Source organism: Asaia astilbis JCM 15831, from assembly GCF_000613845.1.
In the GTDB taxonomy this organism is placed as follows: Bacteria; Pseudomonadota; Alphaproteobacteria; order Acetobacterales; family Acetobacteraceae; genus Asaia; species Asaia astilbis.
On record NZ_BAJT01000009.1, the window covers coordinates 1 to 57061 of the forward strand.

Consider the following 57061-nt stretch of genomic DNA (forward strand, 5'->3'; position numbering starts at 1 on the left):
GCTTAGTCAGAAATCGGCTACGCGCGAATGCGCAGGCAGTGGCATGACAGTGGCTGTGGCGCCTGAGACACTTTGTCGGCTAAATGCACTGTGTCGGCGAAGGCCAGCAGTGGACGCACGCCTCTTCGCGTAGAGTGTCACAATTTACTGCGCCCATGAGTGATAGGTTTGTGTGGATTTCGCGCTGCAAAAGTCCAATCGCGTGTCTCACATACGGTTCTCCGCCGAGAGCAGCAGCATAAAGAAACGGTCGACCGATCAATGTTGAGGCGGCGCCAAGAGCCAGCCCTTTTATGACGTCGGTCCCTCGTCTGAAGCCGCTATCGACCAGAACGGTCATATCGCCGGAATGCTCATGCACGCGCTTTAGGGTCTCTATAGGCGAGACAGCGCAATCGAGCTGACGTCCCCCGTGGTTCGAAACCACGATACCATCCGCACCGATCTCGCGCGCCAGACGTGCATCTTCTGGGGAGAGAATGCCTTTGATGATGAAGGCGCTTTTCCAGTGGCGCCGGATCATTTCGGCATGCTTCCAGTTGAAGCCTGGATAGCCGGTTACTGAATTGATCTCTCGCGAAAAGATGGAAGGGGAGGCTGCCGGATCGATGTTGCGGATCGCCGGGATTCCTCTTTGACGCAGGGTTCGCCATGCGGTGCGATAGAGCCATGACGGATGAGAGAGCATATCCAATGCCAGGCGGGCTGTCGGCCTAAAGGGCATGGTATACCCGTTACGCGCATTATTCTCTCTATTCGACCCAACCGCCACGTCGGCGGTCAGAAAGTAAGCACTGAAGCCTGCGTCTGCGACGCGTTTGGTCATGCGCTCAATGTTGGGCTCATCGGGTTTCTGATAGCCGGCGAACCAGCAGCCGGGGTAGGTTTTTCCAATCTCCTCGATCGATGTGATCGCATTGGCACTCAGAATAAAAGGTATGCGTGCGGCCTTCGCGGCTCTGGCCATGGCGTTGTCGGCGTCATATCCGACGATCGCTGAGGCGCCCATTGGCGCGATCATGAAGGGACTGGCATAGCGCTTTCCGAAGAGGGTTACCTCCTGCGAGCCAGTTGAGACATCACGCAGGACCCGCGGTATCATTTTGATACGCTCGAGCGCTTCCAGATTATGGCGAAGCGTCACGCCGCCATCCGCGCCCCCCTTGACATACCCGTAGAGCGCTTTTGGCAGATGAGCTCGAGCCAGGACTTCGAAATCGTTCAGGTTCAGAATTTTTTCAAGCGGTTTGGAAAAAGGTGGGACAAATCTCAACTCCTGACAGGGTGGGCGGCAGGGACACAGAGCGTCTCGCTGAGCTCCAGGGGGGCAATGGGCCCCACGATGAAGAGATAGGAGAGGGCGCCTAATAGTCCGAAGATGCCTGTGGCACAGAGCGGAATGATGAAGGACCCGTGGGTCAGGCTCACCATGAGGCCCGTGAAACTTGCGATGACGATCCCGGCAATATTGGCTGCGCTGTTCTGCAATCCGCTCAGTGTTGCGACGAGGTCGGGGCTCGGTGCGATATCTGCAGGCAGAGACCAGATATTGGCACCTGTAAAAGCGATGCCTCCGAAAGAGAGGGAAAGAAACGTGATGCAGAGCCAGGTCTGGGTTGTGAAAGCCGACAAGCCAATGACCGATGAAAGCAGCAGCCCGCCAACGAGGCAGCTTTTGCGTGCTGCGGTCAGGCTCCAGCCCTTTTGATAGAGTCGATCAGACGTCCAGCCGCCCAGCCATGCCGCCGGTATCGCGACGAGACCCGGGATCATCCCGATCAAACCAAGTTCCTTGAGCGAAAATCCGTGGGCACTGACGAGATAACTCGGAAACCAGGTAGCAAAGAAGTAGAAGACGAAATTCGCGCAGAAGAAGCCGAGCATCATGCCCCAGACCGTTCGTCTGCGAAGCAATTCCCGCCATGCACCGGGTGGAGCCGTCGCAGAGCAAGGTTGAGCCGCTTTCAGCGTAGCGAGTTCGTTCGCTGGTAGAGACCGATGTTTGTCAGGATCATGGTAGAGCGCCAACCAGACAAAAACCCAGATAAGGCCGAGACCTCCGGCAGCGACGAAAGCCAGTTTCCAGCCGAGCCACGCGATGAGTAAGGCGACGAGGGGCAGAGAAAGAGCCGACCCAGCGCGTGAGCCACTATCGAAAATGCCCGCTGCGATGCCGCGTTCCCCTTTCGGAAACCAGACTGCAGCCACCTTTGCATTGGACGGATAGCTGCCTGCTTCCCCGATACCGAGAGCCAGACGCAGTGCGAAGATGCTGTAGGGACCTGTTGCCCCTGCGGTCAGCGCGGTGCAGATCGACCACCATATGACGGCACATGCGTAGGAAACGCGCACGCCGAGGCGGTCAATCACCAGCGAAGGGGAGCTGCATCAACGCATAGGTCCAGAAGAACGCGCCCAGAATGAGACCAAGCGTTGCCGGATCGATGTTCAGATCGCGGGCCATGAACGGGGCCGCAATGGCGATTGTCGCCCGATCGATGTAATTGATCGCGGTCGCGGCAAAACAGAGGCCGATCATCAGCCAGCGTAATCTGGGCATGATTTTCTCAGGGTCGATTGAGGAAAAAATAGGTGCAGCTTGCAGTGCCCTCGCATCAGGCATGATCTTGAATGCGAGGGCGCATTTTCATCGCGGCAGAATGCGGCGTAGATACTCGCGGTTCGTCGCGCTGACGCTCAAACCGTCACCGCCGTAATGCTCGACCAGAAAAGCGCTTTTGAAGCCGTGAGCGAGCGCCATCTTGATCGCCGCACGGTAACTGATAACGCCGAATTCAAGGGGCGCCGGAGCGGTTACGACCATTCCGGTCGTGGCGTCCTCAGTCCGGTAGTAGTTTTTGGCGTGCCAGTAACGCGCAAAAGGGGCCACTTGTGCCATCATCGTGGCCCAGTGCTCGACCGGCCGATGCAGTCTGACCAGGTTGCCCAGATCGGGATTGATGCCGACAGCGGGATGATCGACATCCTGCACGAAGCGCACGGCGCTCTCGGCGGAGCCGAGATAAGTGTCCTCATACATCTCCATCGAAAGGCCGATACCGACCTCCTGAGCATGTCGGGCCAACTCGCGGATACGGCTGACAGCCTTCTGCCAGACTGACGGATCTTCCGGGCTGACTGTCCCCTGAGCCGTCCAGAACCACAGCGCAGCTTGTTGAGCCGGGGTCAGAGGATAGAAAAGCCCGAACGAGACTTCCTTTATTCCCAGTCGCGCTGCGGTATCGATGACGCGATGACTATAGGCAAGATTCTCATCCGCCCGTTCCGGATCGATGACCGAGCGACGAGCCGTGGTGAATCCCGGCATTGTCAGTCCTGCCTCTTTCACGAGATCCGCGAAGAGGGTCAGGCGGGCTTCGGAGAGATCGGCAAGCCTGATCCACGAATCCGTGGGATCGATTTCGGTAAAACCTGCATCTGTAACTTCCGCCAAGGTGGCGGCCCATTCTTCAGGTTTCTGATCCTGTACGCTCGATCCGTCAGGCAGAATGTTGGGATATTGGATCATCGCAGCGGCGATCGGCCAGTTTGTGCGGTTGAGAGGCGATGACATTGCTTTATCCTTTCAGGGGGTATCGGGAAGGCGAGGCTCACAGGGCGGGGTGGTGACTTTGTCGATGCGTTCGCGGCAGGAAGGCTGCGATCATCAGACCGACAAGTCCCGAGACTGCGACGGCGTAGAGCCCCGCTACCGGCGTCGCCCAAAGATGGGCGGCAAAACTGCGGATGTTTGGCGCAACGAACCCGCCAAGATTACCAAGAGCATTGATGAGGGCGATTGCCCCCGCAGCCTGGACACCGGTGAAATGGGTGAGGGGAAAATTCCAGAAGACAGCCTGCACGGTGACCACGCCAGCGGCTGCAATGCAGAGGCCGATGATGGCGACCGGGCCTGAATCGGCGCCCGATATGACGAGGCCGAGCGCCGCTGCGGCGAGGCAGAAGATAAGACCCAGTCGTGATGCGTCATGTTTCTGAACGAGCCGTGTGACGACGAAGGTCAATAATATGGCGAAAGCCCAGGGTATTCCGCTGACAAGACCGACCCTGAAGCCGATTTCCTCATGCAGAATGGATGAGACCTGTTCGGGCAGATAAAAAACGACGCCATAACTTGCGATCTGGATGACCATGTAAAGCATCAGGAACTGGAGAAGCTTGCTGGACTGCAATAATCCCCCGAGGTGAGCACCGTCATAGTGCGCCCCTTGTTTGGTGATCGCTTCGCTTTTCAGGATCGTTTCCAGCGCGAGTTTCTCATCCGCACTCAGCCAGGCGACGCTCTGTGGGCCATCTGGCAGGATGAACCAGGTTGCGATCCCCATCACGACGGCGAGGCCGCCTTCGAGAAGGAACATCCATTGCCATCCCGCCAGACCGAGAACACCGTCCAGACCGAACAGGGCGCCTGAGAGCGGATTGCCGAATGTCATGGCCAGCGGGTAACCGAAATAGAAGACGCCAAGAACGCGCGTTCGCTCTTTTTCAGGAAACCAGAAGGTTAAATAGAGCATGATCCCCGGGAAAAAACCGGCTTCGGCGATCCCGAGCAGAGTGCGGAGGATGACGAAGGAGAGGTCACCATGCGTGAACATCATGGCAGCGGAGACGACACCCCATGTTACCATGATCCGTGCCATCCAACGTCGCGCTCCGACACGATACAGGATCAGGTTACTCGGGACTTCAAACAGGGCGTAGCCGATAAAAAACACACCAGCCCCGAAGGCGAACATCGCATCCGAGACGCCTGCATCGCTGTGCAGGGCCTGTTTGGCCGATCCGATATTCGATCGATCCAGAAAAGCGACGATGTACATCAGGATGAGAAACGGCAGGAGCTTGGCGAACGCTTTCTTCGTAGCTCCTGCCCGAAGGGTGTCCGTTTCGTGAGAGTGAGGAAGCGAAGAAAGTGACGTCTCGACAGTCATGAGAGGTGACTCCTCGTGCGCGACACGGGCAAGACGCCTGGAGGCGGAGGTGATCAGAGAAGAAACAGGGAAAATCGATCAGACGAGACGATCGCCGAGTTCGTCCGCGATATGGGCCAGGATGATGTCATCGAAGCTTTGTTCGGTCGTGAAGCCCAGTTTCAGTGCTCGTTGTGGGTCGAAACTTCTCGCCCAGCCCGAAACGATCCGGGCAATCGCCTCATCCGGCTCATGCCGGATAAGAGCAACCGCCTCAGGACCGGCGATCCGCTTCAGTGCGGCGATCTGATCGCCCACGGTGACAGACAGGGCGGGCATCGAGAGATTGGGGCGCTCGCCAAGGAGAGAGAGATCGAGTGTGGCGGCGTGGCGCAGGAATTCCACGGCAGAGCGAGGGCTCGTCATCCAGTGGCGTGTGGTCTCAGGCACAGGCAGGGTGGCTTTCTGACCGATCAGAGGTTCGCGGATGATTCCGGAAAAGAAGCCCGAGGCGGCGCGGTTGGGTTTGCCCGGTCGCACGCAGATTGTTGGCAGGCGCAGGCCGATCCCGTCGAAAATACCGCGACGCCGATAATCGGTCAGAAGCAGCTCGCCAATGGCCTTCTGGGTGCCGTAGCTGGTCTGAGGGGTCAGAATGTAGTCGTCGGGAATGTAATCGGGAAAGTCCCCGCCGAATACGGCGTTGGACGAGGCGAAAACGACGCGGGGTTTCCAGCTCTCTTTTGCGCCAATCTGGCGGATGGTTTCAAAGAGCGTTCGAGTGCCATCGAGGTTGACGGTATACCCTTTTTCAAAATCGGCTTCAGCCTCGCCTGAAACGATGGCTGCGAGATGGAAGATGATGTCAGGTCGGCCGCTCAGCAGGCGTTGGGCAGATCCGGGCTGAGTGAGATCGCAGGTCATCGTCTCGCAGCTTCCTGCGAAATCGGTCGGCACGAGGGGAGCGACGACATCCGCGAGGGTGAGGCGTGTCGGCGTGGGGGCAGAGTGGAGTGGTTTGCGAACCAGGCTCTCCGCAAACTTGCGGCCGAGCATGCCTGCAGCGCCAATGATGAGGATCTTCATCTGTGTCACCTTTCCTTTCGGATAACCCGAAGCAAGATGACCAAAGACTATCTAAAAGTTAATGATACGCTAGGTGCAATAAGGAAAGGGTCGATCAGCTTTTCTGATCGACTGAGCTTCGATTGCGTCGAAAACCAGCTGGGACGCGGGAGAAAGAGGTCTGTCCACGCGCCTTATGAGTGAGTAGGCCCCCAGGAGGTCTGGCAGAGAAACAGACAGGCGACGGATCATCCCGGCTCTTTCGTAATGTTGGCTGACACTTCTGGGGATAACGGCAAGCATATTGGAGTGCATGAGGAGGTCTATGGTCGCGAACATGGAGGAGGCCTCGATCGGATGAGCAGGAAGCGGCAGGAGCGCTGTCGTAAATGCGGCTTCGATCGCTCGTCTCATAGGGCTCGGCGCCGTTTGAAGGATCCATCGCTCCTGAGCAACATCGCGTAAGGTGAGGTCTCCGGTGTCATCAATCGGATTGCGGCAACTGGTCACGACGCATAAAGGCTCATTAGCAAGTTCGAGGCATTCGATCGAGCCTGGGCTGTGCAGTCCAATCGGGCGACCGACGATAAAATCCAGCCTGCACGTTTCCATCGCGAGAAGCAGCGCATCGCTTGTATCGATTGTCAGAGAGAGGCCGATCCCGGGGTGAGACTGGGTGATCTCGGCAAAAACGGGTGAGATGAGATCGGGCAGGGCAGCGACGATCGAGCCCACCCGGACCGTGCCGTGAGTGCCTTCTTCCAGAGCATCGATGTCATGTTGCAGACGCTCGATGTCGTTGAGCATCAATCGGGCATGTCGCGCAGCCATGACCCCGCCCGCCGTTGGAAAAACGCCCTGGGACGTCCGCTCGAACAAGCGTGTGTTGAGTGCGTGCTCGATTTCCTGAAGGAGCTTGGAAGCCGAGGGTTGAGAGAGGTTCATGCGCTCGGCAGCACGGTGAAGATTATTCGTCGCTTCCAGCTCGAGAATGAGGCGTAGATGCCGAAGCTTCAGACGATTGATGAGTGAATGGGCCGTCATGACGAAAGGCTCCGAACGTTTTGCACCATCAGCGAGGCAGGATCGTGCGTGCAGGGGGATTAGGTGCGACTGGTGTGATCGATCGTGTGAAAGGTGGGGCTCATCGCCGGCCTCAGGGTCTGTGTGAGCAGAGAGAGAATGGTAATGGCGGCGGGGGTGAGCGCGCGTGCTCTGGATGTGATGAGGCCCCACGGAGCGGTATCGAGCGTGAAGTCGATCGGAAGCAGAGAGATCTGGCCAATATCGCGCTGAAGTTCGGCTGCGGGCGCAGACAGGAGAGTGAGGGCGTCCGATCGGGTGATGTAGGCCAGAGTCATCATCCAGGAATCAGAAGAGACGACACGCTGCGGGAGGGCGAGTTTTCGCTCGAGAAAAAGCTCTTCCAGGCACTGTCTCGACCTGCTGCCTCTGCGCTGCAGAATCCAAGAGCATGATGCCAGATCTTCGAGCGCGACCGCACCGCCCGAAAGGAGAGGGTGGCCGGGGCGTGCGGCGACAACCAGATTTTCAGACGCAATTTCCTCGTAGGAAAACGGACAGGCCCAAGGCTGGACCGGACGCCGACCGAGCATGATGTCAATCTGGCCATCTGCCAGCATCTGGAAGAGCGCGTCGCTCGGACCACTGCGACAATCGAGCTCGATCTGCGGGTAATCTCTCTGGGCGACGCCCAGCATATCGACCACCGACTGAATGACGGGTCCATCGATCGCGCCAATTGAGACATAGCCGGAATGGCCATCGATGAACGCATTGAGTTCGACGCGGGTCCGGTCGAGCTCGTCCAGAATGGTGAGAGCGTGGCGTGTCAGCACCTCCCCGGCGAAGGTTGGGATCATGCGTCGCCCTTCCTGCTGAAAAAGCTTCACTTTCATGAGTGTTTCGAGATCGCCGATGAGTTTCGATGCCGCAGGCTGAACCATGCCGAGACTTTCGGCGGCAGCCTGCAGTGTTGAATGGCGTGAGAACGCAGCGAGAAGCTGAAGATGGCGTATCTTGAGGCGCGAAGCGTTGAACCAGAAGGGGCCGAGAGGGAGAGGGGGGATCGGTAGTTTCATAGTAAAACCGTTATGTAATGCGCGAATACCTCTATTGGACGTGCCCCTCTTTGGGTGATTATTTCTTTCGCCCTGATCATCGCTGGAACAACCGGGTTTCAGCGTCCATCAAATTGATCGTGAGGGGTAAGCATCATGTCGGTTCAGGTTATCGAGAGCGCTGCAGTGATTGGCGCGGGCTATATGGGTGGAGGAATTGCGCAAAGTCTTGCGGCTGCCGGCATACGGGTCGTTCTCGCCGATATCTCTCCTGAAGTGACGCGAGGCGCTCTGGAGCGTTTGCTCCGTGAGGCGCGCGCGTTCGAAGACCAGGGATTAATCCAACCTGGCAGCTATGACCGTATCTCGGCCAATCTCGCGGCGGCTCCCTCTATCGAACAGGCTGTGCGGGATGTCGATTTTATCGAAGAGGCGGTGTTCGAAAACGAGGATATCAAACGCACCGTGCTCGAGCGCATCAGCGCGGCAGCCAGGCCTGATGCAATTATCGGGACAAATACCTCCACGCTTCCCGTTCATGTTCTGGCGCCTTTTGTCTCGGGGCAGGAGCGGTTTCTGACGGTGCATTTCAGTAATCCAGCGCCCTTCATTCCCGGTGTCGAACTCGTTAGCGGCACGAAGACGAGCCGGGACGTGGTCGCAGCAGTCAAGGAGATGCTGGAACGCATCGACCGGCAAGCCGCTGAAGTGGCCGACCGACCGACTTTTGTCCTGAACCGCTTACAATATGCCCTGTTCAAGGAAGCCAACACGATTGTGGAAGAAGGCGTTGCGACGCCGGAGGATGTCGACACGCTCGTCCGTTCGACATTCGGGTTTCGGTTGCCTTTTTTTGGTCCCTTCGCCATCGCCGACATGGCGGGTCTCGATGTCTACGTGAATTGCTTCGTGACAGCTGAAAAGGCTTTCGGCCCTCGTTTGTCCTGCCCGGAGACAGTCAAAAATCTGGTCGCTGAGGGGAAGCACGGTGTCAAGAACGGTGCCGGCTATTACGGGGACTATACACCAGAAGAGACGGAAGCCCTCGTGGCCTATCGAAACAAGGCTTATGCCAGAATGGCAGAACTGCTGCGTGAGCTCGGCCCCTCTCCGCTCGAGAAGAGGCGAGCCGGGAAGGGATAATCAAGAGGGTCGGTTCGTTTCGCAGCGCTGCCGGCCAAGTGGGCTATGTTTCCGCTCGTCTCAGGTGAGGCTGAGTGGGGACATGGATACAAAAATATACCAAGTAGCGAATTATGGTCGTCGTCTTCTTGCATTTACGCGGTCAGTCTATTGAACGGCCGAACGTAGAAAATAAAAAGATACTCAAATATCGAACAAGAATAAAACGATATAAAAACGAAATATAACGTCAAAAATCCTTGCAATGTAGAAAATATAAATGCGTTTCATCGTAATTTAATAATTGTTGTTTTATATGTACTTTACTTGAAAAAGAACGTTCCTCAAGAAAATTGCCTTGAAATCTTCGTGTTTACAACGGTCTTCGGATCGCTCTAAATAGGAGGCTATTCACGCTTGTGGAACAGGACTGATTGACTATGTCTGTACGGACGCTTTCGCCCGGTTCGCTGTGCTGACGGTTCACACCACAAGGCGGTTCATGCTTCGTGATCACGTTCATGGCGCCCATGAGAGGCTTGATGGCCTTATCGGTGCGCTAGGGACGAAACGGGATTATGACCGTTATGTGCTGGGTATGGCGGCGTTTCGGTCTGCAGCAGAAACCGCTCTTGAAATCCGGCCTTATCCTGTTTGGCTGTCAGATTGGCGCCCCGTGTCGACCCGCGCGGCGCTGGCGCGGGATATGACTAGTCTCTGCCTTTTGCCGCTCGAGGTGCCAGAGATCGCGCCTCCTGAAACAGGATCGAGTTTGCTTGGAATGCTGTACACCTTGGAAGGGTCGGCTTTGGGCGCACGGATCATAGCTAAACGAGCGATGGCCTTAGGATTTGATGAGGCGCATGGCGCTAGTCACCTTGCTTTGCAGACCGGCGCGCCGGAAAACTGGCGCAAATTCCTGACCTTGCTCGAAGAGGCGCCGGAGTTCGACCCTGATGAAGCAGGGGCGGCGGCCTTGCTTCTTTTCAGTCACGCTTACAATGCACTGACCCGTGTCGCCTGTGCAGGGAGTCAAGCCTATGGCTGAGTTTGGTCAGGTTGATCTGACGAGTTGTGACCGCGAACCGATTCATGTTCCCGGCAGCATCCAGCCCCATGGTTGCCTCGTCACCTGTACGATGAGCGAGTTTACGGTGCTGCGTCATTCGGCCAATGCGCCGTTGATGCTCGACCGGGATGATCTGAAGCTCGGATGCAACCTGATCGAGCTCTTCGGACCCGACATCGTACATGATATCCGCAATGCCCTGACCCTGAGCGTGACCCAGCGTCGTCCCGTTTTTCTGCTCAATCAGGGCTTGGGTCTTGAGTCGAATTTCGATCTTGCGGTGCATATGGTCGATGGCGAGGTCGTTCTCGAATGCGAACCTGCGGCCCCGACTCAACGTGCGACCAAGTTTCTGACCCAGCTTCATGGCATGATGGATCGGGTCCGTAAGACGACCGACATTGCTCGTCTCTTTGACGTTGTGACCATGCTGATGCGCGGTCTGCTCGATTATGATCGTGTCATGGTTTATCGCTTTGCCGATGACTGGTCGGGCAAGGTTGTGTCCGAAGCGCGTGCACTGTCTCTGGAAAGCTTCCTGGGGCAGCATTTTCCGAGTGCGGACATTCCCGCTCAGGCGAGAGAACTTTACCGCCGCTCTCCCATTCGGATGATTGCGGATGTGCTTTACACGCCGGTGCCGCTCGTCGAGACCGAAGGGCTGACACCGCTCGACATGTCGCTCGGCCAGTTGCGTAGTGTGTCCCCTATCCATTGTGAATATCTGACCAATATGGGCGTGCGTGCTTCGATGTCGATTTCGATCGTCATTGATGGTGCGCTCTGGGGCATGATCGCGTGCCATCACTATTCCCCCCGCGCGCTGCCAATTGCAGAGCGTGCCGTCGTGCAGATGTTTTCGGAGTTTTTTGCGCTTCAGATCATCGTTATCCTCAAGACAACACGTCTTCAGGTCGCCGAGCGGACGCATGGACTTATCGAGAGCGTGCTGCGCAATGCGGCTTCAGTGTCGGATATGCCTGCATATCTGCGGGGGCAGATCAGCCGTCTCGCGCCGCTGATCCAGTCCGACGGTATTGCCATCTGGATCGATAACGAATGGACCGGGCACGGGATTTCAGCTCCGAAAGACGTTCAGCGGGAGTTTGTCGAGCTTGCTCGGAAAAAAGCAGGTACCCAGATCTGGCAGTCCGATCATCTGGTCAAGGATCATCCCTGGATCGCCGCGCACACAGCGGACCTTGCGGGTGTGCTCATCATTCCAATCTCGCCTCAACCGGAAAACTACGTGTTTCTGTTCAGGCGCGAGATTGTACAGACGATCAACTGGGTGGTGACCCCAACAAGACATACGAACATGGCCCGCACGGCCCACGTCTGACCCCCCGACAGAGTTTCGCCATCTGGAAAGAGCAGGTGCATGAACGCTGCCTGCCATGGTCGAGCTTCGATATCGAGGCGGCCGGACAGTTGCGTTCGGCGCTGATTGAAGTGATGGGCGTTTATCACCAGCAGCAGCTTTCAGAACGTGCCGATGCCGATCTGCGTCAACGCATGCTCAATGAAGAGCTCAATCATCGCGTCAAAAACATTTTGGCGGTTGTGCAATCCCTCGTTGGTCGCCCGGTTGGCGGTGACCGGACGATTGAAGACTATGTCGAGACCTTGCGGGGGCGCATCAAGGCGCTCGCCAGCGCGCATGATCAGGTGGCGCGCAGCGATGGCGGGGGATTGCTGCGCGTTCTGCTCGAAGCCGAACTTGAGCCCTATCGTCATCAACCGTCTGCTGTGCAGCTTGAGGGGCCCAATCTCTGGTTGTCCGGACCTGCACTTTCTGTCTCCGCCCTCACATTGCACGAGCTGGCGACCAACGCCGCCAAGTATGGGGCTCTGTCACGTCCTTCAGGCACCCTGAAAATCACGTGGTTCCTCGATGCTGCACAGGGTGGCTGGGTGCTTGAATGGATCGAAAGTGGAGGGCCGCCTGTCACACCTCCCAAGTCAAGCGGGTTCGGCTCGGTGCTGCTCGAGCGAGCAATTCCGCATGAACTTGGCGGAACGTCGTTGCGAGAGTTCCGGCCTGAAGGTCTCTATATTCGTCTGACTTTCCCTGAGAGCCATGCGGTGCTTGTTTCCGAGAAGACGGAAGCGCCGGAACCGGATGAGGTTGGGGACGCCACGGCCGCGCAATCCGCGTTGCTCCACTCAGCCCGGGTTCTGCTGGTCGAAGATCAGCTTCTGATTGCCATGGAGACAGAGCAGGCGCTCAATGCTGCTGGTGTGCGACATATCCGCACGGTCTCTTCTGTCTACGAGGCATTGCAAGCCATCAAAGAGCAGAGCCCGGATGTCGCACTTCTGGACTTCAATCTTGGCAAGGAGTCCTCCGAAGACATCGCCTCGGTTCTTCGCAAGAAGGGAATTCCGTTCCTCTTTGCAACTGGCTATGCGGATCGAACGATGATTCCACAGGAATTCGAAGACGTGCCGATCTTGCGGAAGCCCTACACGGTCAAGAATGCTGTGCAGGAACTGCTCAAGGTGCTTCCCGTCTAGCGCATCGACTGACGAAATCCAAATCGATACCGTGCTGCGTCAGGGGTGTCGAAATGATCCTGTGTAGTGTCGGTCGTCGTTCGTCGAAAAATCAGCTTTTGGGGATCGAATGTTCTTGACTTGTTCCAGTCGGAAACCCATCTCCGAGGAATGAAAAAGACCCTCGCTGCCAGGCTGGAAATTCTCTCCGATGCCGCCAAATACGACGCGTCCTGCGCATCGAGCGGGGTGAGTTCGAAAAAGAAGCCGGGCGAGCTGGGGCTTGGGTCGAAGGCCTCCAATGGGATCTGTCACGCCTATACGCCTGACGGCCGATGCATCTCGCTGCTCAAGATACTGATGACCAATTTCTGCATCTATGACTGCGCCTATTGCATCAACCGTTCTTCCTCGAAGATCGAGCGTACCCGGTTCAGCGTGGAAGAGATCATCTGGATTACGCTCGAATTCTACCGGCGCAATTACATTGAGGGTCTCTTTCTTTCCTCTGGTGTAATCCGTTCCTCTGACTACACCATGGAGGAGATGGTGCGTGTCGCGCGCGAGCTGCGCCTGAAGCACCATTTCCATGGTTATATCCATCTCAAGACCATTCCCGATGCGGCTCCTCACCTTATCGAAGAGGCAGGCTCTATGCTGACCGGCTCTCGATCAATGTCGAGATGCCGACCGAAGCCGGGCTTGCTGCGTATGCGCCTGAAAAGGATGCCGGGCATATCCGTCAGAGCATGGGCGCGCTGCGGCTCAAGATCGAGGAATCGGGCGACAGGACGCTCAGCGGGCGCAAACCGCGGCGCTTCGCGCCGGGAGGGCAGAGCACGCAAATGATCGTCGGGGCGGATACCTCTACCGATCACGACATCCTGCGCAGTAGCGCCGCGCTCTATTCGGGCTACGCGCTGCGACGGGTTTATTACTCGGCCTTCAGTCCCATCCCGGATGCGTCGATTGCCCTGCCAGCGCAGTCTCCGCCTCTTATACGTGAGCATCGTCTTTACCAGGCTGACTGGATGGTGCGCTTCTACGGCTTCTCGTTCGATGAGATTGTTGCCCAGCGAGAGGGCGGCATGCTCGATCTGGAGCTTGATCCAAAGCTGGCCTGGGCCTTGCAGAACCGTGCCCAGTTTCCTGTCGATCTGAACCGGGCGGGGCGGGAGATGTTGTTGCGCGTGCCGGGGCTCGGTCCGCGCAGCGTGGGCGCCTTGTTGTCTGCGCGTCGCCATAAGGCGATCCGGCTGGAGGATATCGAGCGTTTGAAAGTCTCTCTGCGCAAGGTCAGACCGTTCATCATCACGGCGGACTGGTCTCCGGCGCGGGTGCTCGACCGCAACAATCTGGCTGCGCTGTTTCGTCCGCAGCCGCAGCAACTCAGTCTGCTTTGAAGACGGTTCACCTACCGGGCGATGCGGATTTCGATGCGTGGCGCGCTGTAGCGCGTGTGGCGCTGGCCGAAAATCGGGCGCCCGAGCAGGTTGAGTGGGTGAGCTCGGATGCGGCTCAATCAGAGCTTTTTCAAACGGCTTCTGATGCTGTTTCCGTTCCCCCTGTTGCCGGGGCGTCGGAGGCGCCTGTGGGTCATGTTTCCAAAGCAGGTCTGACGCTGCTGCGCGTTATTCTGCGGCATCGCGACCCGGCACGTTTTGCTCTGGCTTATCGTTTGTTGTGGCGTTTGCAGCGGGAAAAAGCCCTGCTGGAAATCGCGACCGATCCGGATATCCGGGAGCGTCGCGGATGACCCAGCAGATCAGACGCGACGCGCATAAGATGAAGGCCTTTCTGCGTTTCCGGGAGACGAAACGAGAAGGAGAAGGGCGCAGGCATTTTGTCGCCTGGTTCGAGCCCGAGCATTATATTCTTGAGAGTGTCGCGCCGTTCTTCGCTGAGCGGTTCTCAGACATGGACTGGATGATCCTGACACCGATCGGGTCCATCCTGCATGAAGACGGCAAGATGCGCTGCGACCGCACGCCTTGCGAAGCGCCTGATCTCAAAGACGATGTCGAAACGCTCTGGCACAGCTATTATCAGTCGATTTTCAATCCGGCGCGGATCAAGACCAAGGCCATGCGCTCGGAAATGCCGACGAAATACTGGAAAAACCTGCCCGAAACCCGCTTGATCCCGCAGATGCTGGCCGACGCTGAAAATCGCGTTGCGGCGATGGTTGCCTTGCAGAATGACGGGCGCGCACCGGCTTTTCATGCGCGTCATCAAGCGGAGTGGCGCGAAAGAGAGGCGGTGACCCGAAGGGAGGAGCAAGCTCTGGAGGGGCTTCCTGCCCTTGGTCGCGCGCTCGAAACCTGCCAGCGCTGCGAGTTGTGCCGCTATGCAACGCAAAGCGTGCCCGGAGCGGGGCCTGAGCGCGCGCGTCTGATGCTGGTGGGCGAGCAGCCCGGAGATCAGGAGGATTTGCAGGGAAAGCCATTTGTCGGACCTGCGGGGCAGGTGCTCGATCGGGTGCTGAAGCATGTCGGGATCGATCAGGAAACGGTCTATCTGACGAATGCTGTCAAGCATTTCAAATTCGTTTCCAAGGGAAGGCGGCGCATCCATCAGACGCCAGACCGAACGGAAATTGTCGCGTGCTCGGCATGGCTGGAGCAGGAGATCAGGCTCGTCCAGCCCGATTTGATTGTCACGTTGGGTGCCAGCGCCCTTCAGGCGGTGGAGGGCCGGATCAGTCGTCTTGGAGAAATGCGAGGAAGGATTCGTGAGGGCTCGATGGCGCGCCCGGCAAGTCTGGCCACCATTCACCCCTCCTACCTTCTGCGTTTGCCGGACCCTCAGCGCGCCAGGGAGGAAGAGGCTCGCTTCATGCACGAGCTTGGTCTGGCGCGAGACTGGCTCGCCCGCCGCTAGAGCGGCTCGTTTTGTAAAAGCGGCCAGGCACCGGGCAAGTGTTGGAGAAGCCGGGATGCAGCGGTGAGCATCCCGGCTGTTGGGTTATTTCTGGTAGCCTGATTGACGGATCACGCGATTGGTTGCGCTGTTCGCCGCGCTTAGCCCGGCATCGACGCTGGTTGAGCCGGCGAGGATCGAGGCGACCGTCTGGCCGACCTGCGTCCCGATCCCCTGATACGGTGTGATATCCACAAACTGGGCCCCGACATAAGGGCGCGGCTGTGCCGTTTGACCGGAAGGATTCGAGCTCTCGATGGCTTTCAGGACGAATGCCGAGAAAGGGGCGACCTTCTGATAATCGGGCGACTGGTAAGACGAGCTCCGTGTGCCCGGAGGAATACTGACCCAGCCATCTGTCTTGGCGACGAGCTGGATATACTCCTTCGATGTCGCCCATTGAATGAAGGTGCTTGCGGCCTCGGCATGGGTCGAGGATGCTGGGATCGCAAGGTTCCAGGACCAGAGCCAGGTGGGGCCTCCCTTGAAGCTGCCCGTCGGGAGCGAGGCGAAACCGACCTTGTCGGCCACGCTGCTCTGCTTGGCATCGAAAACCACGCCCGCTGCGCTGGTCGCGTCGATCCAGATCGCGCAATGGCCGGTTGCGAAAAGCGAGAGGTTTTCGTTGAAGCCGTTTGCGCTGGCGCCTGGAGGGCCGGATTGCTTCAGAAGCGACGTGTAATAGGTGAGAGCATTGCGCCATGCAGGCGTGGCAAGGGTGGGTTTCCAGTTCATGTCGAACCACTGACCGCCAAATCCGGTGACCATCGTCGTGATGACGGTCATGTTCTCGCCCCAGCCCGGTTTGCCACGCAGGCAAATGCCGTAGGTGTCGCTTCCCTTGTCCGTCGTCTTGGTCGCGAAGTCCCGGATCTGATCGTAAGTCGGCGTCTCGGGCATGGTGATCCCGGCCTTGGCGAAGAGGTCCTTGCGATAGAACGTCATGACGCTCTCGGCATAGAAGGGCAGGGCGTAGATCTTGCCTTCATAGTTGATGCTCTCGCGGACCGAAGCGATGATGTCGTTCAGGTCATAGGCGGCCGGAAGCGTATCGAATTTATATAGCCAGCCCTGCTTCGCCCAGAGCGGGACCTCGTAATTGCCGATGGTCAGAATGTCGAACTGGCCTGCATGGGTGGCGATATCGGTCGTCACGCGCTGGCGCAGCACATTTTCCTCCAGCGTGACCCAGCGCAGGTGGATATCCGGATGCGCTTTCTCGAACACGGTCGAAAGCTTACGCATCTCGATCATCTGCGTGTTGTTCACGGTGGCGATCGTGAGGGTCGTTTCGGCTCTGGCCTGAGCTGCCAGACCAAAGCCGAGGGCCACGCTGGCCAGAAGCAGGGTTTTCTTCATGTGAGGCTGTCCTTGGAGGGCCACTTGATGCCGGGCGAGGCGCTCTTTTTCGTCGAGCGGAGCGTTTTCGGCGTCAGTCAGGAAAACGAGGGCTCGTATCCCTGAAATCTTTTAAAATGTAACAGGAGGACGTGCCTCGGATCGCGCTTTGCGCACAGACAGGGCGTTGTCTGTTGTCAAGGGCCTCATGCAGATGTCTGGGCATGATACACATGGGTTTTGCCGATCCGAGTCATGACGCATTCCGGCGGGAGCGCGTGGGATGACGCTCTCATTCTTCCCGCGAAATAACAAGGTGGTGGTATGTAAATAACATGAATGTGTTATATGTGTCTCGAGCGCTGTTTTGCAGATGAGTATTGGGCCGCTGCGTGTCGGGGGCTCCCTGTAACAATCCATACACTCTGTAGTGCTTTGGCCCTCGTTCTCCTCATTCTTCTTGCTAAAGAGCCGTCACGGACATCGTCCTTGATGTCTTCGTGAGTATAGGAAGATGACGAGTATGATCTCTAAGAGGACTTTCTGCATGTTGGCCATTGTGGCCGCGCCTTCTTTCTTGGCGCTGGCTCATGCCCATGCTCCGATACCAGCATCCGGTGGTCCGTTACCGCCTCCAGACCATATGGGCTTCATGCCGCCACCGCCGCCGCCCTTGATGGGTATGCTGCACGGTGTCGAGCTGACCAAAGAACAGCGTGACAAGATCCATAGCCTCGTGCACGCGCATCATGCCGAGCGTCGTGCCGATATGCGCCAGCATCGTGATCTCGACCGTCAGATCGGCGCCCTGTTTCTGGCCAAGGGACCCATAGACAAGACAAAGCTCGATGGCCTGATCAAGCAGAAAGAGGCCCTCAATGCGAAGGACGAGGAGGCGAGGGCTGCCGATGCCGTTGCCATTCATGATATCCTGACCCCGGAGCAGCTCGACAAGGCACGAGTCACGCAGGACAAGCTTGACGCACTCGAGGGTCAGATACACGACCTGCTGCGTCCGCCTCATGTGAAGGGCGACGCCGACAAGGACGATCCCGACGCGCCGTAAGAGACGCATCGTCTCTTCAGCGGGTCTCTTATCAGAGACTCTCATGGGCGAGGGGTGTTTGGGCTTGACTTTGCGTCCCCACCCCTTTAGCTCGACGTCAGATTTGAAACGCCACCTCGCGAAGGCTCGCGCAGTGGCGTCTTTCTGTTGCTTATAAGGGTTCTCCGTGTTCGACGCGCTTTCTGGCAAACTTTCCGGTGTATTTGAGGGGCTGTCCAAGCGTGGTCGGCTGTCCGAGGCGGATGTTGCCGAAGCGATGCGCGAAGTGCGTCTGGCGATGCTGGATGCGGACGTTGCCCTGCCGGTCGTTCGTGACTTCGTCAACAAGGTGAAGGAAAAAGCGGTCGGGACTGAAGTGCTTGAGAGCATTTCGCCCGGTCAGGCCGTTGCTAAGATCGTCAATGATGCGCTGATCGAAGCACTTGGCGGTGCAGGGAATGTGCCGCTCAATCTGTCGGCTGCCGCCCCTGTTCCTGTCCTGATGGTAGGCCTTCAGGGCTCGGGCAAGACAACGACATCAGGTAAGATTGCCCTGCGTTTGGCGCAGCGTGAGCGCAAGCGCGTTCTGCTGGCCTCCCTCGACGTTCAGCGTCCTGCAGCCCAGCTTCAGCTTCAGCAGCTGGCAGAGCGTGTCGGCGTTGGCTCGCTCCCCATCATTGCCGGTCAGCAGCCGGTCGAGATTGCCAAGCGTGCGCTCGAGACGGGGCGTCGCGAAGGCTACGATATCGTCATTCTCGATACGGCAGGTCGTCTGTCGATCGACGAAGCCTCATGCAGGAAGTGCGTGAGGTTCGCGATGCAACCAGCCCGGTAGAGACGCTTCTCGTCGTCGATGCCATGACGGGTCAGGATGCGGTCAACACGGCGCAGCGCTTTAACGAGGCTGTTGGCATCACCGGTGTCGTCATGACCCGTATGGATGGCGATGCGCGTGGCGGTGCAGCGCTGTCGATGCGCGCCATCACAGGCGCTCCGATCAAGCTGGTCGGTCTTGGCGAAAAGCTTGAAGCGCTCGACGATTTCTATCCCGAGCGTGTGGCGGGTCGTATTCTCGGCCTCGGTGATATTGCCGGACTGGTCGAGAAGGCCAGTGAGACGCTCGATCATGAAGAGAGCGAACGCGTCGCCAAGAAGATGATGGCCGGCAAGTTCGATCTTGACGATTACGCCTCTCAGCTGCGTCAGATCGGCAAGATGGGGTCCATTTCCGGTATCCTTGGCATGCTTCCCGGCATGGGCAAGCTCAAGGACAAGCTGGGCGATCAGGATCTCGATACGTCGGTTTTCAAGCGTCACCAGGCCATCATCTCGTCGATGACGAAAGATGAGCGCAAGACGCCCTCCGTTATCAAGGCCTCCCGCAAGAAGCGTATCGCTGCCGGTTCCGGCACGAGCGTTCAGGAGGTCAACAAATTGCTCAAGCAGTTTGACGATATGTCCACCATGATGAAGCGCATCAGCAAGATGGGCCTCGGTGGCATGAAGCAGATGCTTTCCGGTCTCATGTCGGGCGGTGCTCCCGGCGGGCGGCCCGGCGGTGGCTTTGGCGGCCCGCGTCGCTAACCCCAACCGGCATGATTTTCACATAGTTTTCGATACCCTGGAGTCTAAAAATGAGCGTTAAGATCCGCCTTTCGCGTGCAGGTGCCAAGAAGCGTCCGTACTACCACATCGTAATTTCCGACAGCCGCAGCCCGCGCGATGGCCGTTTCATCGAGAAGGTTGGCGCCTATAACCCGATGCTGCCTTCCGACCACGCCGACCGCATCCGTCTGAATGACGAGCGCATCAAGCACTGGCTGTCGAATGGCGCGCAGGCGACCGATCGCGTTGCCCGTTTCCTCGGCAATGCCGGTCTGATCGAGAAGCCCGTTTACAACGAGCAACCCAAGCAGTCCGCGCCGAAGAAGCGTGCGCAGGAGCGTGCAGCTGCCAAGGCCGCAGCCTGAGCGATCCAGCAGGAATAGGCTTTAGCATTCCATGACACGCGGCAACGCCCTCAAAAATATTCTGGTTGCGACTGTGGGCAGGCCCCACGGCGTACGGGGGCTTGTGCATCTTTTTGCGGCAACTGACGATCCGGCTTCGGTCGAAGAGATCGGCGTGTTGCACGACGAAAAGGGGAGTGTCTGGCGCGCAGAGTGGCAGGGTCACGGTATCGCACGATTGTTCGATGCTTCCGGCCGGGCCATTACAGACCGCGATGAAGCCGCGCGCCTCGTTAACCTCAAGCTTTATGTCGAGCGGGATCGCCTGCCCGACGTGGAGGAGGACGAGTTCTATCATGCCGATCTGATCGGGCTGCGCGCCGAAACCCGCGAGGGTACGGTGCTGGGCACGGTTGCGATCGTTCATGATTATGGCGCGGGCGTGAGTCTGGAGATTACCGGTAACGGGCAGGATCTGATCGTGCCGTTTACCCAGGCCTGTGTACCCGAGATCCTTTTCGATCAGGGTCGGGTCATTGTCGAGCCGCCTCTTGAGGTGGAAGTCGAGGGTGATCTGTCAGGCAAGGGCGATGTGGCGGTGCGTTCGTGAGCTGGCACGCCGACATTCTCACCCTGTTCCCGGACATGTTTCCGGGACCGCTGGGGGTCTCCCTGGCGGGGCGCGCACTCGAAGAGGGTGTGTGGTCGCTGGGTGTGCATGATCTGCGTGATTTCGGGCGCGGCCGTCATCGTGCCGTGGATGACACGCCGTTCGGTGGTGGTGCGGGAATGGTGCTTCGGGCCGATGTGGTCTCCGAAGCGCTGGACTCGATCGCTGCAGAAGGGCGTCCGGTCATCTATCCCACCCCGCGCGGTGCGCGTCTGACTCAGGCGCACTCCCGCGACTTCGCCTCGGGCGATGGGGTGGTGGTGCTGTGCGGACGTTTCGAGGGTGTCGATGAGCGGGTTCTGGAGCGGCGCGGTGTCGTGCAGATTTCGCTTGGCGATTTTGTGCTGTCCGGCGGGGAAATCCCTGCCTATGCGCTGCTCGATTCCTGCGTGCGTCTGTTGCCCGGCGTGATGGGGTCAGAGCTGAGCGATGCCGAAGAAAGCTTCGGCGACGGTCTGCTCGAATACCCGCACTACACCAAGCCCGCCTCATGGGAGGGATTGGATGTGCCACCGGTTCTGCTTTCAGGGCATCATGCTGCGATTGCGGCATGGCGTCACGAGCAGGCGTGCCAGACGACTAAGGTCAGACGCCCCGATCTCTGGGCGGCCTATGCTGAAGCCAAGACAACTAGATAAATTTCGTATTCTCGGAGAAGTAACATGAACATTGTCCAGCAGTATGAGGCGCGCGAGATCGAGCGTCTGGTAGCCGTCCGTCCGGTTCCCGAATTCCAGGCCGGTGACACCGTGCGCGTTGGCGTGCGCGTTGTCGAAGGCACGCGTGAGCGCGTCCAGGCTTACGAAGGCGTTGTGATTGCCCGTTCCAACAAGGGGCTGAACAGCAACTTCACGGTTCGCAAGATCTCCAACGGTGAAGGCGTCGAGCGTATCTTCCCGCTGTACTCGCCCAGCATCGCCGAAATCACCGTTGTCCGTCGCGGCAAGGTGCGTCGTGCAAAGCTGTACTATCTGCGTGAGCGTAGCGGTAAGTCGGCTCGTATTGCCGAGCGTCCCCGTGACGTGGTGAAGACGGCTTCCTAAATCAGGATAGTCCAGTCCGGTTTATGACAAAGGAGAGTGTGGTGGCCCGAACCCTGTTCGATAAAATCTGGGATGACCATGTGGTCGAACGCCTCCCGGATGGCACCTGCATTCTCTACATAGACCGTCACCTTCTCCATGAGGTGACAAGCCCTCAGGCTTTCGAAGGCCTGAGGATGTCCGGGCGTCGTCTGCGCCGTGCGGATGCGACGGTTGCCGTGGTCGATCACAACGTGCCGACCTCGGACCGCTCGCTGCCGATCGAGGAGCCGGAATCCCGGCTCCAGATCGAGACTCTGGAAAAGAATGTCGCCGAATTCGGCGTGCCCTATTTCAAGCTGCGGTCGAAAGACCAGGGCATCGTGCATGTCGTCGGCCCCGAGCAGGGCATCTCCCTGCCTGGCATGACGATTGTCTGCGGTGACAGCCATACCTCGACCCATGGTGCGATGGGGGCTCTGGCCTTCGGTATCGGGACGTCAGAGGTCGAGCATGTCATGGCGACACAGACCCTGCTGCAAAAGCCTGCGAAAAATATGCGGATCACGGTTTCGGGGCATGTCGGCCCGGGTGTGACTGCAAAAGACATCATGCTGGCCATCATCGGCAAGATCGGCACGGCAGGTGGCACCGGTCATGTGATGGAATTTGCCGGAGACGCCATTCGCGCTCTCGACATGGCCGGGCGTATGACGCTCTGCAACATGTCGATCGAGGCGGGCGCCCGTGCAGGGCTGGTGGCGCCTGATGAGACGACTTTCGCCTATGTCGAAGGTCGACGCTTTGCGCCCAAGGGCGAGGATTTTGACAAGGCCTGTGCCTATTGGCGCACGCTGGTGTCGGATAGCGACGCCGTCTTCGACACCGAGGTCACGCTCGATGCTGCCGACATCAAACCCAACCTGACCTGGGGAACGAGCCCTGAGGATGTGATCGGGATCGATGGCGTTGTGCCTGACCCTGCGAGCTGCAACGATCCGGCGCGGGCGCGTCAGGTTCAGCGCATGCTCGATTACATGGGGCTTGAAGCCGGTCAGAAGATCGCAGGTACGAAGATCGACGTGGCCTTTATCGGATCTTGCACGAATAGCCGCATCGAAGATCTGCGGGCTGCAGCGGCTGTCGCCAAGGGACGTCATGTTGCCCCCGGTGTGCGCGCCATGGTGGTACCCGGTTCCGGTAATGTCAAAGCTGCGGCCGAAGCTGAAGGGCTCGATCTGATTTTCCGTGAGGCAGGGTTCGAATGGCGTGAGGCCGGATGCTCGATGTGTCTCGGGATGAACCCTGACAAGCTCACCTCGGGCCAGCGTTGCGCCTCGACGTCGAACCGCAATTTCGAAGGGCGTCAGGGCCCCGGTGGCCGCACCCATCTCTGCTCCCCCGCCATGGCGGCGGCGGCGGCGGTATCGGGCTGCTTTGTCGATGTGCGGGAGATGGCATGATGGATAAGTTTACGACGCTCACGGCGATTGCTGCCCCTCTGCCTGTCGAGAATATCGACACCGATCAGATCATTCCGGCGCGTTTTCTAAAAACCATTCAGCGCAGCGGTCTCGGCAAGAATGCCTTCGCAGCCCAGCGCTATAACGAGGATGGGTCGGAAAAGCCGGATTTCGTGCTGAACAAGGAGCCTTTCCGCAAGGCAGAGATCCTGATCACTTTCGAGAACCTTGGTTGTGGCTCGTCTCGTGAGCATGCGCCCTGGGCACTGCTCGATTTCGGGATACGCTGCGTCATCGCGCCGAGCTTTGCGGATATCTTTTTCAATAACTGCTTCAAGAATGGCATCCTGCCGATCCGCCTGCCGCGCGAGATCTGCGAGACGCTTATGGAAGATGCGCAGATGGGGGCGAATGCCCGCATCACCATCGATCTGGAAAATCAGGTCGTGCAGCGCCCCGATGGCAGCACCCTTCCTTTCGAAGTCGATAGTTTCCGCAAGCACATGCTGATCGAAGGGCTCGATGACATTGGTCAGACGCTCCAGCATGACAGCGCGATCCAGTCCTTCGAGCAGAAGCGTCAGCGAGACGAATCCTGGCGCCCCACCATCGTGATGGAGACCGTTTCGTGAGCCAGGCCACCAAGCTACTCGTTCTTCCCGGCGACGGGATCGGTCCCGAAGTCATGCGCGAAGTTGTCAAGATCGCGCGCTGGCTCGGTGAGGCAAGAGGCCTCACGCTCGAGCTGACCGAAGAACTGGTGGGCGGCGCCTCGCTCGAAGCGCATGGCGTACCGCTCCGTCCCGAAGTGGTCGATCTGGCCAAAGAGGCGGATGCCGTTCTGTTCGGCTCGGTCGGCGATCCGAAATGGAGCCATGTCTCTTTCGACAAGCGTCCCGAGGCAGCTATTCTTGGCTTGCGTCAGGAGCTGGAGCTTTTCGCTAATCTTCGCCCTGCTCAGGTCTTCGAGCCGCTGGTCAATGCGTCTTCGCTGAAGGCAGAGCTGGTGGCCGGGCTCGATATCATGATCGTGCGCGAGACGGTTGGCGGCATCTATTTCGGTGAGCCTCGCGGCATCGAGACGCTGGCCGATGGCTCGCAGCGCGGAATCAATACCGAAGTCTATACCACGTCGGAAATAGAGCGCGTAGCACGCGTGGCCTTCGAGTTGGCCCGCCTGCGCGACAACCATGTCTGCTCGGTGGAGAAGTGCAATGTGATGGAGAGCGGCCTGCTCTGGAAGCAGGTTGTGACGGCATTGCATGAGCGCGAGTACTCCGACGTCAAGCTGAGCCATATGCTGGCCGATAACTGCGCCATGCAGCTCGTGCGCAACCCGAAGCAATTCGATGTGATCGTGACCGGCAATCTGTTCGGCGATCTGCTTTCGGATCTTGCTTCGATGCTGACGGGTTCTTTGGGCATGCTACCCTCGGCCACGCTCGGACCGGTGCAGGAGAGTGGCAAGCGTCATGCGCTGTATGAGCCGATTCATGGTTCGGCTCCTGACATTGCAGGGCAGGGCATCGCCAATCCGTTGGCACAGATCCTGTCTTTTGCCATGCTGCTTCGCTATTCGCTCAACCGCGAGGACGATGCCCGTCTGATCGAGCAAGCTGTCTCAAATGTGCTTTCCAGCGGATTGCGAACAGCTGATATCATGTCTGAAGGTATGAACCGCGTTGGCACCGAAGCGATGGGTGCGGCGGTTCTTCAAGAAATGCAGAAGCTGGCGTAGAGCCAGCCGGAGGAAACCATGTCCCTGATCGCTGCCCGGCTTAACCGGATTTCTCCCAGCCAGACGATCGCGATCTCGCAAAAAGCGCGGGCCCTGAAAGAAGCGGGGCGGGACATTATCAGCCTCTCGGCCGGCGAGCCTGATTTCGAGACGCCTGAAAACGTCAAACAGGCCGCCTGCGCAGCGATCGCGCGTGGTGAAACACGTTACACTGACGTCGCAGGAACACCGGCGCTGCGCAAAGCCGTGGCGAACTGGCTGAACCAGGATTTCGGCCTTGATTACAAGGCAGAAGAAATTGTGGTGTCGACCGGCGGCAAGCAGGTCATTTATGACGTGTTTACCGCAACTCTGGACGCGGGTGATGAAGTCGTCATTCCGGCTCCGGCCTGGGTTTCCTATCCCGATATCGTGGCGCTGGCCGATGGGACGCCGGTCATTGTGCAGACCAGACCTGAAAATGGCTTCCGTCTGGATGCGGATGCTCTGCGCGCCGCTATTACTCCGAAGACAAAATGGCTGGTCCTGAACTCGCCGTGTAACCCGACGGGCGCGGTCTATTCGGACGCCGATCTGCGCGCGCTCTGCGATGTGCTGCTCGATCATCCTCGTGTCTGGGTGCTGACCGACGATATCTACGCCAAGCTGGTCTATGACGGTCTGGTCAGCAAGACGCTGGTTCAGGTCGAGCCGAGACTGCGCGATCGCGTCGTCACCATGAATGGTGTTTCCAAAGCCTATGCCATGACCGGCTGGCGCATCGGCTTTTCTGCCGCGCCAGTTGAGCTGACCAAGGCGCTGATCAAGTTGCAGGGGCAGAGCACGAGCAATGCCAGCTCGATCGCTCAGGCTGCGGCACTTGAGGCCGTGACAGGCAAGCAGGATTTTATTGGTGGGATGGTGTCGGTCTATCAGGAGCGCCGCGATCTGGTTCTTGCCATGCTGGCTCAGGCACCGGGTCTAACCTGCACCCGTCCTGAAGGCGCATTCTACGTCTTCCCGTCCATTGCGGGGCTCATTGGCAAAAAGACGTCTTCCGGCAAGGTAATCGAGAATGACGAGATTTTCGTGACCGAATTGCTCGAAGAAACAGGTGTTGCCGCCGTGCATGGCAGCGCCTTCCTGACGCCGGGCTATTTCCGCATTTCTTACGCGACCGACACAGAGAGCCTTCGCGAGGCCTGCACGCGCATCCAGCGTTTCTGTGCCTCTTTGAGCTGAGACCATCATCATGAGCTTTCGTCTGGCACAGCGTCTTCAGGGTCTGCCCCAGCCCGCAACGATTGCAATGTCGGCGAAAGCCCGGGCCCTGAAGGCCCAAGGTATCGATGTCATCTCACTCGCTCTGGGCGAGCCCGATTTTCCCTCACCGCCCGAGGCAGTCGAAGCGGCCTATCAGGCCGGGTTGCGAGGCGATACCAAATATCCGCCGGTCGGAGGACAGCCCGCGCTCAAGGCTGCCGTCGCGAAGAAGTTCCTCGATGAAAATGGACTGACTTACGCGCCAGAAGAAATTCTGATCGCCAATGGCGGCAAGCAGCTTATCTATAATGCCTTCGCTGCAACCATCGATCCCGGAGACGAAGTCATCGTGCCGGCCCCCTATTGGGTGAGCTATCCCATCATCGCGCAGATGATGGGGGGCGTCTCTGTTCCGGTGATCTGTCGTGAAGAAGATCGGTTTCGGCTCCGGGCCAAAGCACTTCAGGAGGCGATTACGCCGCGCACGCGCTGGCTTGTCATGAATTTTCCGAATAATCCGAGCGGCGCCATCATGGAGCGCGAGGATCTTGAAGCCATTGCAGACGTGCTGCGCGCTGCGCCCCATGTTCTGGTGATGGCTGACGAGATTTATGAACATCTGACCTTTGACGGTCGGCGTCACGTCTCTCTGGCCGCCATCGCGCCGGATCTGAAAGACCGCATCCTGACCATCAATGGCATGGCCAAGGCCTATGCCATGACTGGATGGCGCGTGGGGTTCTGTGGGGGCCCAGCTCCGCTGATCAAAGCCATGACGAGCATCCAGAGCAACGCGACGTCGGGTATCTGCACTCTGGCTCAGGCTGGAGCCGTGGCAGCGCTTGGAACACCGGATGCGGCGCGACGTGCGATGCGTGACGTCTATCAGAGCCGACGTGATCTCGTGGTGTCGGCTTTACGCGCCATGCCTCATGTGACCTGTGCGATGCCTGAGGGAGCTTTTTATGCCTTCCCCGGGGTAGCTGCGTCGTTCGGTAAAACCAGTGCGGGCGGACGTCTGATTGTCGATGACATTGCCTTTGCCGAAGCTGTGCTGGAGGAGGCTCATGTGAGCGTCGTGCCCGGCAGTGCCTTCGGTCAGACGGGACATATTCGCCTGTCGGTTGCGGCATCGGATGCGCTTCTGGTCGAGGCCTGCGCGCGGATCCGCCGGTTTCTCGACGGATTGCACTGACTGGACGAAGCCGGGACGGGATGCGACCATAGGGGCATGGCTACATCTTTTCCCAAATTCGAGACACTGGATTTTCCTCGGCCGACACGTGAGTCGCTCGATCAGGCTTACGCTGCGATTAGCGAGGCGCTTGACGCCGGCGATCTCCCGCACGCGCTTACCCTTTTTGACGCCCAACGTCGGAGTTATGAGTCGTGGTCTGCGCTCGTCGAGCTGCGCTTTTCGCAGGACACGCGCAACGCCGATCATGTAGAGGCGCGCGACTACGCCGACCAACTGACCCCTTACGCCATCAATCTCGAGACGCAGGTCAAAAGACGTCTTCTGGAGCGACGAGAAGAGACAGCTCATCATCTCGATGACCATGTTCTGGCTTTATGGGATGCCGATATTACCACGTTCGACGGGCGTATCGAGTCCATGCTGGCCGACGAATCCCGTCTCTCTGCGGAATACACGGCGCTTCTTGCCTCAGCCGAAATCCCGTTCCGTGGCGAGCGATATAATCTTTCGGGGCTGGAGCCTTTCCAGCAGGATCCGGATCGCGCAACGCGTCATGAGGCTGAGATCGCGCGCTGGGGCTTTTATGAAGAGCATGGCGCTCAGCTCGACCGTATCTTCGCCGATCTCGTGAAGCTGCGTACAGAGATGGCGCGGACACTCGGCTTTGAGTCCTATATCGAGCTTGGATATCGGCGCATGCGTCGGACTGACTATACGGCTCAGGATGTGGCGCGCTTTCGCGAGCGCATCGCGGCCCATGTGACGCCTCTGGTGCAGGCGCTGTTGCAGCGTCGTCAGTTCGAGATGGGATGGGAGAGTCTCAAGTCATGGGACGAGGCGCTGGTCGACCCCAAGGGCAACCCGGGGCCTGCTGGCGACTATGATCTGATGATCGTACGCGCAAGAGAGATGTTCACGCGTCTTGATGACACGGGTGAAATGGCGGCCTTCTTCTCTGAAATGGTCGAGAAAAATTATCTGGATCTGAAAAACCGCCCCGGCAAGGCAGGGGGCGGTTTCTGCACGTCTTTCTCGACGCAGGGCACACCATTTATTTTTGCCAATTTCAACGGCACTCATGGCGATATCGGTGTGTTCACGCATGAGATGGGCCATGCTTTCCAGAACTGGAAAAGCCGCGAGCTTCCCTCCATCGATACACTCTGGCCGACCATGGAAGCCGCCGAGATCCACTCAATGGGACTCGAGTTTCTTACATGGCCCGAGATCGATTTGTTGGTGGAAGAAGGCGCAGGAGAACGCTATCGGCGGTTGCATCTGATCGAAAGCCTGAGCTTTCTGCCCTATGGGGCGTGCGTGGATCACTTTCAGCATGAGATCTATGCCAAGCCCGATATGAGCCCAGAGGAACGCCATGCAACGTGGCAGCGCCTCGAGCAGCATTATCTCCCTGGCGTGACTGGGATGATCTGGCCTATCCGGCCAAAGGCGGACGGTGGCAGGCCCAACGCCACATCTATTGCTCACCGTTTTATTATATCGATTATACGCTGGCTCTGTGCGTCGCCTTGCAGATCTGGCTTATCGCCCAGGTCGATGCGCCGCGCGCGCTCGAGCTCTATCGCGGTCTGTGTGAGGCAGGGGGAAACCAGGCTTTCAGTGCACTCGTGCGAAATGCGGGGCTGACTGTGCCGTTCGAAGATGATGCTCTGGCAGAAATTGTCGATGAAGCCGAGCAGATGCTGATGATGTAATCATGATGGCCCCACTCACGTGAGTGGGGCCATCTCATGGTCGCTCAGTTGCGGTGGTTCCATTTGTCCAGCAGATCCAGCACGGATTGCGAGGACATGGCCCGTGCATTACCCAACGTGTTGGTCCCATCGGCATTCAAAAGTTTACGTCCGGCCGTGACGATCAGAACTGTCGGGACTTCATGGATTGTCACACCGAATTGCTGCGCAATATCGAGATTTTTGTCGATGCGCCCGACATTGACCGGCACCACGACAAACTGGGATTCGAGCCACTGCGCGACTTCCGGCTGATTGAAAAGCCCGGCCAGCATTCTGCAATCGGGGCACCAGTTTCCACCAAAATCGATCAGCACTTTACGCTTGGTGCGCGCTGCCGTGGCAAAAGCTTCCTCAACCTGTGTCTTGGCAAGAGCGATGTCCGGGTAGACATCTTTTGCGGGGTGATCTGCACAGAGCTGTCGATCTTCGGCGGTGAGGGAGGGTTCTCTTCTGCAAAGGCCGTGCCGCCAAGAAGGCTGGACGAGGCCGGAGCAACTGCCGAGAGGCCGAGGACGAGGGAGGTCAGGACGCCAAATTTGCGTTTCAGCACGGAACAGGCCTTTCAGAGCAGTGGGAAGAAACAGGGTGGGCTGGTTGAAATTCTACCTGACTATGAAATGTTTCGTCCTGTCAGGGAATACAAGGGCTTGAGGAAGTTGATGATGAAACAACGAGATGTTCCGCAGGGGGCAGCAAAAGAGATTTCGGTAACGGCAACGCTGGTCCGGACGATCGGGCTTGTCGGGCTGACGCTCGTTTTCGCCTGCCTGATTCGCTTCGTGCCTTTTCTCAGTCACGGCGCGCAGTGGATCGCCGGCACGAATGCGTGGCAGACCCTTTATTCTCTCCTTGGCATCGAGACCAGTCTCGGACGTGAACAGCTTATTCTGATCGGGATCATGCTGTGCTGTTTCGTTGCTGCCCTCGCAGTGCAGGGCGCCTTTGTTTACTTCGCCGCCCGCATCCGGCGTTGAGCGAAGACCGCCATCACCGTCAGGCCGAGCCAGGCCGCCATGGTCAGCATGCCTCCTATCGGTGCCAGAAAGGCGACGTTCGGTCCCTGAAGGGCGAGTGAGACAACAGAGCCAACGAAAAGGACGGTCCCTGACGCCATAGGCAACGCGATCCAGCGCAGGGGGGCAGCACCACTCACGCCGAGCGCGAGCAAGGCAATGACATGCCACATCAGCATCTCGACGGCGCGAGACAGCATGGGGCGTCCCCCGGGAATGAAAGCCGTGTCAGGCAGATGGGCCCCTAGTGCAGCCAGCATGACGCCGAGACAGCCTGCGATGCCGCAAAAGCCGAAAATCATCCGTTGCGATGGTGTCATTGGGGAACACTTTCATTCCAGAAGGGTTCAGACCTCGATTGCGGGCAGTATAGGCGCGTCTGATGACATCAAGAAGAGAAGGTTGGAAACCATGAAAACAGGTCTCTGGATCGCGCTGGCGGCATTGCCGCTTTGCGCCTGCACACCGGATTATCCGCGTCTGCCGCCTTTGCCTGCACAGGCTGCGCCCTTCACGACGGGCGATGCGGCGTTTCTGCAGCAGGCAAATGAGCATGATCTGACTCAGGTTGCGCTTGGGAAACTTGCCGCCGATCATGCGCGCGCTGCCGAGGTGAAAGATCTGGCGCTGTCCTCAGTCAAGGATTACGAGGCCCATCGCGCAACGCTGGCAACGCTGGCTGGGAAGCACGATCTGGCTTTGACGGATGCGCCGCTCGCACGCGACCAAGCGACTATTGAACGCCTCTCTAAGCTTCACGGCCCGCGTTTCGACACGGCTTATGTGACCGCTCTGCGAGATGAGGCCCAGGCAAATGAAAAGGCGACGGTTTCGGCGTCTGCAACTTTGAAGGATGGCGACCTGAAAAGCGCCGCGACAGCCCTTCAGAAGCTGGATCAGAGCAGAATCTCGTCCGCCTATAGCTGGTTGCCGCATCTGAGCACGCGTAAGCACAGTAGAGGGCAGAAGCGGTGAGTCTGGTTCCATGAGTGTACGTCTGGACAAAATTGTGACCCGGGGGGGTGATCTCGGTGTTACATCCCTTGGAGACGGAGCCCGCATCCGCAAAGACGATCCTCTCATTGAGGCGATCGGGTGCGTCGACGAGCTTAACGCTGTTCTGGGATTGGTCAGGCTTCATTGCGCGAATCGGGAGGAGCTGGCTCGGATCCAGAATATCCTCTTCGACATGGGGGCGATCCTCTGCATTCCCGATCGGCAGGACGAGCAAGGGCAGCTTCAGGCAGCGGTGCTCTGGCTGGAAGGCTGGTCGAGCAGATTCGTGAACCTCAGGCGCCTCTGAAAAGTTTCGTGCTGCCAGGAGGTTCCGAGGGAGCAACTTGGCTCATATGGCCCGGGTCGTTGCCAGACGGGCTGAGCGCCGCCTGGTCGCGCTCGATCTGGCGCGACTGGCGCCCGCCGTCGTATTTCTGAATCGGCTGAGCGATTACTTTTTCGTTCTGGCGCGTCATATGAATGATGATGGGCGGTCCGATATCCTGTGGAACCGCCAGAAAGCCTGAAGACACCAGAGAAATTGGGGCCTTCAGCGGGTAGCGTCTGCCCCAGCTTTCGACATGGCGCAGGCAGACAATCCGCCGTTTGGATCAGTTATGAACAAACAATACTACCGGATCGAAATGAACGATCTCAGCACTACAAATTTCTGTGATATCGCGGAAATAAGGGGTGTATCAGCATGAATTCGTTTCTTTACGTATTATTTTGCTGCTACGCTTTATTCGATAAATGAACTATGGTGGCAAGAGTCGGCACCCTTTGTAAAATGAATAAAGAAAGTCTAAATTAAAATTCACAGAATATTTTATTATCGAATTTAAGTAGAAAATACGAAGGTTATTCTATTCCTATTTGCTGATGTTAAGGTGACATGCGTGAATTTATCGTTTAGGAGCAGGGCTCTGAGCCTTACGGCCTCGATAGCAATCGTCATTCCCGGTGCAACACTCGAAGAAGTCGTGCCCGGACACGTCAAGTCTCTGGCTTAGCGATAACTGTCTTTCTGACTAGATCGGCAAGACAAGCCAGAGCCAAACATTTTCGTTGCGATGTGAAGTGAGCGGAACAGGCTCTCAGCACCCAAAGATTTCCCTAGATCGAAAGAAGTAAAGTGGGCATCGACTCGGATTTTTTTAACAAGGATGGCAGTCCTGAGGGAGAGCTCAGCGAAGATTCTCTGCGTCTTGCGTTGGAGCGCCTGGGCGGCAAGAACCACAGAAGGCCCACCCCGACAAATCACCAGAAGGCTCATCCGGACCAGAAGCGTCGGCGCTTCGTGCAGGAAGGGCAGGTGGTCGTTGAGCATCATCAGCTTTCTCGCGCCAGCCTTCGTGCCGCTCCCATCATCTCGGACGATCATGCTGAAGAGGTCTCGAGACTTCGGAATCTTCTCAAGGTCGAGCAGCGGCGCGCAGAGGATGCGCAACGTGATCTTAACGATGTTCAAGTACAGTTGCGAACACTCGAGACGCATTTAGTGCATGAAAAACTGCATGCGACTGAGATCAAGAAGAAGTATGCCGAGGTTGAAAGGTCTTTATTGGAAGCACAGGGGGTAATCTCACGCCTGCGTGAGGAAGCCGAGCTGCGCAAGCCCAAGGTAGAGCTGGAGAGTGGCGAGCCTACACCAGAGCGTAAGACCCGAGGGCGTGGACGTCCACCGCGCGTCAGAGAAGAGACGGTCACCTCAGGGGAGCCGGAACCGGTTCGCTGGTGGAAAGAGTGATTTTAAGGGTGGGAGACCAGTCTTTGAAAAGAGTCTGTCTCTCCCTGTAGTCAGCAAATCACAGTCAAAAAAAGGCCGAGCGACCTTCTGGTTCGAGCGGCCTTTTTTGTATGAAGCGCGAGCCTTTTGATTGGTCTCAGGCCAGTTTTTTAAGTCTGGCCAGCTCCCGGGCAAACCAGATCAGGCATGCGGCAAACAGGATTGGACCGATCAGGCTTGCGCTCCTGCGTTCAAAGGGAGAGCCAGGAGGTTGCTATGACCTGTCACGCCACTCAGCACAGCGATGACAACGCCAATCAGGCTTTCTCCTACAATGAAGCCAGATGCGATCATCGTGCCGGTGCTGTCATCGCTCTGCTTTGACTCACGTCGGTTGCGGTCGAAGAACCAGGCAATGACAGCGCCAAAAGCAATTGTGACCGAGACATCGGCCGGAAGATAAATACCCATGCCGACGGCCAGAGGAGGCAGGGCCAGCCCTCTGATCTTGAGAAGACGGTCGATCAGGATCAGGGCGCATCCGATGCCGACGCCGATCAGGATCATCGTCCAGTCAAGATTATGAAGCAGAATGCCATGCGCGATATCGACCATCAGTGCAGGCTGAGGGGCCGCCAGCGCGCGTGAGGGATCCATATTAGGACGCGGTAAAGCGCCTGCAAATCCGTAAGCCTGATAAAGCACGTTGAGAACCGGCGGGATGACAAAAGCGCCGATGACGCAGCCGATCAGGAGAACAATTTCCTGCTTCCAGGGCGTGGCGCCGACGAGCTGGCCGGTCTTGAGGTCCTGCAGATTATCGTTCGATATCGCGGCTGACCCGGTCAACGCAGTCAAGACAAAGAGAATAAAGGCGATGGCACCGTGCTGCTCGTGGGCTGAAAGTGCATCCGGAACCAGATGCAGAGCCTCAAGACCGAGCATGGCCGCACAGAGTGCGACGACGCTGATGATCGATATGCCCGAGATCGGCGAGGAGGATGAGCCGATGATACCGGCCATGTATCCGCAGGCGCTCGCAACCAGAAAGCCGATCAGAAGGCAGGCGGCGAGGCCGAGTGCGATCATGACGACCAGAAGGAAGTCGTGAGTGGAGACAGGCCATAGGAAGACGGTGAAAAGGGCGCCCAACCCGAGGATCAAGGCAACGAGAAGAAAATTCATCACGACCGGAGGCAGATCGCGGTCGGTGTCATCCAGACTGGCGCGATGCGTCTGCGAGAAGGCTTCACGCAGGCCGCGTATGACGGGGCTCAACAGGGAGGCAACGGTCCAGCACGCTGCGACGGCGATCGTGCCTGCTCCCATGAAGCGGATCTTATGCACCCAGAGTCCCGTTGCAAAACTGGCGGCAGCAACTCCGGAAGGATGGGGAACGATCGTGCAGAGCCAGGGTATGGCAACACCCCAGCCCAGAACGACGCCCAAAAGCATGGCGATGCCGCCGCCAAGGCCAACCAGATAGCCGGTGCCGATCAGGGCGAGAGAATAGGCACCTTGCAGGCGGAAAATCGAGGGACCGACGGAAAAAGTCGTGCTCCAGCCATCTTTCATGATGCGGAAACCCGATGTCAGGAACGTGAGGCCCGCAGCGATGAGGCTGCCATGGATCAAGGCTCTGAGGGACTGCTGGTTTCCCTCAGGCGATGCGACACGCAAAATCTCGGCACAGGCTACGCCTTCGGGGTAGGGAAGGGCGCTATGCGTCACAAGCGCTCGTCTTAGCGGGATTGTGAAGAGAACGCCCGTGGCGCCGCCCAGCAGCGTGATGAAGAAGCTCTCCCAGAACGGGAAGCCTCCCCAAAACCCGATCATCACAAGCCCGGGAATAGTGGCGAACACGCAGCTCAGCGTGCCCGCGGCAGAGGCCTGGGTCTGAACCAGATTATTTTCGAGGATAGTGCTGCCTCCCAAGGCCCTCAGCACAGCCATCGAAATGACCGTCGCGGGAATGGAGGAGGCAAAAGTGAGGCCTATCTTCAGGCCAAGATAGACATTGGAAGCCGTGAAGATGATCGTGATCAACGCGCCGAGAACAAGTCCTCGAATAGTCAGTTCCCGTGTCGCCGGCTTCATGCTGTCTCTCTGTGTCGATGGCGTAAGGAACAGCTCCTACGACGAAGCGCCTAGAAACGGAAGACGAAGCTGGACTGGTAGTAGCTGCCACTCTTGCCACCGGCCGCCCGCAAACCGTCCGAACCGATGAAGCGGGCGCCGTATTGCGTCCAGGTCAGATGGCGGTTGAGCTGCATGGTCAGCGATGCCTGCGGGACGATCCCGATCAGCCCTCCCCGGAATGAAGTGAAGGCATAAGCGCCGGAAGGGCTGTAAACTGCGTCATCGGTCGAGGCGCGCCACAGGATGGGGCTTTTGAATTGGAGGCTGAGCCAGTTGCGCGGCGTGATGCGAATGACAGGTGAAAAGCTCACCAGATTGCTCGGAGCAACGTAGGTCGTTGTCTCAAGGTAGTTCGTCTGGGGATTGAAGGGAGCAATATAGGTGCCAACGGTGCCCTGATTACGCTGTGACGATCCGCCGGAATAAAGATCTGCCTGTAGTCCGAGAAAAGGATGGAGGGGCGAGGTTGTCTGGCGATAGCCTGCAATCGCATTGAAGGCATAGGCCGAGACGCTGCGGTTCCGGCCTGTGCTGTTCAGTTCGAAACTGCCTCCCTGATAGAGCCCTCCAACGGAGAATTCGAAAGACGGCGCTCCGCCATACCAGCGGAAACCGTAATCCTGCCGCGCTGTTGTGCCGTTCAGTGTTGTCTTCTTGTAAGGCAGGGCGGCTGCCGTTCCCCCGACCCGGAAGGCGATCAGAAACAGATCGACGAAAGATGACACGCGCTCCTTGCCGACAGAAAAGGAGGGGGGAGCCCAGGTGACGTCTAACCCGTGTAGTCGTGTGCTCCAGTCGGGGCGGTTGTGAAACATCTTGTTCGACGTGATATTTGTGCCGACAAAATCGTATACATCGGCGCGGAGGCGGGGCCAGATCGCGTAGCCGCGTATGCCGTTCCACGATAACGGGACGTTGGGCGTTTCACGATTATAGAGGATGTAAGAGGGAGCATCGAGGAATTGCTGCCGACCGACGATAAGGCCGGTCTTGGCGCCCACCAGTTTTGACTTCAGCTCGACGAATCCCTGTTGCAGGTCGAGACGCTTTCGGAAGGTCGAATTATAGCCATAGCCGCCCCATCCTGCGGCATCGGCGTTAACGAGCTGACCGAAAAAACGCACATGCTCCCCGAGATGCAGATCGGCACCGTAAAGATTGCGGACCGCAAAGCGCCCTGATCCCGGCGTCCCTCTGGTGCCAAGGAAAGGGGCTTCTTCGTACCAGTTACGCAGCCGCGTTTCGCCAGAGAAGGTCAGCCACCACCGCCCGTTTTGCGTGAGCGGAATGAATTTCAGCGGGTCGAACGGATCGTCGCGGCGTTTTTTATCGCGCAGAAACGACCAGTCTTCCGCCCAGGGCGCAATGCCATAGCGCCCGACAGGGCCGAATCCCGCAGATTCGCCGTTGCCTCGGGTAAAGACCCCCCAATCTCCCTGCGTTCCGCGGGGCGCACGATTCTGCAGAGGGGTGACGCGACGGGGCTGTCCAACCGGACCCGCATGCGGGTAATCCTGAATTGCCGGACGATGCGTGCCGTTGATGACCAGCGTCTCGTCAGACGTGCTCGGATCGACTGGATGTTCGGACAGTTTCTTTACGTAATCGGAACGTGTTGGTGGCGCGGAAGCAGTCTGAGAGAAAGCCTTTTCGCCCGCACAGGGAGTCACGCCCGCAAGCAGGAAGAGAGCAGGCAGGGCGTGACGTGGGCGCATCTGAAGAAGTTCCGAAGAAGAAGGGTTCTCCAGAGTATTGAGAGTATAGCTCTAAAACAACGTGTTTTTATAAAAGCACGTTAACTATCTGTTGTTTAGTTTGTGTGTGCGGCAAATTTGGCCGGGCGCAGATGAGTCTGGTTGTAATCGAGTTGCTTGTGATCGAGCTGAAAGCCGATTTTTAGCGCATAATTGGTCTGCTGCAGATCCGGGGATGCGGGAACGTCGATGAGGCGTACGGGTGTACGCAAGGACACGGTCGACTGATTGCCAGCGAAGGAAACGGGAACCTCGAATTCCTTCTTCTCCAGAATCTTACCATCTCTGAGAACGGCGACGAAGTAGGGAAGGACGATGTCCTTTCCGTCTGAAGCAGGGCCGCGTTCGACGGTGATGGCCAGACTCATTCTTGTGCGCACGCTCTTTTTGGGTCCCGCCTCGCAGTTGCCGGTCAGGCCGCTCATGCCTGCATGGGTGACGAGGCTGCCCGCATCGAGGCCGTGTCCGTCATATTGGTAGAAATCTGCCGCCTGGCTCAGAATTTCCACCGGAGGGCAGATGGGCGCGAAAGCGCTCTGATCGTCCTGGTTGCAACCCGTCAGGGCAACGGTCGAACCGATGAGTGTGAGGAGGGGAAGAAGGGGGCGGGCGGATCTGGTCATGAACAAGGCTCTTCGTCTTTTCACCGGTGCAGAAACTGGGCCCGGTATGGTAAGAAGGCGACACTAAGCCGAATGAACATGCAATGTCGGGCTTGCATACTGTTGACGGGTTGCGTAGCTCCCCTATGCGAGCCCATATCGTGAAGCGTTGCATCATTCGTCATGCGTGCTGCCTTGGGGCTTGTTCGCATATACCGCCTGCCGTGAGATTGGGGAACACCATGCCCGACACCTTGACCACTTCACGCCCGCAAGCGTCTTCGCAGCAGGAGTCCGAGGCACAAACGCTTCGTGTTCTTCTGGCGGGACCGCGTGGCTTTTGCGCTGGCGTCGATCGGGCCATTCGCGTGGTGGAAGAAGCCCTTCGCCGCTACGGCGCTCCGGTTTATGTCCGCCATGAGATCGTTCATAATCGCACCGTCGTCGAAAATCTCGAAGAACAGGGCGCGATTTTCGTCGAGGAGCTCGATGAGGTTCCCGCAGACGGTCATGTCGTGTTCTCCGCCCATGGCGTGCCTAGATCGGTCCCGGCAGAGGCGCAGCGTCGCAATCTGCTCTATCTAGATGCGACATGCCCCCTCGTGTCGAAAGTTCATCGCGAGGCCGAACGTCACTTTGCCGGTGGCGGTGCAGATGCACGCCACATTCTGATGATCGGACATGCCGGGCACCCGGAAGTCGTCGGCACGATGGGCCAGCTTCCGAACGGCGCGGTGACGCTGATCAATGATGCGGAAGAAGCGCGGACGGTCGAGCCTGCTGACCCGTCGCGTCTGGCCTTCATCACGCAGACGACGCTCTCGGTCGATGACACGTCCGAGATCGTCGCGATCCTGCGCGAGCGCTTCCCCCTGATCGAAGGCCGAAGAAGGAAGATATCTGCTACGCGACGACCAATCGTCAGGAAGCAGTGAAGGCGATCGCACCGGAAAGCGACCTCGTCATCGTCATCGGTTCACCCAATTCGTCGAACTCGCAGCGTCTGCGTGAAGTTGCAGAACGCTCGGGCGCCAAGCGCGCCCTGCTTGTGCCGAAACTCGCAGCCCTCGACTGGAGCGTCCTCGAAGGCGTTCGGACCGTCGGGATCACGGCTGGCGCATCCGCACCGGAGACGCTGGTGCAGGAAATCGTCGATGCCCTGTCGACGCGATACAAGCTCGAAATCGAGGAGCGTATCGTGAAGAAAGAGAACGTGGCGTTCCGTCTTCCGAGCCCACTCGGCGAGCCAGCCTGAAATCCGGCGCGAGTATGATGAACGTTCTGGTTTTCGTCTGAGCCCATGGCGGTTTACACAGCAATTCCGCCAGAGGAGCTCGAGGCTTTTCTGGCGGAATACGATCTCGGCGCGCTCAGGCACGTCGAGGGAATTGCCGAAGGCGTAGAAAATACAAATTATCTGATCGAGACCGAATCGGGACGCGCGATACTGACGCTTTACGAGAAGCGCGTGCGCCCCGAGGAGCTGCCCTGGTTTCTCGGTCTGATGCAGCATCTCTCGCAACAAGGCTTGAAATGTCCGACACCGGTTATCGGTCGTGATCGGATCGCGCTGCGCCGCCTGATGGATCGTCCTGCTGCGATCACAACGTTTCTGCCCGGTAGGCCGATTGAAACAATTACAGCCTCGGCCTGTTTCAGCCTCGGTCAGTCTCTGGCGAGGTTCCACCTGCTTGGAGAAGATTTCAGGGCGAAGCGGCGAAACGGGCTCGGCCCGGATTCGTGGAGGCCACTGCTTGAAAGCTGTCACGGTGAGGGTGATGCGCTGAAAGAAGGTCTCACGGGCGAACTGGATAAAGCGATCACGGACGTCCTGGCGGCCTGGCCTCAGGATGGCGATCTGCCCCGTGGGCAAATCCATGCCGACCTTTTCCCCGACAATGTCTTTTTTCAGGGAAGCCGCGTTTCAGGCCTGATCGACTTCTATTTCGCCTGCACGGATATGCTGGCCTATGATCTGGCGATCTGCCTCAATGCATGGTGTTTCCCGGATGAGAAGACGCCGTGTCCCGCACTGATCGCGGGTCTGATGGGCGGATATCAATCGGTTCGCCCGCTAAGTCCTGAGGAGATAGGGGCGCTTCCGGTTTTGACGCAAGGAGCAGCGATCAGGTTTCTGCTGACCCGGCTTTACGACTGGATCAACACCCCCGAGGACGCGATCGTGACACGCAAGGATCCGCTCGCCTATTACAATCGTCTGACCGCCTGGCGAGGCGAGGCAAAGGCACTCCTCCATGTCTGAGACCGGTACGACACGCGAGAGTAAAGCGGCGCTTCCTGAAGATGCGCCTTCCGTCGAAATCTGGACCGATGGCGGGTGCAAGCCCAACCCGGGGCCGGGCGGTTGGGCCGCTCTGTTATGTGCTCGTGGGCGCGAGCGGGAGATTTCGGGCGGTGAGACCGCCACGACGAATAACCGGATGGAACTGACGGCAGCGGCTGAGGCTCTGGAAGCGCTCAAGCGCCCTTGTCTGGTGACATTGCATACCGACAGTGAATATCTGAGGAACGGTATCACACGGTGGCATACGGGTTGGGTACGCCGGAACTGGCGTAATGCTGCCGGCGACCCCGTCAAAAACCTCGATCTGTGGCAACGCATTTTGGCGGCAGAAAAACAGCACAACGTCACTTGGCTCTGGGTGCGCGGTCATAGTGGCGACGTCAATAATGAGCGCGTGGACCAGCTCGCGACCGCCGCTCGCGAGGCGCTTGAGGGCGGTTAAACGCTCCGTTTTCTGGCCTAGAAGTCACTCTACCTCTTTCTCTGATTAGAGAGAGAGGCAAAGACGATGGGCGATTTCGGTTGTCTTGTCCGCGTCAGGCATCAGGCCGATTAGTTTGAGCTCATCGACATATTGCTCGACCTGAATCCTGAACGGGTGGCCGGTCACGGCTTTGCTCGGGACTTCCCGGTCGAGCATGCCTTTTGCATCTTTCGGCGCATCGCCATCTTCTTCCCAAAGCCGTGCCAGTTCGTCGAGATGCGCCGGAAATTCGTGTTGCGCGTCGTGCAGCGCAGCGCTGAGTGCGACTGCGAGACCGGGGTCGTGCGCGACTGCCTCGGTTGCGATGCCGAGAGTAAGATCGATTCGCTCCCGTTCTGCGCCAGTCATGCTGTCGAGCATGTTCCAGCTGATGCCTCTGGTTTCCTGAAGGATACGCCAGCCGATCGGATCATGAACGGCAACGGCGTCAAGCTCGCCTGCGCGGAGCGCGTCGGCCATGTCCTCGGCGGGAATGGCGACCCAATGAACCGAATCGGTCGGATGCAGGCCCCGTCGTCTGAGCTGGATGCTGACGAATCGCCTGTCCGCGCCTTCCAGACTGACGACACCGATTTTCCTGCCTGCGAGGTTACCGATCTTGTGCAGATGAAGGTCGCGTCTGACCAGAAGACGGTAGCTTCCTGCACGAACGCCGCAGGCGAGACGTGCAGGGAGTTCGTTTTCCTCATCCTGGTAGAGCACCGGAAGCCAGTCGAGCAGAGGGCTCAGCGCAGCGTCAGCACGGTTGCTGATAACGGCATCAACAGCGCTGGTTCCGCCGGGAACTTTGACGATGTCGACTGTCAGATCATAGCGACCGAAAATGCCCTGTTGGCAGAGCCAGAGCAGCGGATCGTAGTCGGGTTCGGGCCAGGCAAGTCGGACGTGGCGATTTTTGCCATCCGTTGCGATCGGTTTGTGATGGTGGAAAAAGTGTCGTGATTGCAGGGCCGTAGCCAGAATAACGCCGCCAGCGCCCATAAGGAGAAGGCGGCGGGAAGGGGCTGCCATCAGGAAAAAACTCCATGTGCAAAAAAAATGACAAAGGGGGGTTTACCCCATGAAAAGCATTCGCTAGATAGTGCCTCGCTGGTCCCGAATAGCTCAGTTGGTAGAGCAAGCGACTGTTAATCGCTGGGTCGTAGGTTCGAGTCCTACTTCGGGAGCCAGGCATTTTCCTCTTAAAGTTCATCCTTCATCGGGCTTGATTGTATCGAGACGATCGAGTCTCCAGAGGCTTGGGAACATCCTGATCCAGAGCCCGGCCACGATCAGTGTGCCGATGCCGCCTGCCACAACGGCAGCTTCCGTTCCAATGGCCGTTGCCAGCATTCCGCTCTCAAACTCTCCTAATTGATTGCTTGAGCCGATAAACAGCATGTTTACGGCCGAAACGCGGCCGCGCATGCCGTCGGGTGTGGCCAGTTGCGTCAGGGCGCCGCGAATCACCACGCTGACGACATCAGCGGCTCCGAGCACGGCGAGTGAAAGCACCGACAAGGTCAGAGAGTGCGAGATCCCGAACACGATGGTGGCAATTCCGAAAATCCCGACCGAGGCGAACATGATGGGTCCTGCGTGACCCCTGAGCGGGTAGCGCGCGAGATAAAGAGAGCCGAGAAGAGCGCCGATTGCGGGCGATGCGCGCAGGATTCCGAGACCGATCGGTCCAAGATGGAGCACGTCATTGGCGTAAACCGGCAGCATGGCCGTGGCGCCGCCCAGCAGCACGGCGAAAAGATCCAGCGAGATGGCCCCCAGCAAATCGCGTCTGCGACGAAGAAACGCGATGCCGCCGAACAGGGATTCGAGGCTCATCGGCGAGCGGCTGCCGCCGAATGGCCTGAGCTTGAGCATATTTGTCGAGAACAAGGCGATCGCGAAGCCGCACGCGCATGTCAGATAGCAGAAATCTGCTCCCAGACCGTAGAGAAGGCCGCCGAGTGAGGGGCCGATGATCGAGGCTGTCTGAAAGAGTGAGGCCGAGAGCGCTGCCGCGCGTGGAAACTGCGCCGGAGTTGCGATGGAGGGCAGGAAGGTCTGCTGGCAGGGCCCCTCGAAAGACCGCAAGGCGCCGAAGCAGGCGACCAGTCCGTACAGTGCCCAAGGGGCCAATTGTCCGGTGAAGGTGGCTACCGCCATTGCCGAAGCAATAACGACTTCGATGGTCTGACAGATCAGAACGATACGCTTGCGATTATAGCGATCGGCAACATGACCGGAAATGAAGACCAGAGCCAGCATGGGCAGGAATTGCGCAAGACCGAGAAGTCCTAGCGCTGCGACGCTATGGGTGAGGGCATAAGTCTGCCAGGCAACGGCAACAGCCAGAACCTGAGCGGAGAGAGCTGAGAGGGTGCGTCCGACGAGAAAGGGACGCAGGCTCGGGATAGCGCTCAAAGCGCTATCGAGCACGGGGCGAGAGTCATCTGACGATGTGGGATCTGGCATGGCCCCACACTATAAGCAGAGGGTGCGAAGCAGAGCCAGCATCGAACAAGGGTCAATCAATTGCATTTTCTGGTCTGTGAGGGCAGGTTCCGGCGATGAATCCAGACCGTGACCCTGTTGTCGACTCGCCGTCGTCTGTCGTGACCCGTGATGTTGCCCAGCCTGATATCCGCGTGGGGACAATCTCCTCTGCGCGCGAAGAGGGGGAGAAGATGCTTCTCTGGATCGATTTTGGCACGCATCTGGGTGTCCGACGTGCCACAATGACGCTGGCGAAACGCTATGACGTGGCGCAGCTGGTTGGCAGGCAAGTTTGTGCTGTGGTTAATCCGCAGCTGCACACACTCTCTGTGAATCAAGTACTGGCGCTTGGTATGCCGGATCAGTCCGGTGACCTGGTTTTGATTTGCCCGGATCGCCGGGTGCCAGATGGAGGAAAACTGTTCTGATGGCTACAAACTACGCAACCGTCACCTGGGATCAGCTGCATCGCGATGCGCGCACCCTCGCTTCGGCTCTCATGGGGCGTGCCCCTTTCAAGGGAATCGTTGCTGTGACTCGTGGCGGACTCATTCCGGCGGCAATTATTGCGCGTGAGCTGGATTGCCGTCTCGTCGAATCAATTTCGGTCATCAGCTATTCAGGCGAAAGCGCGGAAGATCAGAAAGAGCCGCGTGTTGTGAAATCCCCTGTTGCCGCCGGTGATGGTGAGGGCTTCCTGATCATCGATGATCTGGTCGATTCAGGCGAGACAGCCAAGGTCGTGCGGGACGTGCTGCCCAAGGCGCATTTTGCCTGCCTCTACGCCAAGCCGAACGGGAAAGCCCATACCGATCAGTATGTGATGGAAGTCGCTCAGGATACCTGGGTGCTGTTCCCCTGGGACACGGCGCCGCTCTTCGTGCCGCCTTTGGCTCGTAACCTCGGATAATTCTTCACTTTTTTCAAAAGCGCATCTTTCACCCTGCTGCGAGTTGCGGTAGGGTCCGCGCGTTCGGGGCGTGGCGCAGCCTGGTAGCGCGCTTGTTTTGGGTACAAGAGGCCCCCGGTTCGAGTCCGGGCGCCCCGACCATCACCACCAGGGTTCAAGAGGTAAGCGCCCTTAGCTCAGTTGGATAGAGCAACAGCCTTCTAAGCTGTGGGTCGCTGGTTCGAATCCAGCAGGGCGCGCCAGTTGCTTCGTGCAAGAGCATCAGCTGTCCAGACTAATCCTTCGTGATTGATCCTCCTCACCTGTCCCCGTTATGAAATGCCTGACAGCCGAATTTTATGCTTCTTTCTTCGGTCGCGCGCGTACCCTTGCTTCTCAAAGACCAGTGATGTCGGTTGAGCATCGCACGATCAGGCCGTTGTTGAGACAAAAGGTCTGTGATTCTGGCGAGAAGCATGACGCTCCCGCGTTTTGTATTCATATCCGATTGGAAGGGCTTTCATCGCGTTGAAGCGCAGGAGACAGCGCGCGCCAGCAGCCCGTCTGGTTGAGCTGTAAGAGAACCGCAGCAGTTGCGTCAGGTGACTGCGCTTGACGCATCCCTGAGGACCCAATGATTGTCTTCGACATCGCAGGGAGTGGTTTCACCGCGTCTATCCAACGACTAATGGTCGGGCATCTTCGAGTTCTCAACCCGGAAAACGATGTGGAGAGGAAATAATTGGTGAACGCCCCCCGTATCTGAAGTATTTCGTCGATGAAGTTTTTTTTGTATTATTGATTAATTTGCATGTTCGTGATATGTTTCACTTACGCTTCTCTTTTTGAGTTGCGACGTGATCCATTCGAGACCGATTACTCGTTTGAGATTTCACTATGTGGCTCGTCCCAGCCAGAGTGGCGGTCGCTTGAAGGCAGCTTCTTGCAGCGACAGATAACCGTACCGATCCTGACGGGGGCGAAAAGTCTCCGTGCCGCAAACGTAACGACGTCTCGGGACTGTCGGCCTGTCCCTTGTCTGTCTTCAGAACGACCTGATCAGGCACGTTAAGAACACGGGCTCTCCGCGTCGTCATGCGGGTCCTGCGTCACAGATCTTCCAAGAAAATCAGGGTTGTTTTCTCAGCCCGTCAAGCTCCATCGGGCACAACGCACGGCTTTCGATGCGTCTGCCGGTGTCTTTGGGCTCTGGAAGCGACCCGTTCATCAACGAAAAGAGAGTCATGCCAGAAAATCTGCAACCACAACCGTGGTGGGTGGCCGTTCTTGGGGGGCTTCTTTTTACCATACGCTGGCTGATTGGCCTTGGAGCCTCCGGATCGCGTGCCACGATCGACGCGCAAAAAGCGGCTCTTGAGCGGCTTAATGCGCGCGTCGATATACTTGAAAAGCGCGAGGATCAGAACCTCGCCCTGATCGGGGAATTGCGAACCCAGAACGCCCTCCTGCGCGATGCCCTGTGCCGCGCGGGGCTTGATCTTCCAGCTTCGTCGGAACGAACGGCTCATCCGGAAAAACGAAATGAAAGACTCACTGAAAATCGCCATGGCACTGCTGAGCCGTGATGATGTCGAGGGGCTACGTCTGGCTCCTTATCTCTGCCCGGCAGGCTACTGGACCATCGGCTGCGGAAACCGTTTTCTGGCTGATGGGACAGCTGTAACCGCCGAAACGCAGCCGCTTACTCAAAAAAGCGCTCTGCTTTTACTCAGGCAGACGGTCATAGGGTTGAGGGCAGTCTTGCGCCAATGCGTGACCGTGCCGCTCACGCCGTGGCAGGAAGGGGCACTTCTCTCCTGGCAATTTAACATAGGCAGTTCGGCCATGCGCCGTTCGACGCTTTTACGCTTGCTCAATAAAGGTCTCTACGCCGAGGCCGGTCAGCAACTTCTGAGATGGGACAAAGCAACGCTCTCAGGGCGTCAGGTTGTCATGACCGGTCTGCAGAGGCGCAGACGTCTTGAGCTGGGTGTTTACTCCGGTCACCCGGTCGACGGGGTTTCGTTTACGGCCTGATCGATCTCTTTCTTCAAAAAATCAGAAACGGGAAACAAGTTATGGATTTGGACTGGCAACAACTTCTGATCGCCATTCAGCCTTTCATACCGCAGCAGATCGTGAGTGATCTAACGCTTATCGGCACGGCAATGATCGCGCTCTGTGCCATTGTGGCGAGGTTCTGGCCGAGACCCAGGGCAGGGTCGAACTGGCTGGTTCTCTATGAAGTGGTCAATCGCATCGCGATGAATAGCAAACATGCTGCGAACGCGAATGACACGGCAGCTCAATCTTCCCGCGATAAATCGCGGTAAAATCACCCAATCGCGATAAACAGGAGAAGACGCCTTTTTCCGTCCCGATTTGCATGGGAAGAGGTCCGTTAGCACTTCTGCAGAAAGGCAATATCGCGTAGGAGCGAAGAGAAATGAGGCTCGACTGCCCGATAATTTTCAGGGCCGCGCGATTGCATGGATGCTGGCATGGTCGATAACAGTGCGAGAGCGGTTGGGTTACTCGCGTACGACATCCTCGATACGCCCCCCGAGCGTGGATACGATGATCTTGTCCTTCTCGCGCGTCAGATCTGCGCGACGCCTATTGCCACGATGGGTCTCATTGATGCTCATCGCCAGTGGTTCAAGGCCAAAACGGGCACGACGGTCTGCGAGAGCGCGCTTGAAGAGGCAATCTGTCGTCTGGTTGTGGAAGAAGACGGTCCGGTCGAGATCGAGGATCTCACTTGCGATCCGCGCACGGCTGCCAATCCGAATGTTCTGGGCGGCCCAAAGGTGCGCTTTTACTCAGGTGTCCCTCTACGAACGCCCTTTGGGACCATCGGCGCCCTTGCTGTTATCGATACGGTGCCACGACCGGGCGGGTTGACGACGGCGCAGCGAGAAGCACTGGAAAAATTCTCGTCTCTTGTGGTTGATCTGCTTGAATTGCGTCGCCGCTCGAGCGCGCTCGATGACAGTCAGAAACGCTGGCGCAGCCTCTTTTCGAACATGGACGAGGGGTATTATCTGGCGCGTGTCGTGCGAGACGAGACGGGGCGGATCTGCGACTGGCTTTATCAGGAGGTCAATCCGGCCTGGGAGCGTCACGTCGGCATTGGACCCGACCAGGTACTCGGTCAGACCTATGGGGCGCTTTTCTCTGTGGACGAGCCTGAATGGGTCGATCTCGTCACGCGCACGATGGAGAGTGATCGGCCGGTATCGTTTCTCCAGCGATTGCAATCGACGGGGCGCTGGTATGACGGCACCTTCTATCCCGTCGGTCAGGATTATTTTTCTGCGACTTTCAGAGAGGTGACCAAGCAGATCGCGGCCGAGCAGCGTCAGGCGGGGCTCATCGCGCTGGGCGACGTGCTGCGCGATGAACGCGATATCGCCCTCATGATCAGCAAGGCCATGGAGGTGATCGGGACGGCCTTCAGTGCCGATCGCGCGACCTATGGGGAGATCGATCATGACATTGAGACGATCACGGTATCTGAAGGATGGGCGTTGCCCGGAATGCCTCCGATCAAGGGGATCTATCGTTTCGACGATTATGGGAAATTGCGTCCGACCCTGTTGGCGGGAGACCCTCTGGTCATCACCGACACTCTGACAGACATACGAACGCGCGATGATAGCGAAGCGTGGCTCTCCTTGCGCGCGCGCGGTGTCATCAACGTCCCTGTGCGCGAGGATGGGCGTAATGTCGCTCTGATGCTGGTCCATTTCGCAGATCCTCATGAATGGACCAGTGAGGAAATCCACTGGCTCCACAACGCGGCGGACAGGATCGAACTGGCTATTGCCCGCAGACGTGCAGACGAACTGCAGAGCATGATCAATGGCGAGATTGCTCATCGGCTGCGTAACACGCTTGCTATGGTTCAGGCCGTGGCACGCATGACGTTGCGCCATTCCTTGTCCAAGGAAGAGGCTGATCGTTTTCACGAGCGGCTTCACTCTTTGGGACGTGCGCATGATCTGCTCCATAGTGACGATCGTCGTGCCGCGGTTCTGGGTGATCTCGTCGGCAATATCCTCGGCGATGCCAGTGTTCTGGAGCGATGCCGGATTTCAGGACCGGTCATTCGTCTGGGCACGCGCGCTGCCATGTCGACGGCGCTGCTGATCCACGAGATGACGACCAATGCTTGTAAACATGGGGCACTGTCCCTGCCGGACGGCATTGTGACGGTTGAGTGGCTGATAGAGAAGACAGTGTCTGGCTCGGATCTGGTCCTGTTGTGGCGGGAGAGCCATGGCCCTTCGGTCATTGCCCCGACGCGCAAGGGGTTCGGGGCGCGTCTGATTTCCTTCGGGTTGATTGGAACGGGAGGCGTTTCCCTGCGCTATGAGCAGGAAGGTCTGTCGGCCAGCTTCAGGGCCGATATAGAAAAGATCATGAGGACTTGATGGCGCACTCACTCATCTACACCCAGTCTGCCGTGCCGACGGTCCTCGTGGTCGAAGATGAGCCTCTGCAGCGCATGAGCCTCATGGATCTCGTTGAAGAGGCGGGATACCCGGTGGAGGAGGCCTGCGATGCCGATCAGGCTCTGGCTATCCTGGAGACGCGGCCCGACATCCGAATTGTGCTGGCTGACGTCGACATGCCAGGGTCCATGGACGGGCTTCGGCTCGCTGCACTGGTGCGCGACCGTTGGCCGCCTATTGAGATTATCGTGACGAGCGGGCGGGGTATTCCGCAACTCAAGACAATCCCGGCCCGTGCAATGTTCTTGCCCAAGCCGCTCAGTGAGCAACGCGTGATAGAAGCTCTGTCCCAGTTCGGCTAAGCCCGTCGCACGGCGAAGTTAAACCGTTTGTACGTCGGGGGATTGGACGGTGGGCTTTCTGTGGGCTGCCACGCAACAAAGAACGCTTACGACGATGGCCAAAAACGAGGCGATCTCGAGGGGGCGCGGCATGCGCCAGTCCCAGAGAAAACCATAGAGAAGAGCGAAGAGCGTTTCGAACAGGATCATCTGTCCTGTCAGGGTGAGGGGTAGCAGACGGCTCATCCGGTTCCACAAGGAGTTGCCGCATACGGAGGCGATGACGGCCACACCGAGAGAAACGCTTCCGAACCAGGCCCAGTCTTCGGCATTGTGCCTCGTTGAGTCCAAGGCCCATGCAATCGGCAGCATAAAGATGGCCTGCGCGCCGGTCACCAGTCCAGTCAGCAGACTCCATTCATGAGCCGAGACATGGTCCAGCCGGCTCAAGGCCCGGCTGTTCCCGACCGCAAAGCAGGTCCAGGAAGCAAGCGCTGCACAGGCGCAGATCAGGCCGATAAGGCTGTCTTTCCCCGCCCGTTCGGGTGACTGCGAAGTCGTAGCGAGAGCCTGCCACCCGATACAAAACGCACCGACGATACAGAAGAAGAGTGAGGGGGCGAGCTTGACGAAGGCGGGAGAGTCCTGATCACGGCTGCCGATGATCGTAACAGCAACGGGCATGAAGCCGATCACCAGCGAGGTAAGCGCAATGCCACCCTTCTGCACGCCCATCGACAGCATGACGTAATAGAAGCTGTTGCCGAAAAAGGAGAGCCAGAAGAGGACAAGCCAGTCGTGACGGCGAAGAGTGCGACAGAGAACGGGTAACCGCCTGGCCACAAGAGCGAGTGCAATGAGGCCGTAAGCGAGATATCGACCTGCGGCTAGATCGAGCGGCGGAAACGAGCGGACCAGTTCCGGCGCGAGAAAGACCAGCCCCCAGAGAGATCCCGCACCGGCGCCGCACAGCACGCCGAGCGGCAAATTCTGGCGATGTGGAGTCAGAATCTTTTTCATGCTGTCTTCTACCGTCCGATTTGTTTTGTGCTTCGCTGCTCCCGCCGGATGCTCTCTCTCGATGCATTTTTCAGCGTCTGCGCGACCCGCTTCATCCCGATCATAAAGCCAGCGAGACAGAGTGTGGTCGCGCCAAGAAGGAGAGGCAGAACAAAGAGCAATCGGGCAAGTGGCCTGCGCAGCCAACTAAAGAAATCGAGATCATGGGGCCCGTAGATCATCCAGCGCGAGGCTCTCGCTGCTGGATCGATCAGGAGTAGCGCGGCGCCAGTATGGCCATCGAGGTAAAGGCGCATCGCTTCAGGCCCGATGATACGGAAAACAGGAAGGCTGCGTTTTTTGAAGTGGCTCGAAAAATAATAGGCATCTTCGACAGTGAGGCGCTCGATCTGAACGTGAAGGCCTCTTTCCCGAAAGCTACGTGTAAGATTGCCCTCCGTGAGAGGGGCGGGACCAAGATGCTCATTCAGGCGTTCGAAGGCACCTGCGTCGTCGACTGCATTCAGGACGATCTCATGGTTCTGCATCCCGATGTCGATCGTACGATAACCGTGCTCAGAGTGAGCCTGTAACGCCAGGATAAGCGGAGCGAGTGCGCTCATCTCGACAGGCTCTGTCATCCTGGTGACCCATTGAGGGGTTTCCCCTCGTGCCATCAAGCCTGCCGGGTTCATGGTCAGAAATCCGGTCGTAATCCAGGATAGAAGTACGACCCCAAAATCAGCCCGCCGAGATGGTGAACACGGTGCAAGCGCTGATAAGGGGAGAGATGGCGTCCTGTCCTGAAACGGCGCCAGCCGATCCATAAACCCAATGCCGTGAGAAAAATCCCTAGTCCGGAAAGGACAGTCAGGGTGTCGACCCAGAGCGTCTGATGGCGTTTCAGAAGGGAGGGATAAAGCCAGTGAGGGATTGCACCGATCCACGCCCAGAAACGTGTTTCCTGTGTTGTCTCCTGCATGATGTCGCCGCTCGACGGTGAGAGATAGAGAAGACGTCTCGACGGTCCCTCGATTTCATAGCGGTAAAGGCCCGAGCGATGTTCTGGCGTGTTGAGGATCCACTGGTCGTCCTGACGCAATCCCTGAAAATGCGGGATTCCGTCTTCTCCCGCCAGTGATGCGTAGCGTTTTACATCACCCAAAAGGTCGTCCGGCGAGAAATGGAATGGGATTCCATTGCGCAGGTTGAAGGATTGAACGTCCCCTTGTTCGCTTCTCGCCTGAAGAAGGGGAACACCGTGCACCATGAGGAGGCGAAAATTTCGATATCGCCCCGTCAGTTGAGGGAGCTGGAGCGTGCCTCTGAGGCTGATCGTCTCATGAGCCATCCGGACGTGCGTTTCGTCGGGCTGAGGCCAGGCTTTCCACAGCATCACGATGCCGGAAAGACACCAGACCGACATCATGAGCCCCAGAGTGATCCCGAGCCAGCGATGGAGGAGGAAGGTGAATCGTACCGCCTTCTTGTGGAGTATCCTCACGGGTGAGGCTCTTCCGCATTCCGGCTAAGACGGCTTGTGGTCCTGACGTCGGGTCTCTTGAGATTTGAGCCGAGAGGTATCAAGAGCCGGAATTCCGACGACTGTTTTCGAAGCGGGACAAAAGGAAGGTCGTCAGGAAGTGATGAGTTTGATGCCGAGCTCTGACAGCTCTTGCAGACAAGGGGTTTCATCGGCTGCGATGCCTTTGCAGGCATTGAGGGCGATCGAGGTCTCAAACCCCTGACTGCGGGCATCGCGTGCCGTCGCTGCCACGCAGACATCGAGTGCCAGGCCGCAAAGCGTTACCTTTTCGATATAGAAGCCACGAAGCAGCGCATCGAGCCCCGTGCTGGCCTGCTGCTCGTTGTCAAAAAACGCCGAATAGGAATCACACGACTCACGTGTTCCCTTATGGATGATATGGGTGAGGCTGCGCTGGTCGAGACCGGGGGCGAATGCCGCGCCCGACGTGCCTGCAACGCAATGAACCGGCCAGGGACCACCCTGGGCCGTAAACGAGATGTGGTGTTCCGGGTGCCAGTCCCGGCTGGCGATCACAGCAGTAAAATCCTGCTGCAGCAGCGCATTGACCGTGGGAAGGATTAGATCCCCCTCGTTTATGGCAAGAGCCCCCCCTGGCAGGAAATCGTTCTGAATGTCGATCACGATCAAAGCATGTCGTGAGAGCGCGCGCTGGCTGGCCATGTTTGTGGGCTCCTATGGGGTCAGTGACCGATAACATGGCGCATATCGTCGCCGAAATGATGAAGCGCATCTCCTGCAGACATATGCTTTCTATGGCCGTTTTCGGCGACGATCGTCACAGTGGCGGTCATGCCTGCTGCCAGATGCAGCTCTGGGGGCAGTTGATCGATATGAACCCGCACGGGAATACGCTGGGCGAGACGCACCCAGGTGTAAACAGGATCCACTGAAGGTAGCCCCTGCGTTGCGGTTGTAGCGTTCATGGATGAAATACCGCGCGTGATGCTCTCGACATGTCCGAAAACAGGGTGATGCGCCCCCATGAGATCCATACGCACGGGATCGCCGACTTCAATATTATGAACCTTGGTTTCTTCGAAATAACCATCCACCCAATAGGATGAGGAATCGATGATCTGGATGTTGACGTGCCCTGCTGTTGCGAAGTCACCAGGGCGCATGAGCAGATTGGTGACGTACCCATCGATCGAGCTATGGACGACCGTCCGCTCCAGATCGATCCTTGCCTGCCTGAGCGCAGCCTGTGCCGCGTCATACTGGGCACGGGCCTGCGCCGCTCGGGCTTCGTATTGCTGTTTTTCTTCTGTTGAGACAGCGACGCCGGGAATGATGCGGCGTCGCTGAAACTGCGAGACACGGAAATCGAGATCGGCCTTGCGTTCGGCAAGATTGGCTTCGGCAGAGGCAACACGAACGTTGAAATCGAAAGGATCGATGACGTAGAGCACATCTCCCCGATGGACGAATTCATTGTCGTGCACACGGACATCGATGATCTCTCCCGACACGCGGGGCGCCATGTTCACCACCTGGGCGCGAACCTGGCCGTTTCGTGTCCAGGGAGCAGCTGTATAATAATCCCACAGGATCACGATCACGACCCCCGCAACGACGAGGATCGACAGGGTGATGAGCCATCTGATCAGGCGTGAGGCGCGAGCGAGCACGATCTAAATTCTTTCACAAGAGCCAAGTGTAAAGGCCCAGCAGGCAGACCAGAAGGCCGAACTGGGCCAGAGGCGGGTTCCAGAAAAATTGCCAGAGATTGAGCCTGCCAAAGCACCAGCGGATAAGGCAAGCGTGAGCAGAGCCAGAAAGAGATTGGCAACGAAGGTCGAAACGAGAACACCTTCCAGATCGATGACCTGACTCATGATGCGCACTCCCCTGTAGCGAATGAGCCGTCTTTACGGTGTTTTACCATCTTGAGCGTCCAAGGCCGAAATGCATCAGGGTCGACCGGTTCTCAGCCAGCGCCGAGCGCAGGGCTTCGAGACTTCCAGCGCAGAGGAGGGCCAGAGCCCGCTCTCCGGAAACGCTGCTTCGGGAAGAGACATCAAGAAACTCGCAGCTGAGACGCGGAAGATCCCGGGCCAGAGTCGGGAAGGCTGCGCTCTTCACGACGTCACGCGCGTCATTTGCGAGTGCTGTCAGGCAGGAGCAGGCACAGGCGTCATCGAGGTAGTGCCGGACGCGAGCAAGAGTGCTGGCAAGATCTTCAAGCTCGACAAGTCGATTGAAAACGTGACGATTAACGGGGCGTTCGACAGGCCGCTCGCCCTCGCGCCTGCTGAAATGATGCGGGGGAATACGCTTTGTCCAGCTCAGGAGCTGCGCCAGACGATCGTATTTAAGCGTGAGGAGCGCCGCACCTGCCGGCCTGCCCTGACCTTTGAGCTGCGCCTCGAAATCCTGTCCGATTGATGCGGCAATCCGAAAGCGTCGGCTGCGCGGGGTGGGGGGGAACAGGAGCACGAGGATGATGAACGAGATGACCCCTGCAATAAGATAAAAGATGTTGCGGGAGATGAAGGCGAGGGGATCGTAATCCTGATGATTACTCAGGCCGAGAATGAGGGGAAAGAACGCCCCATAATTGAAGCCGACGGCACTGCTTTTCGGGTTGAGGAGCATCAGGCACGCAAAGATCGTGTGGGGCAACAGAACGAGCGCCAATGCGCCAAAAGTGGCGAGGTGAGGCAGCACCAGATAATTCATAAAGATGGCGACGAACACGGCGAGAGACAGCCCCCAGACGGCTCCCATGCCGAATTGCGTCGTGTCATTGGCTGTGGATGCCAAAGTGAGGATGAGCGCTGCCTGCGACAGAGCTGCCATTGAGGGCGGTTGCCCGCTGGCGATGCAAAGCCCGGCGGTAATCGAGAAACCGAGCAGGACGCGCAAGGCGTTGATCAGGGCGGCGATGTGATCGGGGTGGCGGGCGATCTGGGCAAGTTTGAGAGCCTCACCCGCCGGGGTCGCATATTGAAGCGTATTGATCCCGGTGCTGATATGCATCCGGTTGCTCAGCATGACCGCGCTTCGTTCAAGAAAATGCGCGTCTGCAGCATTGGGGTGATAAGAGGGGTCCTCCTCACGCATGCTTTGCAGAAGCGAGCTGACGGTTTCGAGACGGTCGCTGTGATCTTCGCGCAATTCATGCCAGGCGAGAACGTGACGTCTTGCGAGAGCGGAGACCTTGTTGTGACGCAGGATATGGGCGATGGCCCGCCCTGAGCCCAGCACGGTGAGCATCCCGATAATCGCCAGTCGGGCACCTGCTGTGCGTCGTGTCGAGCGGTCGATTTCGGTCTTTGCATAGGTGATCTGGGCCGAAAGCGAGAGGATGTCCCCAGCGAGAGCGGTTGTTTCCATGGCATCGGGCACATCTTCGCCCTGCATGGCCCTGCGACCGAAATCCCTGATCTGTCTTGCCCTGCTCTCGAGCCCGTCAGCCAGTTTTTGCCAGGCTTTGGGAGAACCGGTGAGCATGTTGACGAACGCTACCGAGGCGATGCCGATGGCCACACAGCTTGCGCGGGAAATCGCGACATCGAAGACGTTTTGCGGCTTGTCGACCACGTTCACGGCGACAAGGGCAATCGTGTATCCGGACAGCAATGCACCGTAAGAGCGGAAATTTCGCTCCAACGACCCGATATAGGTGCAGCCTGCAAGCCAGAGCGCGCAGCCACCCAGCAGCATGCCGCGATCCTGGCTGAAGCAGGTGATGAGAAGGATCGAGGCTGCGGTGCCCAGCATCGTGCCGACCAGACGGTAAAGGGCTTTCGACAGCGCCTGGCCCCGAAGCGGCTGGGTGATGATCATCACCGTCACGGCCGCACCGGCCGGTGAATCGAGCTGCGCCCAGAAGGCCGTTGCCAGAGCAAGGCAGACGGCTGCCCAGCTTCGAAACGAAAAGCCGATCCATCCGGATTGAAAAGGGGGGCTGGGCAGGTCGCTTGGCAATGGCCACCAGCGCTCGCGTCTTTGTGCCCCCTCTGTCATACGGCTCCCACTCAGTCTTCCGGTTAATCGCAGAGGAACGCCCTGGGGCAGGGGCGGGTCAAGTCCTGAAGGTCTGGCGAAGGTCGCAGACAACCTTTGTCAGATACGGTTCTGAAATCTCAGACTTCGGGAGGAACGCGGGACACCAGAAGCTGGTTGATTCTGAAACCGTCGACATCCACCACTTCGAAACGGTAATTCGCCGCTTCGATCCTGTCGGCCTTGCGCGCCATCCGACGCAGGCGATGCATGACAAAGCCGCCAATCGTATGAAAGAGATCCCGTTCGGCACTCAGGTCGATATCCAGTTCGCGGAACACGTCACCGATCGGAGCTGCACCGTCGATCAACCAGGAATTGGCGTCGCGCCGAACGATGGCCTGTTCTTCGAACGGGCTTGCAAGCCCGTCCATCAGGCGCCCATGATATCTTTGAAGGTGATGAGGCCGACCACAAGGCCATACTCATTAACGATCAGCGCGAACCCGGCACCGTGTGAGTCGAATTGTGCCAGTGTGTCCCACAGATTGAGCGTATCGGGCAAAGAAAGTGTGTCGCGCCGCATCCGGAAGATCTGGTTGCTGATCGGCTGGCTCGGATCTGTCAGCGGGGGGGCTTCATCGACGACCGCGACAAGCACGTCTTCGGCGCGGATCGACCCGATGACATGATCGAGCCCGCCATCGCAGAGAGGATAGCGGGAATAGGGTCGAATACGCACCTTGTCGCGCTGGGACTCAAGGCTCTCCTGTATGTCGAGAAAGACAATCTCGTCACGCGGGGTCATGGCCGAGGTAACCGAGCGATCCTGAAGTGCGAGCACGTTCTGGATCAGCTGATGTTCTTTTTCCTGCAGGACACCCGATGCCGTCCCCGCTGCCAGCATGGCATTGAGGTCTTCTGGTGTGACAGGCTCGACAACCGAAGCTGCAGGAATGCGCAAGAGGCTCAACAGCCAGTCTGAGATGATCGAGAACACCCAGACGGCTGGGTAGAGCACCTTGAGAGCGCCGGTCAGAAACCAGCCGACTTTCAGGGCGACCCGGTCCGGGTTGTTGAGTGCGATCCGCTTGGGCAGAAGATCGGCAAAAAGCACGAACAGGCCCGTTACGACGATGAACGCCAGGGTTGCCGCGGTCTTGCCGGCGAAGCCCGGTGTCAGACCGGCCTCGATCAGCGCTTCCGTAAAAGCAGGTGCCAGCAATTCGCTCGAGATCACACCGCCAAGCACGCCGACAGCGTTGAGGCAGATCTGAAGGACTGTGATGACCTGCCCGCTATTGCGCCGCAGCTTCAGGAAGGCCGACGCACGGGTGTCGCCCTGATCGGCCAACGCACGCAGGCGAATGTCACGAGCAGCAGCAAAAGATATTTCCGACAGCGAAATCAGAATGGAGACGGCAATCGCTGCCACAATGGCCGCGAGGCCCAGAAGCAGCAACGTCACGCGCGTAGCTCCTCAAAGGAAGGGAAAATGTAATTCGAAGACTTCTTCCTAAACGGCTTGGTCTTCATTTGCCAGTATTTGCTTTTAATTTGCAGCGGGGAGACCGGCGAGTAGGCGCCAGCCAGCTTCATCGCAGGTCTCAAGACCAAGCTCGGCTGCCTTTTTGGCCTTCGATCCGGCTTTTTCGCCCAGGACGACCAATCCGGTTTTTTTCGACACAGAGTCACTGACCTGTGCGCCAAGGCGCTCGGCAATCGATTTGGCTTCCGGGCGCGTCATGGTGTGCAACGTCCCGGTGAAGACGATTGTCTTGCCGGAAAGAGGGCCTTCCTCTGGGCGCGCTTCTGTCTCGATTGTCAGTTCGCCACGAAGGTCGGAGAGCGTTGCGAGATTATGCGGCTCTGCGAAAAAGGCGAGCAGATCGGCCACGATGCTCTCGCCGATGCCCATGATACTTCCAAGCGCCAGACGCTCGTCCGAGCCGATGAGACTGGCGGCTTTCATAGCCTCAAACCAGGCTTCATAGGTCTGGTAGTGGCGCGCCAGAAGCTGGGCATTACGCTCGCCGATACGTCTGATCCCCAGTCCGAAGAGGAACCGGCTGAATGAGATGCTGCGTCTCTGCTCGATCGCTCGCAGCAGATTGCGCGTGGAGAGCTCCCCCCAACCCTCCCGGGTTCGAATGAGATCGGCTTTTTCATGCAGCCGGAAAATGTCTCCGGGTTTGTCGATGAGCCCGATCTCGTGGAACTCACGGATGGAGCGCTCGCCCAGCCCGTCAATGTCGAAGGCAGGACGTGAGACGAAATGG

Annotated in this window: 51 protein-coding genes, 3 tRNA genes and 9 pseudogenes (1 of these 63 cut by a window edge); 37 read left to right on the forward strand and 26 right to left on the reverse strand. The window is 58.1% G+C overall.

Translation table 11 applies throughout. The features are described 5' to 3' along the window. Window positions 1–79: 79 nt before the first annotated feature. The 8 genes from JCM15831_RS07745 to JCM15831_RS07775 all read right to left on the reverse strand — a co-directional run bounded on the left by JCM15831_RS07745 (window position 80) and on the right by JCM15831_RS07775 (window position 8098). Window positions 80–1273 carry an alpha-hydroxy acid oxidase gene (locus JCM15831_RS07745; RefSeq protein WP_025823855.1) on the reverse strand — a complete coding sequence of 398 codons (1194 nt, stop codon included), beginning with the start codon at window positions 1271–1273 and terminating at the stop codon, window positions 80–82. Further along, the gene (locus JCM15831_RS17495) at window positions 1270–2352 is read right to left on the reverse strand and encodes an MFS transporter (protein ID WP_198024272.1); all 1083 of its coding nucleotides are present in this window, start codon (window positions 2350–2352) and stop codon (window positions 1270–1272) included. The genes JCM15831_RS07745 and JCM15831_RS17495 overlap by 4 nt, the downstream gene beginning before the upstream one ends. A 10-nt stretch (window positions 2353–2362) precedes the next feature. Continuing rightward, window positions 2363–2560, reverse strand: a complete 198-nt coding sequence (locus JCM15831_RS23335; protein WP_198024273.1) for an MFS transporter — start codon at window positions 2558–2560, stop codon at window positions 2363–2365. 87 nt (window positions 2561–2647) lie between these two features. Next, window positions 2648–3574, reverse strand: a complete 927-nt coding sequence (locus JCM15831_RS07755; protein WP_025823856.1) for a sugar phosphate isomerase/epimerase family protein — start codon at window positions 3572–3574, stop codon at window positions 2648–2650. 37 nt (window positions 3575–3611) lie between these two features. Further along, window positions 3612–4952 carry an MFS transporter gene (locus tag JCM15831_RS07760; RefSeq protein WP_025823857.1) on the reverse strand — a complete coding sequence of 447 codons (1341 nt, stop codon included), beginning with the start codon at window positions 4950–4952 and terminating at the stop codon, window positions 3612–3614. Between the two features lie 78 nt (window positions 4953–5030). Next, on the reverse strand, window positions 5031–6017 hold the full coding sequence (gene denD / locus JCM15831_RS07765; protein WP_025823858.1) for a D-erythronate dehydrogenase: 987 nt from the start codon (window positions 6015–6017) through the stop codon (window positions 5031–5033). Between the two features lie 69 nt (window positions 6018–6086). After that, window positions 6087–7040 (reverse strand): LysR family transcriptional regulator, encoded by a 954-nt coding sequence (locus JCM15831_RS07770; RefSeq protein WP_025823859.1) that lies wholly within the window; start codon window positions 7038–7040, stop codon window positions 6087–6089. Window positions 7041–7099: 59 nt separating this feature from the next. Next, window positions 7100–8098 (reverse strand): LysR family transcriptional regulator, encoded by a 999-nt coding sequence (locus tag JCM15831_RS07775; RefSeq protein ID WP_025823860.1) that lies wholly within the window; start codon window positions 8096–8098, stop codon window positions 7100–7102. 135 nt (window positions 8099–8233) lie between these two features. On the opposite strand from JCM15831_RS07775, the gene JCM15831_RS07780 reads away from it, so the two are divergent. From JCM15831_RS07780 to JCM15831_RS17520, 7 genes and pseudogenes are all read left to right on the forward strand, one after another. Then, the gene (locus JCM15831_RS07780; RefSeq protein ID WP_025823861.1) at window positions 8234–9220 is read left to right on the forward strand and encodes a 3-hydroxyacyl-CoA dehydrogenase family protein; all 987 of its coding nucleotides are present in this window, start codon (window positions 8234–8236) and stop codon (window positions 9218–9220) included. A 481-nt stretch (window positions 9221–9701) separates the two neighbouring features. Beyond that, on the forward strand, window positions 9702–10247 hold the full coding sequence (locus tag JCM15831_RS17500; protein ID WP_025823862.1) for a biliverdin-producing heme oxygenase: 546 nt from the start codon (window positions 9702–9704) through the stop codon (window positions 10245–10247). Then, a pseudogene (locus JCM15831_RS20975) lies at window positions 10240–11666 on the forward strand (GAF domain-containing protein); the annotation flags it as partial. The gene JCM15831_RS17500 and the pseudogene JCM15831_RS20975, both read left to right, overlap by 8 nt. A gap of 117 nt (window positions 11667–11783) precedes the next feature. Further along, the gene (locus JCM15831_RS23955; RefSeq protein WP_373277624.1) at window positions 11784–12785 is read left to right on the forward strand and encodes an HWE histidine kinase domain-containing protein; all 1002 of its coding nucleotides are present in this window, start codon (window positions 11784–11786) and stop codon (window positions 12783–12785) included. A gap of 150 nt (window positions 12786–12935) precedes the next feature. Next, window positions 12936–14167, forward strand: a pseudogene (locus JCM15831_RS17515) (putative DNA modification/repair radical SAM protein). Further along, the gene (locus JCM15831_RS22590; protein ID WP_232228057.1) at window positions 14164–14520 is read left to right on the forward strand and encodes a hypothetical protein; all 357 of its coding nucleotides are present in this window, start codon (window positions 14164–14166) and stop codon (window positions 14518–14520) included. The pseudogene JCM15831_RS17515 and the gene JCM15831_RS22590 overlap by 4 nt, the downstream one beginning before the upstream one ends. Beyond that, the gene (locus JCM15831_RS17520; protein ID WP_373277621.1) at window positions 14448–15644 is read left to right on the forward strand and encodes a UdgX family uracil-DNA binding protein; all 1197 of its coding nucleotides are present in this window, start codon (window positions 14448–14450) and stop codon (window positions 15642–15644) included. The genes JCM15831_RS22590 and JCM15831_RS17520 overlap by 73 nt, the downstream gene beginning before the upstream one ends. An 84-nt stretch (window positions 15645–15728) precedes the next feature. On the opposite strand, the gene JCM15831_RS07805 is transcribed toward JCM15831_RS17520, so the two are convergent. Next, on the reverse strand, window positions 15729–17042 hold the full coding sequence (locus JCM15831_RS07805) for an ABC transporter substrate-binding protein (RefSeq protein ID WP_025823863.1): 1314 nt from the start codon (window positions 17040–17042) through the stop codon (window positions 15729–15731). A gap of 526 nt (window positions 17043–17568) precedes the next feature. Here JCM15831_RS07805 and JCM15831_RS20160 point away from each other — a divergent pair. The 13 genes and pseudogenes from JCM15831_RS20160 to JCM15831_RS17540 all read left to right on the forward strand — a co-directional run bounded on the left by JCM15831_RS20160 (window position 17569) and on the right by JCM15831_RS17540 (window position 29063). After that, on the forward strand, window positions 17569–18087 hold the full coding sequence (locus JCM15831_RS20160; protein WP_025823864.1) for a Spy/CpxP family protein refolding chaperone: 519 nt from the start codon (window positions 17569–17571) through the stop codon (window positions 18085–18087). A 166-nt stretch (window positions 18088–18253) separates the two neighbouring features. Beyond that, window positions 18254–18439, forward strand: a pseudogene (locus JCM15831_RS23960) (signal recognition particle receptor subunit alpha); the annotation flags it as partial. A 129-nt stretch (window positions 18440–18568) separates the two neighbouring features. Next, window positions 18569–19650 (forward strand): annotated as a pseudogene (locus JCM15831_RS23965) (signal recognition particle protein). Between the two features lie 50 nt (window positions 19651–19700). Continuing rightward, window positions 19701–20036 (forward strand): 30S ribosomal protein S16, encoded by a 336-nt coding sequence (gene rpsP / locus JCM15831_RS17535; RefSeq protein ID WP_025841964.1) that lies wholly within the window; start codon window positions 19701–19703, stop codon window positions 20034–20036. Between the two features lie 31 nt (window positions 20037–20067). Next, window positions 20068–20625: a ribosome maturation factor RimM gene (rimM, locus tag JCM15831_RS07830; protein WP_025823865.1), complete on the forward strand. Its 558-nt coding sequence runs from the start codon at window positions 20068–20070 to the stop codon at window positions 20623–20625. Then, on the forward strand, window positions 20622–21323 hold the full coding sequence (trmD, locus tag JCM15831_RS07835) for a tRNA (guanosine(37)-N1)-methyltransferase TrmD (protein WP_025823866.1): 702 nt from the start codon (window positions 20622–20624) through the stop codon (window positions 21321–21323). The genes rimM and trmD overlap by 4 nt, the downstream gene beginning before the upstream one ends. A 24-nt stretch (window positions 21324–21347) precedes the next feature. Further along, window positions 21348–21728, forward strand: coding sequence for a 50S ribosomal protein L19 (gene rplS / locus JCM15831_RS07840; RefSeq protein ID WP_025823867.1), 381 nt, complete (start codon window positions 21348–21350; stop codon window positions 21726–21728). Between the two features lie 38 nt (window positions 21729–21766). Then, the gene (gene leuC, locus JCM15831_RS07845; protein WP_025823868.1) at window positions 21767–23170 is read left to right on the forward strand and encodes a 3-isopropylmalate dehydratase large subunit; all 1404 of its coding nucleotides are present in this window, start codon (window positions 21767–21769) and stop codon (window positions 23168–23170) included. Further along, on the forward strand, window positions 23170–23802 hold the full coding sequence (gene leuD, locus JCM15831_RS07850; protein WP_025823869.1) for a 3-isopropylmalate dehydratase small subunit: 633 nt from the start codon (window positions 23170–23172) through the stop codon (window positions 23800–23802). Before leuC ends, leuD begins: the two co-directional genes overlap by 1 nt. Continuing rightward, the gene (gene leuB / locus JCM15831_RS07855; protein ID WP_025823870.1) at window positions 23799–24908 is read left to right on the forward strand and encodes a 3-isopropylmalate dehydrogenase; all 1110 of its coding nucleotides are present in this window, start codon (window positions 23799–23801) and stop codon (window positions 24906–24908) included. Before leuD ends, leuB begins: the two co-directional genes overlap by 4 nt. Before the next feature lie 18 nt (window positions 24909–24926). Further along, on the forward strand, window positions 24927–26129 hold the full coding sequence (locus tag JCM15831_RS07860) for a pyridoxal phosphate-dependent aminotransferase (protein WP_025823871.1): 1203 nt from the start codon (window positions 24927–24929) through the stop codon (window positions 26127–26129). A gap of 10 nt (window positions 26130–26139) precedes the next feature. After that, window positions 26140–27345 carry a pyridoxal phosphate-dependent aminotransferase gene (locus JCM15831_RS07865; protein WP_025823872.1) on the forward strand — a complete coding sequence of 402 codons (1206 nt, stop codon included), beginning with the start codon at window positions 26140–26142 and terminating at the stop codon, window positions 27343–27345. A gap of 36 nt (window positions 27346–27381) precedes the next feature. Next, window positions 27382–29063, forward strand: a pseudogene (locus JCM15831_RS17540) (M3 family oligoendopeptidase). A gap of 44 nt (window positions 29064–29107) precedes the next feature. Here the strand turns inward: JCM15831_RS17540 and JCM15831_RS22605 are convergent. Continuing rightward, window positions 29108–29419 (reverse strand): thioredoxin family protein, encoded by a 312-nt coding sequence (locus JCM15831_RS22605; RefSeq protein ID WP_025823873.1) that lies wholly within the window; start codon window positions 29417–29419, stop codon window positions 29108–29110. Beyond that, window positions 29413–29655, reverse strand: coding sequence for a hypothetical protein (locus tag JCM15831_RS22610; protein WP_232228059.1), 243 nt, complete (start codon window positions 29653–29655; stop codon window positions 29413–29415). Before JCM15831_RS22610 ends, JCM15831_RS22605 begins: the two co-directional genes overlap by 7 nt. Window positions 29656–29764: 109 nt before the next feature. On the opposite strand from JCM15831_RS22610, the gene JCM15831_RS17545 reads away from it, so the two are divergent. Next, window positions 29765–30079 (forward strand): hypothetical protein, encoded by a 315-nt coding sequence (locus JCM15831_RS17545; protein WP_051528404.1) that lies wholly within the window; start codon window positions 29765–29767, stop codon window positions 30077–30079. Here JCM15831_RS17545 and JCM15831_RS07885 read toward each other — a convergent pair. Then, entirely contained in the window at window positions 30052–30438 is a 387-nt protein-coding gene (locus tag JCM15831_RS07885) for a DUF423 domain-containing protein (protein ID WP_084490623.1), read from the reverse strand. The genes JCM15831_RS17545 and JCM15831_RS07885 overlap by 28 nt on opposite strands. A gap of 91 nt (window positions 30439–30529) precedes the next feature. Between JCM15831_RS07885 and JCM15831_RS17550 the strand changes: the two genes are divergently transcribed. The 3 genes and pseudogenes from JCM15831_RS17550 (at window position 30530) to JCM15831_RS20165 (ending at window position 32864) form a co-directional block, all read left to right on the forward strand. Beyond that, a complete protein-coding gene (locus JCM15831_RS17550; RefSeq protein ID WP_198024274.1) occupies window positions 30530–31093 on the forward strand; it encodes a DUF4142 domain-containing protein in 564 nt (187 codons plus the stop codon). 10 nt (window positions 31094–31103) lie between these two features. Then, window positions 31104–31641: pseudogene (locus tag JCM15831_RS21890) on the forward strand (cob(I)yrinic acid a,c-diamide adenosyltransferase). A 608-nt stretch (window positions 31642–32249) separates the two neighbouring features. Then, window positions 32250–32864, forward strand: coding sequence for a hypothetical protein (locus JCM15831_RS20165; RefSeq protein ID WP_025823877.1), 615 nt, complete (start codon window positions 32250–32252; stop codon window positions 32862–32864). 136 nt (window positions 32865–33000) lie between these two features. Here the strand turns inward: JCM15831_RS20165 and JCM15831_RS17565 are convergent. The 3 genes and pseudogenes from JCM15831_RS17565 to JCM15831_RS07915 form a co-directional block, all read right to left on the reverse strand. Next, window positions 33001–34940 (reverse strand): annotated as a pseudogene (locus JCM15831_RS17565) (OPT family oligopeptide transporter). A 50-nt stretch (window positions 34941–34990) separates the two neighbouring features. Continuing rightward, window positions 34991–36697: an alginate export family protein gene (locus JCM15831_RS07910; protein WP_025823878.1), complete on the reverse strand. Its 1707-nt coding sequence runs from the start codon at window positions 36695–36697 to the stop codon at window positions 34991–34993. 95 nt (window positions 36698–36792) lie between these two features. Further along, on the reverse strand, window positions 36793–37359 hold the full coding sequence (locus JCM15831_RS07915; protein WP_025823879.1) for a hypothetical protein: 567 nt from the start codon (window positions 37357–37359) through the stop codon (window positions 36793–36795). A 221-nt stretch (window positions 37360–37580) separates the two neighbouring features. Here JCM15831_RS07915 and ispH point away from each other — a divergent pair. From ispH to rnhA, 3 genes and pseudogenes are all read left to right on the forward strand, one after another. Then, a pseudogene (ispH, locus tag JCM15831_RS17570) lies at window positions 37581–38593 on the forward strand (4-hydroxy-3-methylbut-2-enyl diphosphate reductase). 45 nt (window positions 38594–38638) lie between these two features. Further along, window positions 38639–39601 carry a homoserine kinase gene (thrB, locus tag JCM15831_RS07925; protein ID WP_025823880.1) on the forward strand — a complete coding sequence of 321 codons (963 nt, stop codon included), beginning with the start codon at window positions 38639–38641 and terminating at the stop codon, window positions 39599–39601. Continuing rightward, window positions 39594–40085 carry a ribonuclease HI gene (rnhA, locus tag JCM15831_RS07930; RefSeq protein WP_025823881.1) on the forward strand — a complete coding sequence of 164 codons (492 nt, stop codon included), beginning with the start codon at window positions 39594–39596 and terminating at the stop codon, window positions 40083–40085. Before thrB ends, rnhA begins: the two co-directional genes overlap by 8 nt. A 45-nt stretch (window positions 40086–40130) precedes the next feature. Here the strand turns inward: rnhA and JCM15831_RS07935 are convergent, their stop codons facing one another. Continuing rightward, window positions 40131–41138 carry an ABC transporter substrate-binding protein gene (locus JCM15831_RS07935; protein WP_035774076.1) on the reverse strand — a complete coding sequence of 336 codons (1008 nt, stop codon included), beginning with the start codon at window positions 41136–41138 and terminating at the stop codon, window positions 40131–40133. An 82-nt stretch (window positions 41139–41220) separates the two neighbouring features. Between JCM15831_RS07935 and JCM15831_RS07940 the strand changes: the two genes are divergently transcribed. After that, window positions 41221–41296 (forward strand) — tRNA-Asn (locus tag JCM15831_RS07940). A gap of 19 nt (window positions 41297–41315) precedes the next feature. Here JCM15831_RS07940 and JCM15831_RS07945 read toward each other — a convergent pair. Then, entirely contained in the window at window positions 41316–42578 is a 1263-nt protein-coding gene (locus JCM15831_RS07945; protein ID WP_051528391.1) for an MFS transporter, read from the reverse strand. Window positions 42579–42673: 95 nt separating this feature from the next. Between JCM15831_RS07945 and JCM15831_RS07950 the strand changes: the two genes are divergently transcribed. The 9 genes from JCM15831_RS07950 (at window position 42674) to JCM15831_RS08000 (ending at window position 48307) form a co-directional block, all read left to right on the forward strand. Next, the gene (locus tag JCM15831_RS07950) at window positions 42674–43027 is read left to right on the forward strand and encodes a hypothetical protein (RefSeq protein ID WP_025823884.1); all 354 of its coding nucleotides are present in this window, start codon (window positions 42674–42676) and stop codon (window positions 43025–43027) included. Then, the gene (gene gpt / locus JCM15831_RS07955; RefSeq protein WP_025823885.1) at window positions 43027–43509 is read left to right on the forward strand and encodes a xanthine phosphoribosyltransferase; all 483 of its coding nucleotides are present in this window, start codon (window positions 43027–43029) and stop codon (window positions 43507–43509) included. The genes JCM15831_RS07950 and gpt overlap by 1 nt, the downstream gene beginning before the upstream one ends. A gap of 64 nt (window positions 43510–43573) precedes the next feature. Further along, window positions 43574–43650, forward strand: a tRNA-Pro gene (locus tag JCM15831_RS07960). 24 nt (window positions 43651–43674) lie between these two features. Then, window positions 43675–43751 (forward strand) — tRNA-Arg (locus tag JCM15831_RS07965). 981 nt (window positions 43752–44732) lie between these two features. Further along, complete coding sequence (locus JCM15831_RS21460) at window positions 44733–45074, forward strand: hypothetical protein (protein WP_156938794.1); 342 nt, start codon at window positions 44733–44735, stop codon at window positions 45072–45074. Then, complete coding sequence (locus JCM15831_RS07985; protein WP_025823888.1) at window positions 45031–45525, forward strand: lysozyme; 495 nt, start codon at window positions 45031–45033, stop codon at window positions 45523–45525. The genes JCM15831_RS21460 and JCM15831_RS07985 overlap by 44 nt, the downstream gene beginning before the upstream one ends. Before the next feature lie 41 nt (window positions 45526–45566). Further along, window positions 45567–45821 (forward strand): hypothetical protein, encoded by a 255-nt coding sequence (locus JCM15831_RS07990; RefSeq protein ID WP_025823889.1) that lies wholly within the window; start codon window positions 45567–45569, stop codon window positions 45819–45821. Window positions 45822–45989: 168 nt separating this feature from the next. Continuing rightward, on the forward strand, window positions 45990–47924 hold the full coding sequence (locus tag JCM15831_RS07995; RefSeq protein ID WP_198024275.1) for a GAF domain-containing protein: 1935 nt from the start codon (window positions 45990–45992) through the stop codon (window positions 47922–47924). Next, window positions 47924–48307: a response regulator gene (locus tag JCM15831_RS08000; RefSeq protein WP_025823891.1), complete on the forward strand. Its 384-nt coding sequence runs from the start codon at window positions 47924–47926 to the stop codon at window positions 48305–48307. The genes JCM15831_RS07995 and JCM15831_RS08000 overlap by 1 nt, the downstream gene beginning before the upstream one ends. Window positions 48308–48325: 18 nt before the next feature. Here JCM15831_RS08000 and JCM15831_RS08005 read toward each other — a convergent pair whose 3' ends face one another. The 9 genes and pseudogenes from JCM15831_RS08005 to ligA form a co-directional block, all read right to left on the reverse strand. Then, window positions 48326–49306 (reverse strand): DMT family transporter, encoded by a 981-nt coding sequence (locus JCM15831_RS08005; protein WP_025823892.1) that lies wholly within the window; start codon window positions 49304–49306, stop codon window positions 48326–48328. A gap of 8 nt (window positions 49307–49314) precedes the next feature. Further along, entirely contained in the window at window positions 49315–49980 is a 666-nt protein-coding gene (locus tag JCM15831_RS08010; protein ID WP_156938795.1) for a hypothetical protein, read from the reverse strand. A 2-nt stretch (window positions 49981–49982) separates the two neighbouring features. Further along, a complete protein-coding gene (locus tag JCM15831_RS08015) occupies window positions 49983–50789 on the reverse strand; it encodes a PepSY domain-containing protein (protein ID WP_025823894.1) in 807 nt (268 codons plus the stop codon). Window positions 50790–50921: 132 nt separating this feature from the next. Continuing rightward, window positions 50922–51494, reverse strand: coding sequence for a nicotinamidase (locus JCM15831_RS08020; protein ID WP_025823895.1), 573 nt, complete (start codon window positions 51492–51494; stop codon window positions 50922–50924). Window positions 51495–51514: 20 nt separating this feature from the next. Beyond that, entirely contained in the window at window positions 51515–52462 is a 948-nt protein-coding gene (locus JCM15831_RS08025) for an efflux RND transporter periplasmic adaptor subunit (protein WP_025823896.1), read from the reverse strand. Between the two features lie 13 nt (window positions 52463–52475). Next, window positions 52476–52586 (reverse strand): DUF1656 domain-containing protein, encoded by a 111-nt coding sequence (locus JCM15831_RS23970; protein WP_373277625.1) that lies wholly within the window; start codon window positions 52584–52586, stop codon window positions 52476–52478. Between the two features lie 126 nt (window positions 52587–52712). Beyond that, a complete protein-coding gene (locus JCM15831_RS08035) occupies window positions 52713–54803 on the reverse strand; it encodes an FUSC family protein (protein WP_025823898.1) in 2091 nt (696 codons plus the stop codon). Window positions 54804–54922: 119 nt separating this feature from the next. Then, window positions 54923–56250, reverse strand: a pseudogene (locus JCM15831_RS17575) (hemolysin family protein). Between the two features lie 84 nt (window positions 56251–56334). Then, window positions 56335–57061, reverse strand: the 3' end of a protein-coding gene (gene ligA / locus JCM15831_RS08045) for an NAD-dependent DNA ligase LigA (RefSeq protein ID WP_025823899.1). It continues 1328 nt past the right edge of the window; the window shows 727 of its 2055 coding nt (coding positions 1329–2055); its start codon lies beyond the right edge, outside the window; its stop codon occupies window positions 56335–56337.

Bases quoted from the DNA above. Each gene is read 5' to 3' on its own strand.
- rplS (WP_025823867.1), top strand. From the start codon at position 21,348: ATGAACATTGTCCAGCAGTATGAGGCGCGCGAGATCGAGCGTCTGGTA.
- JCM15831_RS07910 (WP_025823878.1), bottom strand. From the start codon at position 36,697: ATGCGCCCACGTCACGCCCTGCCTGCTCTCTTCCTGCTTGCGGGCGTG.
- JCM15831_RS08005 (WP_025823892.1), bottom strand. From the start codon at position 49,306: ATGAAAAAGATTCTGACTCCACATCGCCAGAATTTGCCGCTCGGCGTG.
- JCM15831_RS08020 (WP_025823895.1), bottom strand. From the start codon at position 51,494: ATGGCCAGCCAGCGCGCGCTCTCACGACATGCTTTGATCGTGATCGAC.
- JCM15831_RS07985 (WP_025823888.1), top strand. From the start codon at position 45,031: ATGAAAGACTCACTGAAAATCGCCATGGCACTGCTGAGCCGTGATGAT.
- JCM15831_RS07945 (WP_051528391.1), bottom strand. From the start codon at position 42,578: ATGCCAGATCCCACATCGTCAGATGACTCTCGCCCCGTGCTCGATAGC.
- rnhA (WP_025823881.1), top strand. From the start codon at position 39,594: ATGTCTGAGACCGGTACGACACGCGAGAGTAAAGCGGCGCTTCCTGAA.
- JCM15831_RS23335 (WP_198024273.1), bottom strand. From the start codon at position 2,560: ATGCCCAGATTACGCTGGCTGATGATCGGCCTCTGTTTTGCCGCGACC.
- JCM15831_RS07860 (WP_025823871.1), top strand. From the start codon at position 24,927: ATGTCCCTGATCGCTGCCCGGCTTAACCGGATTTCTCCCAGCCAGACG.
- JCM15831_RS07865 (WP_025823872.1), top strand. From the start codon at position 26,140: ATGAGCTTTCGTCTGGCACAGCGTCTTCAGGGTCTGCCCCAGCCCGCA.
- JCM15831_RS07990 (WP_025823889.1), top strand. From the start codon at position 45,567: ATGGATTTGGACTGGCAACAACTTCTGATCGCCATTCAGCCTTTCATA.
- JCM15831_RS23955 (WP_373277624.1), top strand. From the start codon at position 11,784: ATGCTCAATGAAGAGCTCAATCATCGCGTCAAAAACATTTTGGCGGTT.
- JCM15831_RS07760 (WP_025823857.1), bottom strand. From the start codon at position 4,952: ATGACTGTCGAGACGTCACTTTCTTCGCTTCCTCACTCTCACGAAACG.
- JCM15831_RS07775 (WP_025823860.1), bottom strand. From the start codon at position 8,098: ATGAAACTACCGATCCCCCCTCTCCCTCTCGGCCCCTTCTGGTTCAAC.
- JCM15831_RS07995 (WP_198024275.1), top strand. From the start codon at position 45,990: ATGGTCGATAACAGTGCGAGAGCGGTTGGGTTACTCGCGTACGACATC.
- gpt (WP_025823885.1), top strand. From the start codon at position 43,027: ATGGCTACAAACTACGCAACCGTCACCTGGGATCAGCTGCATCGCGAT.
- JCM15831_RS08035 (WP_025823898.1), bottom strand. From the start codon at position 54,803: ATGACAGAGGGGGCACAAAGACGCGAGCGCTGGTGGCCATTGCCAAGC.
- JCM15831_RS07885 (WP_084490623.1), bottom strand. From the start codon at position 30,438: ATGACACCATCGCAACGGATGATTTTCGGCTTTTGCGGCATCGCAGGC.
- JCM15831_RS08000 (WP_025823891.1), top strand. From the start codon at position 47,924: ATGGCGCACTCACTCATCTACACCCAGTCTGCCGTGCCGACGGTCCTC.
- thrB (WP_025823880.1), top strand. From the start codon at position 38,639: ATGGCGGTTTACACAGCAATTCCGCCAGAGGAGCTCGAGGCTTTTCTG.
- JCM15831_RS17500 (WP_025823862.1), top strand. From the start codon at position 9,702: ATGCTTCGTGATCACGTTCATGGCGCCCATGAGAGGCTTGATGGCCTT.
- JCM15831_RS21460 (WP_156938794.1), top strand. From the start codon at position 44,733: ATGCCAGAAAATCTGCAACCACAACCGTGGTGGGTGGCCGTTCTTGGG.
- JCM15831_RS07915 (WP_025823879.1), bottom strand. From the start codon at position 37,359: ATGACCAGATCCGCCCGCCCCCTTCTTCCCCTCCTCACACTCATCGGT.
- rpsP (WP_025841964.1), top strand. From the start codon at position 19,701: ATGAGCGTTAAGATCCGCCTTTCGCGTGCAGGTGCCAAGAAGCGTCCG.
- JCM15831_RS08010 (WP_156938795.1), bottom strand. From the start codon at position 49,980: ATGAACCCGGCAGGCTTGATGGCACGAGGGGAAACCCCTCAATGGGTC.
- JCM15831_RS07950 (WP_025823884.1), top strand. From the start codon at position 42,674: ATGAATCCAGACCGTGACCCTGTTGTCGACTCGCCGTCGTCTGTCGTG.
- JCM15831_RS17545 (WP_051528404.1), top strand. From the start codon at position 29,765: ATGATGAAACAACGAGATGTTCCGCAGGGGGCAGCAAAAGAGATTTCG.
- JCM15831_RS07770 (WP_025823859.1), bottom strand. From the start codon at position 7,040: ATGACGGCCCATTCACTCATCAATCGTCTGAAGCTTCGGCATCTACGC.
- denD (WP_025823858.1), bottom strand. From the start codon at position 6,017: ATGAAGATCCTCATCATTGGCGCTGCAGGCATGCTCGGCCGCAAGTTT.
- JCM15831_RS07780 (WP_025823861.1), top strand. From the start codon at position 8,234: ATGTCGGTTCAGGTTATCGAGAGCGCTGCAGTGATTGGCGCGGGCTAT.
- rimM (WP_025823865.1), top strand. From the start codon at position 20,068: ATGACACGCGGCAACGCCCTCAAAAATATTCTGGTTGCGACTGTGGGC.
- JCM15831_RS20160 (WP_025823864.1), top strand. From the start codon at position 17,569: ATGTTGGCCATTGTGGCCGCGCCTTCTTTCTTGGCGCTGGCTCATGCC.
- JCM15831_RS17550 (WP_198024274.1), top strand. From the start codon at position 30,530: ATGAAAACAGGTCTCTGGATCGCGCTGGCGGCATTGCCGCTTTGCGCC.
- JCM15831_RS07755 (WP_025823856.1), bottom strand. From the start codon at position 3,574: ATGTCATCGCCTCTCAACCGCACAAACTGGCCGATCGCCGCTGCGATG.
- leuD (WP_025823869.1), top strand. From the start codon at position 23,170: ATGGATAAGTTTACGACGCTCACGGCGATTGCTGCCCCTCTGCCTGTC.
- JCM15831_RS07805 (WP_025823863.1), bottom strand. From the start codon at position 17,042: ATGAAGAAAACCCTGCTTCTGGCCAGCGTGGCCCTCGGCTTTGGTCTG.
- JCM15831_RS07935 (WP_035774076.1), bottom strand. From the start codon at position 41,138: ATGGCAGCCCCTTCCCGCCGCCTTCTCCTTATGGGCGCTGGCGGCGTT.